The sequence below is a fragment of the Nocardia sp. NPDC004123 genome (assembly GCF_053603795.1).
Genome location: NZ_JBSGGG010000044.1, coordinates 1 through 57,671 on the forward strand (window position 1 = coordinate 1; position 57,671 = coordinate 57,671).

General features: G+C 69.1%; 41 protein-coding genes and 1 pseudogene (1 of these 42 running past the window's edge). 15 read left to right on the top strand and 27 right to left on the bottom strand.

What is annotated here, in order from left to right; all coding sequences use genetic code 11:
• From ACWEQQ_RS42485 to mftF, 4 genes are all read right to left on the bottom strand, one after another.
• Positions 1-7,311 (bottom strand): amino acid adenylation domain-containing protein (locus tag ACWEQQ_RS42485; protein WP_452352227.1); only part of this gene is annotated, 7,311 nt, incomplete at its 3' end.
• Positions 7,311-18,665 (bottom strand): amino acid adenylation domain-containing protein, encoded by an 11,355-nt coding sequence (locus tag ACWEQQ_RS42490; protein ID WP_452352228.1) that lies wholly within the window; start codon positions 18,663-18,665, stop codon positions 7,311-7,313. The genes ACWEQQ_RS42490 and ACWEQQ_RS42485, both read right to left, overlap by 1 nt.
• 457 nt (positions 18,666-19,122) lie before the next feature.
• Positions 19,123-20,475 carry a GAF domain-containing protein gene (locus tag ACWEQQ_RS42495; protein ID WP_452344522.1) on the bottom strand — a complete coding sequence of 451 codons (1,353 nt, stop codon included), beginning with the start codon at positions 20,473-20,475 and terminating at the stop codon, positions 19,123-19,125.
• A gap of 388 nt (positions 20,476-20,863) precedes the next feature.
• On the bottom strand, positions 20,864-22,261 hold the full coding sequence (gene mftF / locus ACWEQQ_RS42500; protein WP_452344523.1) for a mycofactocin biosynthesis glycosyltransferase MftF: 1,398 nt from the start codon (positions 22,259-22,261) through the stop codon (positions 20,864-20,866).
• 438 nt (positions 22,262-22,699) lie between these two features.
• Between mftF and mftR2 the strand changes: the two genes are divergently transcribed.
• Both mftR2 and ACWEQQ_RS42510 read left to right on the top strand, forming a co-directional pair.
• Positions 22,700-23,320, top strand: a complete 621-nt coding sequence (gene mftR2 / locus ACWEQQ_RS42505) for a mycofactocin system transcriptional regulator MftR2 (protein WP_354836466.1) — start codon at positions 22,700-22,702, stop codon at positions 23,318-23,320.
• 72 nt (positions 23,321-23,392) lie between these two features.
• Positions 23,393-24,448 (top strand): 2Fe-2S iron-sulfur cluster-binding protein, encoded by a 1,056-nt coding sequence (locus ACWEQQ_RS42510; protein ID WP_452344524.1) that lies wholly within the window; start codon positions 23,393-23,395, stop codon positions 24,446-24,448.
• A 111-nt stretch (positions 24,449-24,559) separates the two neighbouring features.
• Here ACWEQQ_RS42510 and ACWEQQ_RS42515 read toward each other — a convergent pair whose 3' ends face one another.
• The 6 genes and pseudogenes from ACWEQQ_RS42515 to ACWEQQ_RS42540 all read right to left on the bottom strand — a co-directional run bounded on the left by ACWEQQ_RS42515 (position 24,560) and on the right by ACWEQQ_RS42540 (position 29,208).
• Positions 24,560-25,144 (bottom strand): transglycosylase SLT domain-containing protein, encoded by a 585-nt coding sequence (locus ACWEQQ_RS42515; RefSeq protein ID WP_452344525.1) that lies wholly within the window; start codon positions 25,142-25,144, stop codon positions 24,560-24,562.
• 328 nt (positions 25,145-25,472) lie between these two features.
• Complete coding sequence (locus tag ACWEQQ_RS42520; protein WP_452344526.1) at positions 25,473-26,252, bottom strand: DNA alkylation repair protein; 780 nt, start codon at positions 26,250-26,252, stop codon at positions 25,473-25,475.
• 53 nt (positions 26,253-26,305) lie between these two features.
• Complete coding sequence (locus tag ACWEQQ_RS42525) at positions 26,306-27,433, bottom strand: hypothetical protein (RefSeq protein WP_452352229.1); 1,128 nt, start codon at positions 27,431-27,433, stop codon at positions 26,306-26,308.
• Between the two features lie 115 nt (positions 27,434-27,548).
• Positions 27,549-27,914 (bottom strand): annotated as a pseudogene (locus ACWEQQ_RS42530) (lipase family protein); the annotation flags it as partial.
• A gap of 80 nt (positions 27,915-27,994) precedes the next feature.
• Positions 27,995-28,621, bottom strand: coding sequence for a TetR/AcrR family transcriptional regulator (locus ACWEQQ_RS42535; protein ID WP_379389359.1), 627 nt, complete (start codon positions 28,619-28,621; stop codon positions 27,995-27,997).
• Positions 28,622-28,854: 233 nt separating this feature from the next.
• The gene (locus tag ACWEQQ_RS42540) at positions 28,855-29,208 is read right to left on the bottom strand and encodes an SPW repeat protein (RefSeq protein WP_354836478.1); all 354 of its coding nucleotides are present in this window, start codon (positions 29,206-29,208) and stop codon (positions 28,855-28,857) included.
• A 157-nt stretch (positions 29,209-29,365) separates the two neighbouring features.
• Here ACWEQQ_RS42540 and ACWEQQ_RS42545 point away from each other — a divergent pair, with 157 nt between their 5' ends.
• Both ACWEQQ_RS42545 and ACWEQQ_RS42550 read left to right on the top strand, forming a co-directional pair.
• Positions 29,366-30,586, top strand: a complete 1,221-nt coding sequence (locus tag ACWEQQ_RS42545; RefSeq protein ID WP_452352230.1) for an NAD(P)/FAD-dependent oxidoreductase — start codon at positions 29,366-29,368, stop codon at positions 30,584-30,586.
• 178 nt (positions 30,587-30,764) lie between these two features.
• On the top strand, positions 30,765-31,547 hold the full coding sequence (locus ACWEQQ_RS42550; RefSeq protein WP_452344529.1) for a glutamate racemase: 783 nt from the start codon (positions 30,765-30,767) through the stop codon (positions 31,545-31,547).
• A 142-nt stretch (positions 31,548-31,689) separates the two neighbouring features.
• On the opposite strand, the gene tuf is transcribed toward ACWEQQ_RS42550, so the two are convergent.
• From tuf to hppD, 7 genes are all read right to left on the bottom strand, one after another.
• Entirely contained in the window at positions 31,690-32,880 is a 1,191-nt protein-coding gene (gene tuf, locus ACWEQQ_RS42555) for an elongation factor Tu (RefSeq protein WP_452344530.1), read from the bottom strand.
• Positions 32,881-32,997: 117 nt separating this feature from the next.
• On the bottom strand, positions 32,998-35,100 hold the full coding sequence (gene fusA / locus ACWEQQ_RS42560) for an elongation factor G (RefSeq protein ID WP_364614108.1): 2,103 nt from the start codon (positions 35,098-35,100) through the stop codon (positions 32,998-33,000).
• A 178-nt stretch (positions 35,101-35,278) separates the two neighbouring features.
• On the bottom strand, positions 35,279-35,749 hold the full coding sequence (gene rpsG, locus ACWEQQ_RS42565) for a 30S ribosomal protein S7 (protein ID WP_030517120.1): 471 nt from the start codon (positions 35,747-35,749) through the stop codon (positions 35,279-35,281).
• Positions 35,749-36,123 carry a 30S ribosomal protein S12 gene (gene rpsL, locus ACWEQQ_RS42570; protein WP_014353064.1) on the bottom strand — a complete coding sequence of 125 codons (375 nt, stop codon included), beginning with the start codon at positions 36,121-36,123 and terminating at the stop codon, positions 35,749-35,751. The genes rpsG and rpsL overlap by 1 nt, the downstream gene beginning before the upstream one ends.
• Positions 36,124-36,400: 277 nt before the next feature.
• The gene (locus ACWEQQ_RS42575; protein ID WP_452352231.1) at positions 36,401-36,979 is read right to left on the bottom strand and encodes a DUF3558 domain-containing protein; all 579 of its coding nucleotides are present in this window, start codon (positions 36,977-36,979) and stop codon (positions 36,401-36,403) included.
• 11 nt (positions 36,980-36,990) lie between these two features.
• A complete protein-coding gene (locus tag ACWEQQ_RS42580) occupies positions 36,991-37,521 on the bottom strand; it encodes a DUF3558 domain-containing protein (RefSeq protein ID WP_379389303.1) in 531 nt (176 codons plus the stop codon).
• A 176-nt stretch (positions 37,522-37,697) separates the two neighbouring features.
• Positions 37,698-38,933, bottom strand: a complete 1,236-nt coding sequence (hppD, locus tag ACWEQQ_RS42585; protein ID WP_452344531.1) for a 4-hydroxyphenylpyruvate dioxygenase — start codon at positions 38,931-38,933, stop codon at positions 37,698-37,700.
• A 137-nt stretch (positions 38,934-39,070) separates the two neighbouring features.
• Between hppD and ACWEQQ_RS42590 the strand changes: the two genes are divergently transcribed.
• Positions 39,071-39,589, top strand: a complete 519-nt coding sequence (locus ACWEQQ_RS42590) for an Lrp/AsnC family transcriptional regulator (RefSeq protein ID WP_452344532.1) — start codon at positions 39,071-39,073, stop codon at positions 39,587-39,589.
• A gap of 23 nt (positions 39,590-39,612) precedes the next feature.
• Here the strand turns inward: ACWEQQ_RS42590 and ACWEQQ_RS42595 are convergent, their stop codons facing one another.
• The 3 genes from ACWEQQ_RS42595 to ACWEQQ_RS42605 form a co-directional block, all read right to left on the bottom strand.
• The gene (locus ACWEQQ_RS42595) at positions 39,613-40,725 is read right to left on the bottom strand and encodes a winged helix DNA-binding domain-containing protein (protein WP_452352232.1); all 1,113 of its coding nucleotides are present in this window, start codon (positions 40,723-40,725) and stop codon (positions 39,613-39,615) included.
• Between the two features lie 60 nt (positions 40,726-40,785).
• Positions 40,786-41,760: an NADPH:quinone oxidoreductase family protein gene (locus ACWEQQ_RS42600; protein WP_452344534.1), complete on the bottom strand. Its 975-nt coding sequence runs from the start codon at positions 41,758-41,760 to the stop codon at positions 40,786-40,788.
• A 123-nt stretch (positions 41,761-41,883) separates the two neighbouring features.
• Entirely contained in the window at positions 41,884-43,671 is a 1,788-nt protein-coding gene (locus tag ACWEQQ_RS42605; RefSeq protein ID WP_452352233.1) for a protein kinase domain-containing protein, read from the bottom strand.
• Positions 43,672-44,005: 334 nt separating this feature from the next.
• On the opposite strand from ACWEQQ_RS42605, the gene ACWEQQ_RS42610 reads away from it, so the two are divergent.
• Positions 44,006-44,782: an acyl-[acyl-carrier-protein] thioesterase gene (locus ACWEQQ_RS42610; protein ID WP_452344536.1), complete on the top strand. Its 777-nt coding sequence runs from the start codon at positions 44,006-44,008 to the stop codon at positions 44,780-44,782.
• Between the two features lie 143 nt (positions 44,783-44,925).
• On the opposite strand, the gene ACWEQQ_RS42615 is transcribed toward ACWEQQ_RS42610, so the two are convergent.
• Positions 44,926-46,593: an FAD-dependent oxidoreductase gene (locus ACWEQQ_RS42615; RefSeq protein ID WP_452344537.1), complete on the bottom strand. Its 1,668-nt coding sequence runs from the start codon at positions 46,591-46,593 to the stop codon at positions 44,926-44,928.
• 225 nt (positions 46,594-46,818) lie between these two features.
• On the opposite strand from ACWEQQ_RS42615, the gene ACWEQQ_RS42620 reads away from it, so the two are divergent.
• Positions 46,819-47,310, top strand: a complete 492-nt coding sequence (locus tag ACWEQQ_RS42620; protein WP_452344538.1) for a SixA phosphatase family protein — start codon at positions 46,819-46,821, stop codon at positions 47,308-47,310.
• A gap of 26 nt (positions 47,311-47,336) precedes the next feature.
• Here the strand turns inward: ACWEQQ_RS42620 and ACWEQQ_RS42625 are convergent, their stop codons facing one another.
• Positions 47,337-47,540, bottom strand: a complete 204-nt coding sequence (locus ACWEQQ_RS42625) for a hypothetical protein (protein WP_354836509.1) — start codon at positions 47,538-47,540, stop codon at positions 47,337-47,339.
• A gap of 150 nt (positions 47,541-47,690) precedes the next feature.
• On the opposite strand from ACWEQQ_RS42625, the gene ACWEQQ_RS42630 reads away from it, so the two are divergent.
• The gene (locus tag ACWEQQ_RS42630) at positions 47,691-48,182 is read left to right on the top strand and encodes a MerR family transcriptional regulator (protein WP_452344539.1); all 492 of its coding nucleotides are present in this window, start codon (positions 47,691-47,693) and stop codon (positions 48,180-48,182) included.
• 18 nt (positions 48,183-48,200) lie between these two features.
• Here ACWEQQ_RS42630 and ACWEQQ_RS42635 read toward each other — a convergent pair whose 3' ends face one another.
• Positions 48,201-49,004: a dioxygenase family protein gene (locus ACWEQQ_RS42635; protein ID WP_452352234.1), complete on the bottom strand. Its 804-nt coding sequence runs from the start codon at positions 49,002-49,004 to the stop codon at positions 48,201-48,203.
• Positions 49,005-49,160: 156 nt separating this feature from the next.
• A complete protein-coding gene (locus ACWEQQ_RS42640) occupies positions 49,161-49,796 on the bottom strand; it encodes a GTP cyclohydrolase II (protein WP_452344541.1) in 636 nt (211 codons plus the stop codon).
• Between the two features lie 112 nt (positions 49,797-49,908).
• Between ACWEQQ_RS42640 and ACWEQQ_RS42645 the strand changes: the two genes are divergently transcribed.
• From ACWEQQ_RS42645 to ACWEQQ_RS42665, 5 genes are all read left to right on the top strand, one after another.
• Complete coding sequence (locus ACWEQQ_RS42645) at positions 49,909-50,370, top strand: MarR family winged helix-turn-helix transcriptional regulator (protein WP_452344542.1); 462 nt, start codon at positions 49,909-49,911, stop codon at positions 50,368-50,370.
• 185 nt (positions 50,371-50,555) lie between these two features.
• Positions 50,556-50,780, top strand: coding sequence for a hypothetical protein (locus ACWEQQ_RS42650; RefSeq protein ID WP_452352235.1), 225 nt, complete (start codon positions 50,556-50,558; stop codon positions 50,778-50,780).
• A 107-nt stretch (positions 50,781-50,887) separates the two neighbouring features.
• A complete protein-coding gene (locus tag ACWEQQ_RS42655; protein WP_452352236.1) occupies positions 50,888-51,370 on the top strand; it encodes a carboxymuconolactone decarboxylase family protein in 483 nt (160 codons plus the stop codon).
• Positions 51,371-51,373: 3 nt separating this feature from the next.
• Positions 51,374-51,688, top strand: a complete 315-nt coding sequence (locus ACWEQQ_RS42660; RefSeq protein ID WP_354836525.1) for a GNAT family N-acetyltransferase — start codon at positions 51,374-51,376, stop codon at positions 51,686-51,688.
• Positions 51,689-51,704: 16 nt separating this feature from the next.
• Entirely contained in the window at positions 51,705-52,694 is a 990-nt protein-coding gene (locus ACWEQQ_RS42665; protein WP_452352237.1) for a pirin family protein, read from the top strand.
• 54 nt (positions 52,695-52,748) lie between these two features.
• On the opposite strand, the gene ACWEQQ_RS42670 is transcribed toward ACWEQQ_RS42665, so the two are convergent.
• On the bottom strand, positions 52,749-53,588 hold the full coding sequence (locus ACWEQQ_RS42670; protein ID WP_379389286.1) for a helix-turn-helix transcriptional regulator: 840 nt from the start codon (positions 53,586-53,588) through the stop codon (positions 52,749-52,751).
• 164 nt (positions 53,589-53,752) lie between these two features.
• On the opposite strand from ACWEQQ_RS42670, the gene ACWEQQ_RS42675 reads away from it, so the two are divergent.
• Positions 53,753-54,760 carry an aldo/keto reductase gene (locus tag ACWEQQ_RS42675; protein ID WP_452344546.1) on the top strand — a complete coding sequence of 336 codons (1,008 nt, stop codon included), beginning with the start codon at positions 53,753-53,755 and terminating at the stop codon, positions 54,758-54,760.
• Positions 54,761-54,781: 21 nt separating this feature from the next.
• Here ACWEQQ_RS42675 and ACWEQQ_RS42680 read toward each other — a convergent pair whose 3' ends face one another.
• Positions 54,782-55,273 carry a PaaI family thioesterase gene (locus tag ACWEQQ_RS42680; protein WP_452344547.1) on the bottom strand — a complete coding sequence of 164 codons (492 nt, stop codon included), beginning with the start codon at positions 55,271-55,273 and terminating at the stop codon, positions 54,782-54,784.
• Positions 55,274-55,385: 112 nt separating this feature from the next.
• Positions 55,386-56,891 carry a malate dehydrogenase (quinone) gene (mqo, locus tag ACWEQQ_RS42685; RefSeq protein WP_452352238.1) on the bottom strand — a complete coding sequence of 502 codons (1,506 nt, stop codon included), beginning with the start codon at positions 56,889-56,891 and terminating at the stop codon, positions 55,386-55,388.
• Positions 56,892-57,177: 286 nt separating this feature from the next.
• Between mqo and ACWEQQ_RS42690 the strand changes: the two genes are divergently transcribed.
• Positions 57,178-57,671: the 5' portion of an LLM class flavin-dependent oxidoreductase gene (locus ACWEQQ_RS42690; protein WP_452352239.1), read on the top strand. Its footprint extends 355 nt past the window's final position; 494 of the gene's 849 nt are visible here — the first part of the coding sequence; it begins with the start codon at positions 57,178-57,180; its stop codon lies off the right edge, out of view.

The following is a 57,671-nucleotide window of genomic DNA, read 5'->3' on the forward strand; positions in this document are numbered from 1 at the left end:
CGGGCGGCCCGTGGAACCGGAGGTATAGATGACATAGGCGACATGGTCCGGACGCAACGCCGCCCGGCGGTCGGCATCGGTGACCGGGGCATCGGACACGGTGGTCTGCGCGGCGGCGTCCGTGATCAGGACGACCGGAAGTGCCTCCGGCAGTTCGACTTCCACGGCGGTATCGGTCAGCACGCCGGTCGGCTTCGCGTCCGAGAGCACGTAGGCGATGCGGTCGGCCGGATAGGTCGGATCGATCGGCACGTAGCCCGCACCGGTCTTGACTACCGCGAGCAACGCCACCACCAGGTCCGCCGAACGAGGCAAAAGCACCGCCACCAACGACTCCGGACCCGCGCCCGCACTGATCAGCCTGCGCGCCAGCACATTCGCGCGCCGATCCAGCTCGCCGTAGGTGAGCTCCTCGTCACCGAAGCGCACCGCGACCCGCTCAGCATTCTCCGCCACGGCGGCGTCGAACAGGCTCGACAGCGTCGCCTCCGAGTCGGCGGCGGGCTCGCCCGACGCCACCCAGGTCTCGACGACCGCGCTTCGCTCCTCGGCGTCGAGCAGGTCGATATCGCCTACGGGCACCGCGGGATCAGCTGCCACCGCGCGCAGCATGCGGTCCCAGCGGACCGCGATCGCGGCGGCGGTCTCGGCGTCGAAAAGCTCATCGGCGTAGCGCAGTACGCCGTCGAGCGCACCCTGCCCGTCGTCGTCGACCACCAGGTGCAGATCGAACTTGGCGGTCGGGTCGGTGAGCGGCACCGGGCTCACGGTGAGTCCCGGCAGGCGCAGGTCCGCCAACCGGCCCTCGCCGCCGCCGAAGCTCAGCATGGTCTGGAACAGCGGATGCGCACCGGTGGTGCGATCGGTGACGAGCTCATCCACGATCTGCTCGAAGGGCAGTTCGGCATTGGCGAAGGCCGCCAGATCGGCGTCCCGTACCCCGGCCAGCACCTCGGTGAACGAATCCGCCGCCGCTACGGTGGTGCGCAACGCCAGGGTGTTCACGAACATGCCGATGAGGCCGTCCAATTCGCGGTCGCCGCGTCCGCCGACGGGCGTGCCGATCACGATGTCCGAGGAGCCGGTCAGCCTGGCCAGGGTGGCGGCGAAGGCCGCGTGCACCACCATGAACAGGGTCACGCCCTGCGCTCGGGCCAGCTCGCGCAGGCCGGTGGCCACCTCGGCGGGAATGCTGAAATCGACTGTGCCGCCGGTGTTGCGCGGCTGCGCGGGACGGGGGCGGTCGACCGGCAGCGGCAGCTGGGCGGGGGCCGCGGTCAGCGCGTCGCGCCAGAACTCCAGCTGCTGATGTCCGAGATCGCCGGGCGTGCGGGTGGATCCGAGGACCTCGCGCTGCCACAGGCTGTAATCGGCGTACTGGACCGGCAGCGGCTCCCACTCGGGGGCGACGCCGGCCAGCCGGGCGTGGTAGGCCGACATCAGGTCGGTGATCAACGGACGCAGTGACAAGGCGTCACCGGCGATATGGTGCACCACCACGACCAGGATGTGCTCGTCGGCGTTCGAGGGGGCGTCGGGGCCGCGATCGACCACGAGCAGCGCGATGCGCGAAGGCAATTCGCGGGTGACGTCGAAGCCGGCCTGCGCGATGGCCGTGACAGCGGCCGTCACCTCGTCCTGCCGCACCGGGACCGGGGCCAGAGTGAGCCCGATATCCGCGGCGTCCAGGACCTGCTGGTAGGGGCCGGTCTCGTCCTCGGGGTACTGGGTGCGCAGCGATTCGTGGCGCGCCAGCACATCCATGACGGCCGTCTCCAGGGCGACCACGTCGAGGCGGCCGGACAGCCGCAGCACCAGCGGCAGGTTGTAGAGGCTGGGGGCGTCCAGCTCGTTCTCGAGCCGGTTGAGGAACCACAGCCGCTGCTGCGCGGGCGAGAGCGGAATCCGCTCGGGCCGCACCCGAGCGGTCAGCGCGGGACGCGGTGCGGTGCTGGACAACCGGCTCACGGCGGCGGCGAACCCGGCCACCGACCCGGCCTCGAACAGCATCCCGACCGGCACCCGCACGCCGAGTTCCGCGCCGGTGCGGGCGGCAACCTGGGTGGCCAGCAGCGAGCTGCCGCCGAGGGTGAAGAAGTCGTCATCCAGACCGACCCGGTCGAGGCCGAGCACCTCGGCGAAGACGCGGGCCACCACCCGCTGCGCGGCATCCACCGGGGCGCGGAAGCGCTTGGCGGCCAGGGTCGGAACGGGCAGGGCCGCGCGGTTCAGCTTGCCGCTGCTGCCCAACGGAAACTCGGTGAGCTCCACGACGGCGGTCGGCACCATGTAAGGCGGCAGCAGCGCGGCCAGCCGCTCCCGCAGCGCCTCGGTGCCGATCTCCGCTTCCTCCGCCGCGATCACGTATCCGGCCAGGTAGTCGCCGGTGTCGGCGGTGATCAGCCGGACGGCGGCCTGCGCCACCTCCGGCGCGGTGAGCAGCGCGCTCTCGATATCGGCGAGTTCGATGCGCTGACCGCGGAACTTGATCTGGAAGTCGATGCGGCCCAGGTAGGCCAGTTCGCCGTCACGGGTCCACTTCACCAGGTCGCCGGTGCGGTACATGCGCGCGCCCGGATCGCCGAAGGGGTTGGCCACGAAGCGATCCGAGGTGAGGTCGGCGCGATCGTAGTAACCGCGCGCCAATTGCACACCGGCCAGGTACAACTCGCCGGCCACCCCGATCGGCGCCGGGCGCAGCCGCGCGTCCAGCACGTAGACCTGGGTGTTCCACTCGGGCTCGCCCATGGGCACCGCGGGGGCGAACTCGTCGGCCTCGCGGTAGGTGACGGTGATGGCGGCCTCGGTCGGGCCGTAGAGATTGTGCAGGGTCGCGTCGGAGACGGCCCGGAAGGCCGCGACGGTCTCGGCCGGGAACGCCTCGCCGGCGACGAAAACGTCACGCAGCGAATCCAATTCGCCCGGCTCGGCGTGCGCGGCGAATACCGACAGCATCGAGGGCACGAAGTCGGTCAGCGTGATGCCCCGCGCGGCAATGGTTTCCGCCAGGTAGCGGGCGTCGCGGTGGCCGTCCGGGGTGGCCAGCACCAGCGTCGCGCCGACCCGCAGCGGCAGGAAGTAGCCCCACAGCGAGACGTCGAAGGTGCTGGGCGTCTTCTGCAGGTAGACATCCGACCGGCTGATGCCGTATTCGGACTGCATCCAGGCCATCTGGTTGGCGATGGCGCGGTGGCTCACGGCCACGCCCTTGGGGGTGCCGGTGGAGCCGGAGGTGAACAGCACGTAGGCCGGGTGCTCGGGGTGGACGGGGGCGCGGCGCTCGCGGTCGCCGATCTTGCCCGCCGCGAAGCCGGACAGGTCGGCCTCGTCCACGCGTAGCACCGGGGCGGCGTCGGTGTGGAAGGCGTCGACGGCGGTGGTGAGCACCAGCGCCGGACGTGCGGTGTCCAGCACGGTGGCGATGCGCTCGGCCGGATGGCTCGGATCGATCGGCACGTAGGCGGCCCCGGCGCGCAGCACGGCATACATGGCCACCACCAGCTCGACCGAGCGCGCCATGGCCAGCACCACCAGCGACTCCGGGCCCACGCCCGCCGCGATGAGCCGGCGGGCCAGGCGGTTGGCGCGCTCGGAAAGCTCGGCGTAGGTGAGGGTTTCGTCACCGGAGACCAGGGCGACGGCGGCCGGGGTGCGCTGCGCCTGGGCGTCGAAACCGGCGTGCAGCAGGGTGTCGGTGACCTTCGCGCCGGTGGCGTTCCAGCTGCCCAGCACATAATCGAGCTCACCGGCGTCCAGCAGCTCGATATCGCCGACGGCGCGTTCGGCGTCCGCGGTAGCCGCGCTCAGCAGGCGCAGGAACTTGGCGGCGAACTCCGCGACCGTGCCCTCGTCGAAGAGGTCGGTGGCATAGGTGAAGTCGACCCGGTAGCCCGCATCCTCGTCGGTGACTTCGAGGTTCAGATCGAATTTGGCGACGGCCTGGTCGAATTCGACCAGCTCGGCGGACATGCCCGGCAGCGCGAGCGCCGGAATGCCCTGGTTCTGCATGAACAGCGCCACCTGGAACAGCGGGTGCCGGTTGCGGGCGCGCACCGGGTTGAGCACCTCCACCAGGCGCTCGAAGGGCACCTCGCGGTGGGCGAAGGCGCGCAGGTCGCGATCGCGGGCGTGATCCACCAGCTCGGCGAAGGACCGGTCGCCGCGCACCTCGGTGCGCAGCACCAGGGTGTTGACGAACATGCCGATCAGATCGTCGAGAGCGGCCTCACCGCGCCCGGCGACCGGGGTGCCGATGGCGATGTCGGTGGTGGCGGACAGCCGCGACAGCAGCGCGGCCAGGGCGGCGTGCAGCACCATGAACGGCGTGGCCTGGCGGCTCGCGGCCACCGCCTCGACGGCGGCGCGCAGCTCGGCCGGGATCGAGGTCCGGTAGGTCGCGCCGCGGTAGCTCGACACCGCCGGGCGGGGCCGGTCGGCGGGCAGGTCCAGCTGCGCCGGGAGCTCGGCGAGTTCGGCGGTCCAGAAGGCGATCTCGCGGGCCGCGGTGGACTCCGGGTCCGCCTCGTCGCCCAGCACCGCGCGCTGCCACAGCGCGTAGTCGGCGTACTGCACCGCCAGCGACTGCCAGCCGGGCAGCATCCCGGCCTCGCGCGCCGCGTAGGCGACCACCAGGTCGCGCACCAGCGGGCCCAGTGAGAACCCGTCGGCCGCGATGTGGTGCACCACCAGCACCAGAGCGTGGTCGTCCGCGCCCAGGCGCAGCAGCCGCAGCCGCAGCGGGACTCGTGCGGCGACGTCGAAACCGCGTGCGGCCGCGGCGATCACGGCCCGCAACAGCTCTCGCCCGTCCGTCTCGACCGGGGTGAGATCCAGCTCGGCGAGGCCGGATTCCCCTGCCGCGCCGATCATCTGAACCGGGCCGCTGGCGGTCTGCGGGTAGTGGGTGCGCAGAATCTCGTGCCGGTCGACCAGGTCGGCGACCGCCGCACGCAGAGCGGTGACATCGAGGGTGCCGCGCAGGCGCAGGGCCGCGACCACATTGTCCACGGCGGCAGGATCGAAATCGGCCGTGCCCGAACCGTCCTGCGCCAACTGGTTGAGGAACCACATGCGCTGCTGCGCGGGCGACAGCGGCAGCGCCTCGGGCCGCCCGCCGGACGCCAGCACCGGCACGGAACCCGCGCCGGCAGTGGCATTCTCGGCCAGCGCGGCGAGCGCCGCCACGGTGGGCCGGTCGAAGAAGTCACGCACGTCCACGACGACACCCAGCGATTCGCGGATCCGGGCGATGGCGCGGGTGGCGACCAGGGAATTGCCGCCCAGCATGAAGAAGTCGTCGTCGGCGCCGATCCGCTCGACACCGAGCAGGTCGGCGAAGGCCACCGCCACCGCCCGCTCGGCGGGCGTCGCGGGCTCGCGGTAGCCGGCGGCCTGGTCCGCGTACACCGGTTCGGGCAGTGCCCGCCGATCCAGCTTGCCGTGCGCGCTCACCGGCATCTCCGGCAGCGACACCAGCAGCGAGGGCACCATATAGCCGGGCACATGCGCATGAGCGGCGGAAAGTACCGCGGTGGCATCGATCTCGGTACCGCGGGCCGGCACCACATAGCCGACCAGCGCCTGCTCACCGGTCGCCCGGGTGTGCAGCACGACGACCGCCTGCGCGACGGTCTCGTCGCGCAGCAGCGCGGCCTCCACCTCCCCGAGCTCGATGCGCTGGCCGCGTAGCTTGACCTGGAAGTCACTGCGGCCCAGGTACTCCAGTTCGGTGGGACCGCCATCGATCCCGGACACCCAGCGCACCAGGTCACCGGTGCGGTACATGCGATCGCCGGCCGGCCCCTCCGGATTGGCCACGAACCGTTCCGCGGTCAACCCCGGACGGTTGAAATAGCCTCGGGCCAACTGACTTCCGCCCAGATAGAGCTCACCCACGACACCCGGCGGCACCGGGCGCAGATCCTCGTCGAGCACCAGCAGTTCGACATCGTCTCCGGGCATGCCCAGCGGCACCGAATCGACGTCGGCGGCGGTCACCTCGTGGGTGGTGACCATGATGACGGCCTCGGTCGGCCCGTAGATGTTGTACAGGGTCGCGCCGTTGACGCTGCGGAAGCCAGCGGCGGTGGCGGCGGGCAGGGCCTCGCCGCCGGCGATGATGAAGCGCAGCGAATCGCTGAGCCCCTCGGGATCGGCCTCGGCCGCGGCGATGAGCACCGACAGCATGGACGGCACGAAGAAGGCCGCGGTGATCTGCGCGTCGCGCATGGTGCGGAGCAGATAGTCGGTGTCGCGGTGGCCCTCGGGCTCCGCGATCACCAGCCGGGCGCCGTTCTGCAGGGGCAGGAAGATCTCCCACATCGAGACGTCGAAGGTGAAGGGAGTCTTGAACAGCATGATGTCCGTGGATGACAACGTCATCAGCCGCTGCTGCCAGTGGAACACCGACTGGATCGCCTGGTGCGTGATGGCCACACCCTTGGGGCGGCCGGTGGAGCCGGAGGTGAACAGCAGGCAGGCGAGGTTGTCATTGCCCGGCTGCGCCAGCCGCGGGTCGTCGGCCGGGGATGGCACCCGGGCCGGGTCCGCGGCCAATTCCCGTGCAGTGGCCTCGAATTCGTCGATCCGCAGTACCGGCACGCCACCGTCGAAATCGGGCTGGTCGGCGGTGGTGGTGAGCAGCAGCGCGGGCGCGGACACCTCGAGTACGTAGCTGATGCGATCGGACGGGTGATCCGGGTCGATGGGCAGGTACGCGCCGCCCGCCTCCAGGATCGCGTACATGCCGACCAGCATTTCGAAGGAACGCCGGGCCGCGATGGCCACCAGCACGTCCGGGCCCACGCCCAGGTCGCGCAGGTGCCGCGCCAGCACCGTGATCCGCGCCGCGAACTGCGCGTAGGTCAGCCGCTCGCCCCTGAACTCCAGGGCGACCGCGTCCGGAGTGAGCCGAGCCTGCTGGCGAAACTGCGTGGTCAGCGTCTCGACCGGGGCCAGATTCGGTTCCAGCACCTCGGAAGCGGCGACGACGGCGTCATCGGTGAGCGCCTCCAGCACCGCGGTCAGCTCGCCCGCCGGACCGTCCATGAGCGCGGGCAGCTGCCCGGACACCACGACCTGGATCAGCGCCTCCGGTTCCAGGGCACCGCCCATGGCCTCGGTCAGCACGGCCAACTCGGCGGCCAGCACGCCATAGGCGACGGTGTCGCCGGCGTACCGCAGGGCCACGCGCTCGGGGTCCAGCTCGGCCACGACCGCTATGAGGTTCGGTAGATCGCCGACGCCATAGGCTCGGCGCAGGACCGCGAAGCGGCCGGTCCGGCTGATAGCGATCGACTCCGCATAGTGCATCAGAGGATTCCTTCCGACGAGCTTTCCGAGCTCCGGACCAGGGTCTGCGTCTGGTCGGCCAGCGTGCTCAGAACGTGTCCGAGACCGGCCCCGCCGAGGGCGGTCAGGATGCCGGGCACCAATCCGGCCAGTGCGACGTTCACCAGGGCTTCCGGTTTGGCGGCGGCGCCCATTGCCCGAGCCGTGGCGCCGATCTTGTCGGCGAAGGCCCGGTAGGTGACGGTGCGATCGCCGTGCTCGAACGCGACCGCCTCAGGGGCGATCACGGCCGCGGCGGCGATCAGGGTGGGCAGGTCGGCCGGGGCGTGCCCGGCCGAATCTCCCTCGGGCAAGGCGGATCCGGTCGCGGTCGCACCCGCGCGACCGATCCGCTCGGCATCGACACGAATGTCGATGGTGCGCACCTGGGCGGTCGCGTCCGCGACCACGGCGCGCAGGACCAGCAGCAGCCGCTGCGCCAGCAGCCGCACGGTGTGTTCCCCGAAAATATCGGTGGCGTAACCGAATCGCATGCTCAGGCCGGTGACCCGGCCGCCGTCGTCGCGGCGCTCGACGACGGTGAGCTGGAGGTCGAACTTGGCCTCCGCGAGATCCGACTCCAGCGCCTCGACCACCAGGCCCGGCAACTCCACCGCGCCCGCCGCGATGTTCTGGAAGGCGAACATGACCTGGAACAGCGGCGTCACCGCGGCCGAACGCGCGCGGCCGGTGGCGGCCGAGACCGCCTCCACCACCCGTTCGAAGGGCACCTCGGCGTGGGCGAAGGCCGCCAGATCGCGGTCGCGCACCTGGCGCAGCAGCTCCTGGAAGGACAGCTTGCCGTCCACCTCGGTGCGCAGCACCACGGTATTGACGAACATGCCGATCAGGTCGTCCAAGGCCCGTTCCCCGCGACCCGCGACCGGGACGCCGACCGAGATGTCGCGCTGGCCGGACAGTTTGGCCAGCAGCACCGTGAAAGCGGCGTGCACGACTCCGAACAGGGTGGCCCCGTGTTCGCGGCCCAGCCTGCTCAGGCGTTCGGTGGTGTCCTGGTCCACCTCGAATTCGACCGTCGCGCCCTGCATATCGCGGCGGGCCGGTCGCGGCCGATCGGTGGGCAGTGTCAATTGCTCGGGCGCGGAGGACAATTCGTCGACCCAGAAGCGGAGCTGACGCGATATCAGGCTCTCCGCCACGGTGTCCGAGCCGAGCAGCTCGCGCTGCCAGGCCGCGAAATCGCCGTACTGCACCTCGAGCGGCAACCAGCCGGGTGCCTGGTCCGCGGCCCGGGAAGTGTAGGCCAGCACCAGGTCCCGGGTCAGCGGGACCACCGAGTAGCCGTCGGCGCTGATGTGGTGCACCACCACGACCAGCACGTGCTCGTGCGGGGTCAGCCGGAACAGCCGCATCCGCACCGGAGGGGCGGCGGTGACGTCGAAGCCGCCGGCCACCACCTCGGCCACCCGATCGTGAATCTCGCTCTGCGATACAGCGATCGGGGAGAGATCGGCGTCGAGCTCGTCGGGACCGAACACCAGCTGCACCGGCTCGCCGTTCTTCTCCGGGTAGCTGGTGCGCAGGATCTCGTGGCGCTCCAGCACATCCCGCAGCGCGGCGTTGAGCGCGGGCACGTCCAGATCACCGGTGAGGCGGATAGCGGCGGGGACGTTGTAGGCCCCCGACTCCGGATGCAGCCGGTTGAGCACCCACATGCGCTGCTGGGCCAGCGAAACCGGGGCCGGACCGGTGTCGGTCCGGCGGACCAGGGCGGGCCGGAACTCGGCCGGATCCGCGGTGTCCAGCCAGCGCGCCAGCTCGCCCACCGTCGGGGCCTCGAAGATCGCGGCCACCGGGACCCGCAGGCCCCGGTCCGAGCCCAGCCTCGCGGCCAGCCGCGTCGCCATGAGCGAATTGCCGCCCAGGGCGAAGAAATCGGTGTCCAGTCCGACGGTCCCGGTCTCGGCGAGTCCGACTACCTGGGCGAAGCCCTCCGCAACGGCGAGTTCGAGCTCGGTGACCGGCGCGCGGTACTCGGCGACGGTGAACACCGGCGCGGGCAGCAGCGCGCGATCGACCTTGCCGTTGGCATTGAGCGGCAGGGCATCCAGCACGGTGATCGTCGCCGGGACCATGTACGTGGGCAGCTCCACGGCCAGCGCCGATCGCAGGGTCGCGGCGATCTCGGCGCGGCGATCGAGGTCGGCGTCCGGTACGGCGGCGTAGGCCACCAGCCGGGCGCCCGCGTCGGCGGCGGTGTGCGCCACGGCCACCGCGGCGGTCACGCCGGGCTGCCGCCGCAGGGCGGTCTCGACCTCACCGAGCTCGATGCGGAAGCCGCCGATCTTGACCTGGAAGTCGGCGCGCTCGACGTATTCCAGGGTGCCGTCCGCCAGCCAGCGCACGATATCGCCGGTGCGGTACATGCGGCCGGGCGAGAACGGGTCGGCCACGAAGCGATCGGCGGTCAGTGCCGCCCGGCCGTGGTAGCCACGCGCCAGCTGGTCGCCGGACAGGTACAGCTCGCCGGGCACGCCGACCGGGACCGGCGACAGGCGGCCGTCGAGCACATACACCCGGCTGTTCCAGGCGGGCGCGCCGATCGGCACGGCCAGCCGGTGCCGCTCCCGCACCTCGAACGCGGTGACGGACACCGCGGCCTCGGTGGGGCCGTAGAGGTTGAAAAGCCTTGCGCCACCGGCACTCCGCTCCAGGAACTCGACGGCCGTGGCGGCGGGCAGCGCCTCGCCGATGGCCAGCACTGTCCGCACCGAGGCGGGCACGTCGCCGCCGGTGAGCAGCATGCCCAGCAGCGACGGCACCGGGTGCAGCACCGTCACACCGCGGTTCGCGATGATGGCGCGCAGCCGATCCGGGTCGCGCTCGTCACCGGCGGAGGTCACCACCAGGCTGCCGCCGCTGGTCAGCGGCGACCAGAACTCCCACACCGACAAATCGAAGGTGGCGGGCGTCTTCAGCAGGGCGCGGTCACCCGCGCCCAGCTCGAAAGTGGCTCGTAGCCAGTGCAACTGGTTGACGATTGCGGCGTGCGCGACCGTCACGCCCTTCGGCCGTCCGGTGGAGCCGGAGGTGAAGATGACGTAGGCCGGGTGCTGCGGGCGCAGCGGGCGCACCCGCTCGGCGTCGGTGATCGGCGCGGCCGAGAAGCCGTCCAGGTCGAGTCGATCGATCTCCAGCACCGGCACCTCGGTCGCGAAGGACACACCATCGGCGGCCGTGGTGAGAACCGCTGCGGGAGTGACGGTCTCGACGATGTAGGCGATGCGGTCGGCCGGGTGGTCCGGGTCGACCGGCACGTACGCGCCGCCCGCCTTGACCACCGCGTACATGGCCGCCACCAGCTCGATACCGCGCCGCATGGCCAGCACCACGCCGGTCTCCGGGCCGACGCCCGCGGCGATGAGCCGCCGCGCCAGGCGATTGACCCGGGCGTCGAATTCGGCATAGCCGAGCTCGATCCCGGTGTGCGCGTCCAGCAGTGCCACCGCGCCGGGATCGCGCGCGACCTGCGCGTCGACCAGGTCCACCAGCGTGCCGAGGGCGACCGGGTGGGCGGTGGCGTTCCAGTCCACCAGCATCCGCTGCCGCAGCTCCGGACCCAGCAGATCGATATCGCCGATCACCCGATCCGGTTTCGCCGCAACGGCTTCCAGCACCCGGGTCAGGGCCGCCAGGAACTCGCGGGCGGTGGCCTCGGTGAACAGATCGGTGGCGTAGGTGAGGGCCAGGTCCAGTCCCGCGGGCGCGCCGGAGTCGAGGTAGCGGTCCCAGGCGTACAGGTGCAGGTCGAATTGCGCTATGTGGGTGTCGAATTCGACCACCGACACCGTCAGCTCGGGCAGCACCAGCTCGGCCTGCTCGAAGTTCTGGAAGGACAGGCCCACCTGGAACAGCGGGTGCCGGGCCTGCGAACGCACCGGGTTCAGCACCTCGACCAGGCGCTCGAAGGGCACGTCGGCGTGCGAGAAGGCGGCGATGTCACCGGCCCGCACCCGGCCCAGCAGCTCGGTGAACGGCGCGCCGGAATCCACCCGGGTGCGCAGCGCCAGCGTATTGACGAACATGCCGATCACGTCGTCGAGACCGCTGTCGCCGCGACCCGCGATCGGGGTGCCCACCGCGAGGTCGGCCACGCCGGACAGGCGCGACAGCAGCGCACTGTAGGCCGCGTGCACCACCATGAACAGGGTCGCGCCCTGGGCGCGGCCCAATTCGGTGAGCCCGGCGTGCAATTCGGCGTCCAGGCTCAGCTTCAGCTGGCGGCCGCGCAGGCTCTGGCGTGCCGGACGCGGAAAGTCGGTGGGCAGGTCCAGCTGGTCGGGCAGCCCGGCCAGGGTCTCGCGCCAGTACCCGAGTTGCGCCGCCGCCACCGAGGTCTCGTCGTCATCGGAGCCGAGCAGCGCGTGCTGCCACAGCGCGTAGTCCGCGTACTGCACGCTCAGCGGAGCCCACGCCGGGGCGGCGCCCGCGCGCCGGGCGTCATAGGCCACCATCAGATCCCGGACGAACGGGACCACCGAGGATCCGTCGGCCGAAATATGGTGCAGCACACCGGCGAGCACGTGTTCGCCGGCGAACTCGCCCGCGGCGTCCACCAGGCGCAGCAGCTCCACCCGGACCGGCACCTCGACGGTCACGTCGAAGACGGTGTTCAGAATTTCCGGAATCCGCACGGCCAGTTCGGATTCGGTGACCTCGATCGCCTTCAGGCCGGCATATGCCTGCGCCACCGGCAGGATCACCTGGGCCGGGCCGTCGGCGGTCTCGGGGTAGACGGTGCGCAGCGCCTCGTGCCGGTCCAGCACGTCGCCCAGCGCGTCGGAGAGCCCGGACGCGTCCAGCTCGCCCGAGAGCCGCAGCGCCACCGGCAGGTTGTAGGCGGTGGACTCGCGGTCGAAGCGGTTGATGAACCACATGCGCCGCTGAGCGGGCGAGAGCGGCAGCGAGTCCGGCCGCACCCCCGCCACCAGCGCGGGACGCCGGGTCTCGCCGGTACCCGCGAGCACACGCGCGGCCAGTCCGGCCACCGTCGGGTCCTCGAACAGCAGGCGCACCCCGACCGTCGCGTTCAGCAGGGCACCGACGCGCGCCGCCGCCTTGGTCGCCAGCAGCGAACTGCCGCCGAGCGCGAAGAAGTCGTCGTCGGCCCCGACCCGTTCCACCCCGAGCAGTTCGGCGAAGACCCCCGCCACCACCTCCTCGGCCATGGTGCTCGGCCGCCGGTAGCCGGCCGACTCGAACTCCGGTGCGGGCAGGGCGTTTCGGTCCAGCTTGCCGTTGGCGGTGACCGGGAACTCGTCGAGCACCACGAAAGCGGCGGGCACCATGTACGAGGCCAACCGGCCCGCCAGGCCCGCGCGGACCGCCGCCGGATCCAGCGGCTCGCCCTGCGACACCAGGTAGGCGACCAGCTGCTCACCGCGGGCCGGGTCGGTGTGCAGCAGCACCACCGACTGGCGCACGCCGGGCAGCTCGGTCAGCGCGGCCTCGATCTCGCCGAGCTCGATGCGGAACCCGCGCAGCTTCACCTGGAAGTCGTTGCGCCCCAGATACTGCACGTCACCGGCCGCGCCCCAGCGGACCAGATCGCCGGTGCGATACATGCGTTCACCCGGGATCCAGGGGCAGGCCACGAAGCGGTCGGCGGTGAGGCCGGGCCGCCCGCGATAGCCGCGCGCCAGCTGGTCACCACCCACGTACAACTCGCCGGGCACGCCGATCGGGACCGGGCGCAGCCGCTCGTCGAGCACCCACTCCCGCACACCCGACATCGGGCCGCCGATGGAGACCGGGCCCTGGGCCGGCAGCGGCGCGCTGGCGTTCACGATGATGGTGGTCTCGGTCGGGCCGTAGGCGTCGACGAAGACGCGATCGGCACCGGCCCAGCGCCGCAACAGCTCCGGCGGACAGGCCTCGCCGCCGACCACCACCACGCGCACGTCCGGCACCTCGGCCGGGTCGATGGTGCCCAGCGCGGACGGGGTGATGATGATGTGCGTGACCCGGTGCGACCGGATCACCGCGGCCAGTTCGGGACCGACCGACGCCTCGGGCGGCGCGACCACCAGGGTCGCACCCGAGTTCGCGGCGAGCAGCAGCTCCGCCACCGAGATGTCGAAGGACGGCGAAGCGACCTGCAACACACGCGCGTCCGGCTCGGCGAAGTAGTTGCGGGTCTGCTCGGCCGCGAGCGCCCAGACACCCTTGTGCGCGAGCAGCACGCCCTTGGGCCGACCGGTCGAACCCGAGGTGTAGATGGTGTACGCGAGGTTGCCGGGGTGCACCGGACGCAGCAGCGTCACCGCGTCCACGGCCTCGCCCGACGGCGTCGCGAAATCGTCGAGCAGCAACCAGGACAGCGAATCCGGCAGTCCGGCGCGGACGGAGGCGATGGTCAGACCGACCACGGCCCCCGAGTCCGCCACCATGTACTCCATGCGGTCGGCCGGGTAGGCGGGATCCAGGGGCATCCAGCCCGCGCCCGTCTTGATGACCGACCAGATCGCCAGCACCGTCTCCAGCGTGCGCGGCATCCCGATGGCTACCAGGTCCTCCGGACCCACGCCGCGCTCGATCAGCATGCGCGCCACCCGATTCGAGGCGGCGTCCAACTCTCGATAGGTCAGCTCGCGCGCACCGTCGACCACCGCGATCACATCTGGGCGGGTGGCCACCGCGGCCGCGAGCATGCCCGGCAGGGTCGCGCCGGTCGGGGCCGGGCCGCCGGAACGTGTGGTCAGATTGGCGTATTCATGCTCGGAGAGGACCGAGATCGCGTCCAACCCGGCGGCCGGATCCGCGGTGACCGCGGTCAGCAAGCGAACGAAACGGTCGGAAAGGGCGTCAATGGTGGCGGGGTCGAACAGATCCGCCGCGAACTCGAACTCGGCGGTAATCCCCGCCGGTGCCGGACCTTCCCCAGGACCGGCACCGACGAAGCTTTCGGTGACCACGACCGAGAGGTCGAACTTGGTCACTCCGGTTTCCAGGGTACCCGTCGTGGCAAGTAATCCAGGCAGTTCGACACCGGTCGGTCCGGGGGCGGCGAACGACAACAAGACTTGGAACAGCGGATGGCGGGCCTGCGAGCGTGGCGGATTCAGCGATTCGACCAGGGTCTCGAACGGCGCGTCCGCGTGCGCGAAGGCGGCCAGGTCGACCTCGCGCACCCGGTGCAGGAAGTCCCGGAAGCTCGCCGCTTCGTCGATCTCGGTGCGCAGCGGCACGGTATTGACGAACATGCCGATCAGGTCGTCGAGTTCACGCAGACCGCGGCCACCCACCGGGGTGCCGATGACGATGTCCGATTCACCGGACATCCGCGACAGCAGCAGGGCCATGGTGGCGTGTACCAGCATGAAGGTCGAAACACCTTCGGCCCGAGCGGTTTCGGTGACTCGGACGTGCAGTTCGGCGGGCCAGTCGAAGACCCGCTTGCCGCCGCGGCCGCTGGCCACCGCCGGACGCGGACGGTCGCCCGCCAGCTCCAGCAGATCCGGCGCACCGGCCAGGGTCCGCCGCCAGAACTCCAGCTGACCGGCAAGCAGCGAGGCCGGGTCGTCGACCGCACCCAGGCGATCGCGTTGCCACACCGTGTAATCGGCGTACTGCACCGGCAGCTCCGACCAGGTCGGCGCGCCGCCGGCCAGCCGCTCGGTGTAGGCCCGCATCAGGTCGCGCGCCAGCACCGGCAGCGACAGACCGTCCGCGGCGATGTGGTGCAGCACCATGACCAGGGCGTACTCGTCCTGCACACCGGCGGTGAAAACCTGCGCACGGAAAGGGATCTCGTCAACGAGGTCGAAGCCGCGCGCGGCGATGGCCGCCAGGCGCGCGGTGAGTTCGGCCTCGTCGGCAACCGTCTCGTGGGTCACCTGGACATCCAGCTCGGCCACCGGGATCACCCGCTGGTAGGCCGAACCGTCCTCGGTCACCGGGAAGACCGTGCGCAGCGCCTCGTGCCGGGTCAGCACATCGGTCACCGCGGCGCGCAGCGTCGGCAGATCCGCGGACTCACCGCGCAGCCGCACCACGAACGGCATGTTGTAGTTCGCGGCGGTGACGTCGAAGCGATTGAGGAACCAGATGCGCTGCTGGGCCGGGGACAGCGGGACCAGGACCGGACGGTTCGCGCCCAGCGCCACCGGTCGCGCCGCCGCGGAATCGGCGTCGGCGTCCAGGAATTGGGCGTCGATGACCGCGGCCAGCTCGGCCACGCTGGTCGCGGTGAACAGCTCGCGCAGGGTCAGCCGGCAGCCCAGCTCGTCATTGAGGCGCGCCGCCACCTGGGTCGCGATCAGGCTGTTGCCGCCGAGCGCGAAGAAATCATCGGTGCGGCCCACCTGTTCGATGCCGAGCGTCTCGCCCAGTACCCGCGCCACCGTCTGCTCGACCACCGAGCGCGGCGCCTCGTAGCGGTGGGCCACCCGCACCGGCTCGGGCAATGCGGCCCGATCCAGCTTGCCGGAGGTGTTGACCGGCAGTTCGTCCATGAGCACGTAGGCGGTGGGCACCATATACGCGGGCAGCGCCCGCATGGCCGCGGCCTTGAGCCGGGTCTCGTCCAGCTCGGCGCTGGGCACCACGTAGGCGACCAGCTGGTCGTCGCGCACGATCACCACGGCGCGGGCGACCTCGGGCAGCTCACCCAGCACCGTCTCGATCTCGCCGAGCTCGATGCGCAGACCACGCAGCTTCACCTGGAAGTCGGTGCGGCCCAGGTACTCCAGCTCGCCGCTCTCGGTCCACCGCACCAGATCGCCGGTGCGGTACAGCCGGCCACCGGCCTCCACGCTGTACGGGTCCGCGACGAAGCGTCCCGCGGTGAGACCGGGTTGCGCCAGGTAACCCCGGGCGAGCTGAACCCCCGACAGATACAGCTCGCCCGGGGCGCCCACGGGAACCGGCCGCAGTCGTGCGTCGAGCACGTACAGCCGGGTATTGAACACCGGCGCGCCGATCGGCACGAATTCGGTGTCCGCGGCCGTCACCTCATGGAAGGTGACCTCGACCGCAGCTTCGGTGGGGCCGTAGAGATTGTGCAGCGCCGCGCCCGAGAGCGTGCGCAGCCGATGCGCCGTCGCGGCCGACAGCGCCTCGCCCGAGGTGAAGACCATCCGCAGCGAGGACAGCGCGCGATCGGCGACACCGGGCTCGGCCTCCAGCCCGGCCACGAACACCTCCAGCATGGAGGGCACGAAATGCGTCACGGTGACCCGGTTCTCGGCGATCACCGACCGCAGGTAGGCCGGATCCCGATGCCCGTCCGGCTGCGCCAGCACCAGCGTCGCACCGATCTGCAACGGCCACATGAACTCCCACACCGACACGTCGAACGTCGCGGGGGTCTTCTGCAGCACCACATCGTCCGGGGTCAGGCCGTAGGTCTCCTGACCGAAGACCATGCGGTTCACCACCGAGGCGTGGCTAACCGCCACACCCTTCGGGCGACCGGTCGAACCCGAGGTGAAGATGACGTAGGCGGCATTGGCGGGCCGCAGCGGAGCCAGGCGATCGGCGTCGGTCAGCGGCGCGCCCGAGAAGCCGGACAGCTCCAGCTCGTTCAGGTTCAGCGCGTCGACGGCGGCGTCGGGCAGATCCCGGATCGACGCCAGCACCAGCGCGGGCTGCGCGCTGGCGAGAATGTGGCCGGTGCGCTCGACCGGATGATCCGGATCCAGCGGCACGTACGCGCCACCCGCGGCCTGCACCGCGTACATGGCGATCACCAGTTCCGGGGACCGGCGCAGATGCAGCGCGACCCGCGTCTCGGGGCCGATGCCACGCGAGATCAGATAGCGCGCAAGACGATTCACCCGATCGGCGAATTCGGCATAGGTCAGGTCCGGGGTGCCGGCGAAGCGCAGCGCGGTCGCGTGCGGCGTCCGCGCGGCCTGTGCCGCGAACATCGACACCAGGGTGGCCTCCGCCACCGGATGCGCGGTGTTGTTCCAGGTCCGCAGCACCGTCTCGCGCTCCGCGGCGGTGGCCACCTCGACACCCACGAGCGGCGTCGCCGAATCCAGTTCCACCAGTCGCTCCAGCAAATCCAGGAAGCGGGCGTGGTGGGCGCGAATCTCACTGTCGCTGTACAGGTTCGGGTTCACTTCGATGTTCAGGTGCACCCGGTCGTTGTCGCCGTAGAAGACATTGAGGTTCATGTCCTCGATGGGCGCGGACGACAGCGGATGCAGCCGCGCGGTGACATCGCCGAACTCGATCCGGTTGTGGAACAACATGATGTTGACCGCCGGACCGAACAGGCTGCGCAGCGGCGGATTGCCCTCGCGCTCGGCATCCCGGTGGATGTCCTCCTGCCGGTAGCGCTGATGCCGCAGTGCGCCGGAGAGCTCGACGCGGGTGGCGTGCAGCAGTTCGGCCCAGGTGGTCTCGGCTCGGACCGACATGTGCATCGGCACGATATTGGCCAGCATGCCCACCGAATTGCGCAGCATGGCGGTGGTGCGCGCGGCCACCGGCAGGCTGATGCCCACCTCGTCCTTGCCGGTCATCCGGGACAGGTACACCGCGAAGGCCGCCACCAGCACCACCGGCAGACCGGAATCGTGCTGAACGCCGACCTCGTGCATGCGCTCCTGCAGGCCCTCGGGCAGCGCCGAACCGAACAGGCGGTTGAGGGCGGCGTGCGGTGCGGGACGCGCGTTGAGCGTGGTGGTGCCGCCCAGGCGACGGGTGCGCTCGATCCAGTGCTCGCGGTCGGACTGGAAGCGGGTGCTGTCGCGGTACTCCAGCTCGGACTGCACAACCTCCTGCAGCGCACCGACTTTCACCGTCGGGGGCTGCTCGCCCCGGGACAGCGCGGTGTAGCGCTTGGCCGACCACTGCATGACGTTCATGGCGGCGTAGCCGTCGCCCACGATGTGGTGCGCACGCACGAACCAGAACCAGCGGCGGTCGGCGATGCGAATGATGGTGGGGGCGAACAGCACATCGGTCAGGACGTCCACCGGGCGAACCACTTCGGCGAGCATCCATTCCCGGGCCGCCGCAATGGGATCCGGCTCGGCGCGCAGGTCCAGGAAGGTAGTCGGGTCCGCGTCCGCGTCGAGGTCGAAGTACTGGTGCGGGCGGCCATCGATCTCGGCGAATCGCAGCTGGGAGGTGCGCCAGATCGGGACGCCCTCGCGGCCCACCCGGGCCAGCAGGTCCAGGTCCCAGTCGCCCTCGATATCAACGTACTGCGCCATATTGATCGGCACGTCCGGCTCCAGGAGCTGGGCGTACCAGACGCCCACCTGCCCTGGTCCGAGCGGGAACGGGGCCCCCCGGCCCTTCGATTCGTTCGACCCCGACACGTCGCACGACTCGACACCACCCAACTCCGTACCCTGCACCAGAGTCTCCCTTCCTATGGCGAATTGCTATGCCGCCGACCGCTTTCGGGCATCACGAAATGGACCTGCGGCGGTGCGACGTATCGCGCCGCCCAGGTCGCGGAAAACCGCACCGCCCTGGGTGATTCGACGAATGCGCGGATGGGCCCGCGCCGTGATCCAACTAATGCTCGAAGCGGCCTGGACTTCTGGTCCACCGGCCGGGATGCGACCGCCTCCGGGTCATCGCATCCTGGGTTTCCTGCTGCCGATCTCCTCCAACTGTCACCTGCATCACAGGGATGCCGTTCATGCATGTGGACACTAGGCGTTTACACAATAAAAAGGAACTTTTTCCCGAAAAAAAGTTGGACGAGCGTCTAGTTGGCTGACAGCCGCGCGCCGAGAGCGCGATGAATGTGGGTACGACCACATGACAAGGCGGCGGTGTGACCGACCGCACTTTCGGATGTGGAGACTATGAGTCGAAACGTTGCAACTGCGTTGCATCGGCGCCCAGGCGCCGATCCAGCACCCGAATCTTGGCCTCGATCTGCGCATACAGCGGAGACTCACGATCGACGTTGGCGCGATAGGTCGCCCACGCGGCCGCATCGTCACGGCCCTCGGCACCGGATGTCCACCGACTCAAGACCGAAGCGTCGCCAGAACGTAATACGGCGGTGCGCAGACGCACCCGCAATTCATCGCGAATGTCTATAACTCCAGGCGCCGTGGAACGCGGCAGCACCGGACCCGCGTAAAGCCGCACCGCCGAATCCACATCCCCGGAATCCAGTGCGGCGCGCAACGCCTCCACATCCGTGGCGATCGGCACGCGCAGTCGATAGGGACGCGAGCCGAACACATTCGACCCGACCACCGAACGCAAACGCGACATGGCCGCGCGAATGGTCGCGTTGTCCAGATCGGCATCGTCCAGCAGCAGCGCCAGGTGATCGGCCGACAGGCCCTCGGTGTGCTCGCCCAGCAGCAGCAGGATCTCGGCATGCCTTTGCGACAAGGGAACTCGCTCCCCCGCGACCGTCAGCTGCGGCTGCCCGAGTCCGAGCACCTCCAGCCCGAGCCGTTCCGGCTGCGGCGCATCGGCGTTCGCGCGCCGATCCTGACCCGAACGGACCGCGGCCAGCAGCAGATCCATCTCCGCGGCCGTCGCGGCCGCCTTCACCAGCGCCAGGATCTCCGGACGCGCCACCCGCACCCCGCCGGCAATCATCAGCACGCCCACCAGGCGGCCGTCCGGATCGTGCACCGGCGCCGCGGCTCCGGTGATCTGGTGCATGCGATGCAGGAAATGCTCCGGCCCGTGGATCCAGGCCGCGCGGCCGGTGCGCACCACCAGGCCCACCGCATTGGTGCCCACCCGGCGCTCGCTCAGGTCATTGCCCTCGCGCAGGCCCGCCTCCGCGGCCGCCTGCACCCGATCGGCATTGCCGTGCACCGAGAGCACGCGGCCGAACTGGTCGGCCACCACCACGATCAATCCGGTGCTGGTCGCGTCGCGCAGCAATAGCTTGTCCACCAACGGCATGACCGAGGCGATCGGATGCGCGTCACGGTAACGCTCGAGGTCGGCGCCGCGCAGGCCACGACCGTCTCCGTCGTCCATCGGATCGACGCCGCCGCGCACACTGCGCAGCCATGACTCGAGCACCATCGGCCGCAGCAGGCCGGGCAACTGCCCCAGTTGATCCCCGCCCACACTGAGATATCCGTGCGCCTGGGCGGCATATGTTTCGAGCGCCCCGAGCTGACTGCCCGGTTCGACGCCGTGGTTGGGTTGCCCACCACCTGCGAGATTGCTGACCATTTGCCTTTCTTTCCGCCCCAAAGAGTACCGGCGCACCGAAGACCTCAAGGCAGAAGCCGGACGTTTGTCCGGCAGGTCACACGCCAACGGGCGCCTCACAAAATGTGAGCTACACAGCATTTTGTTAAACACGGCGTGTTCAGTGATGGCGCGGCACCCGCGCGTCACTCCCCCGTCCGGGAGGGTTGCGGTGGCGCTGCGGACCGGTCACGGCCGTCCGCGGAGGCTCGAATCACCTTGCGGTGAGCAGGGTTTCACGGCCGTACGGTGCATCGAATGTACCGCCCGGCTCCCGTGCGCTGTGTCCGGGTGGGTCCGTGGAGGACATCGGCCCGACCGACATCGACCGCTGCACGCGGCTTTCCGCAGCCCGGGAGCAGCGTCGAATTCAGCTCGTCGGCAAGGTCGGCTTCAGCGCCGCCGCGCTGCGAATGCGGGCCGCACCCCACCACAGACCCGTCCCGTAGGCGACATCGTCCAGCCGCCGGCACAGCACGTACCGGACCGGGTCCAGGCTGCCCGGCTCCCGGTGGGTGAACCAGTCCGCCAGGCCCTCGGCCATGGCCAGGGTGAACGCGATGTGACGGACCCGCCGCGAGCACAGCATGCCCAGCAGCGTGATCGGCCAGTAGTGCCGGCACATGGCCGTGGCCAGCCGCCACACGCCGCCGGTGAAACCGCGCGTCAGATAGATGGCGGCCACCCGGGTCGGGTTGTCCAGTCCGGCGAAGACCCGGCGTAGCCGGACCAGGGTGGCGCTCAGCGTCAGCAGACCGCCGAACACGCCCCAGCGCGACATCGTGCCCAACAGCACCGCGGACACCGCGGTCCAGATCGGCAGCGACAGCGGCGCGGCCAGGCCGGGATGCCGCTGGGCCAGCGGCGCGACACCGGTCCCGTGGGTGACCTTGTGGGCGAACCACTTTCGCAGTGACACCGGATTGCTGTGCGCCACGCGGGCGGCCGGTTCGTAGCGCAGCCGCCAGCCCGCGCGGTCCAGCCGCCAGCACAGGTCGACATCGCCGCCCGCCGCCATGGTCTCGTCGAACCCGCCCTCGCCGAGTAACGCCAGCCGGCGCACCAGCACCGCCGAACTCGGCACGTACGGCACCGGGCCGTGCGCGTGCACCGCCGACTCGCGGCGGCCGCGATGCACCGAGCCGCGGGTGTGCTCGTAGCGGGCCAGCAGGGTGGAATCCGGATCCATGGCCAGGATGCGCGGGGCCACCAGCGCCACCTTGGGATCGCTGAAGTGCCCGAGCATGACCTCCAGCCAGCCGGTGCGGGGCACCACCTCCGGGTCCAGGAAGGCCACGAATTCGGTTGCCGCGGCCCGTAATCCGAAATTGCGGGCGGCGGCCGCCCCGTACCGGCGATCGCGGCGCAGCACCGTGATCCGGCAGCGGCTTCTGGCGTCCGGGATCTGCACCGGCTGATCCGAGCCGTCGTCCACCACGATCACCGTGTGGCCGCGCAGCGCCGACAGCAGCCGGGACAGCTCGGGAGCATTGTTGTGCACCGGAACGATCACGGTGACGTCCTCCAGCGACGGCAGCAGCCGCGGGCGCGGATTCGCGACGCCGGAATCGAGAAGACGTCTGGCAACCCGAGCCGACGCGGGGTCGGTCACCTCGAGGTACCCGTCACCGATCAAGGCCGCAGCTTCCGGGGCGAGCCGTAGCAACCTCGTCGGCGTTCCGCCGACCAGGAGCCGTCCACCGGAATAAGTGCGCACCCTGGGATCGATTCGCACCCCGAAACCATCGGGAAGGCGATCATGGCGCATTCCCGAATGCTAAGTCAGCCAACCACTGGCAATGATGATTGGCGCGCTGTGTCTAATTGCCCTCCGCTTCGCTCCGGGCGGGTTCGCGGCCCCGAGGTCTCGATTCTTCCCTCCTCCGCTCCTCCGCTTCGCTCCCCCACTCCAAGGCGGAGGTCGATTCCAGCCGCAGTCCAGAATCGAGACGGCCGCGAACCTCTGGGTGACGGCTTCGACAGGTTCACGACGAATGGAGATCTCGCGCCAGGATGGTGACTGCTCCGACAGGTTCACGAGGAATGGGGATCTTGGCCCGGGATTCGGCCTTGTCCACGCATCGGACCGTAGCTCGACGGCTGATGCGGGGAGCGCTCTACACTGCGGGAGGAAAATCGGCAGTTGAACAGGTAGGGGACGGATATCCGTGCCCGTGGTGGTCGAGGCGGTATGGGAGTCGGGCGCATGCAGACAGGCGGGGGCGGTAACACCCTCTCGGAATCCGAGATCGTCGAGGCCGCCCTGCGGGTGGTCCGGCAGGACGGTGTGGAGAAGCTGTCCATGCGACGGCTCTCCCGCGAACTCGGAGTTTCGCCGATGGCCCCCTATTACTACGTCGCCGACAAGCGCGAGCTACTCGATCTGGTCGCCACCGCCGCCCTCACCGGCGTGCGCAAGCCGCCACCCGAATTCGGCACATGGCAAATGCGATTGCGGGATCTGATCGACCAGATCGACGAGAAATTGCGCAAGCACCCGGGTCTCGGCGACGTGTTGATCGAGCAGATGCTCGGCAAACAGCTGGACCTGATCGCCGCCGTCATGGAAATCCTCTTCGACGCCGGTTTCGACGAGCGCAATGTGCTCTCCGCCTATGCCACCATCCACACGTATCTGTTCGGGCGCTCGAAGGTGAACCCGCGCGATCGGGCGGGCCTGCTGGACCGGGTGCTTCCGGAGGCGGTGGAACGCGCCACCAAACACCTGGCGGATCTCCGCGGCAAGTACTCCTACGACTTCTCGATGGACGTGCTGATCGCGGGCCTGGAAGCTCAGCTTGTCCGGCAGCGGGACGGCCACGTATAGTCAAACTAGAACACGTTCTAGTTTAGGTAGACTGCACCGGCTGCCCAGCACCGCCGGGTTCGAGAGGACACTATGACCACCGTCGACGTACCGCACAGCTCGCGATCGGCCGTGCTGCGGGTCTCCGCGGTCATCAACGAGACGGCCGACTCCTGCTCGCTGGTATTCGACGTGCCCGAGGACCTGCGTGAGCGCTTCACCTACCAGCCGGGCCAGTTCCTGACCCTGCGCATCCCCAGCGACCTCACCGGGTCCGTCGCCCGCTGCTACTCGCTGGCCAGCTCGCCGCACACCGACGACAAGCCCAAGGTGACCATCAAGCGCACCGTCGACGGGTACGCGTCGAACTGGGTGTGCGACAACGTGAAAGCGGGCGACTCGCTCGAGGTGCTGCCGCCCTCGGGCGTCTTCACCCCCAAGAACCTCGACGAGGACCTGCTGCTGTTCGCGGCCGGCAGCGGCATCACCCCGGTGATGTCCATCCTCAAGTCGGCGCTGGCCCGCGGCAACGGCCGCATCGTGGTCGTCTACGCCAACCGCGACCACGACTCGGTCATCTTCGCCCGGGAACTGCGCGAGCTGGCCGACAAGCACCCGCAGCGGGTGGTCGTGATCCACTGGCTCGAGCACCTGCAGGGCCTGCCCACCGCCGACGCCCTCGCCACCCTGGTCGCGCCCTATGTCGCGCACGAGGCGTTCATGTGCGGCCCCAAGCCGTTCATGGACCGCGTCCACGACGCCCTCGGCCAGCTCGGCATGCCTCGCAACCGCACCCACGCCGAGGTCTTCAACTCGCTCTCCGGCGATCCCTTCGCGGAGGTCGCCCCGAGCGAGATCACCGCCGAGGAGGCCGCCGACGCCGCCAGTGTCGAGGTCGAACTCGACGGCGAAACCCACGAGATGACCTGGCCCCGCAGCCAGACCCTGGTCGACATCATGCTCGCCAAGGGCCTCGACGTCCCCTACTCCTGCCTCGAAGGCGAATGCGGCTCCTGCGCCTGCACCGTCCTCGAAGGCGAAGTGGAAATGGAGAACGCCGAAATCCTCGACCCCGAGGACATCGCCAACGGCTACATCCTCGGCTGCCAGGCCCGCCCGGTGACGGATCACCTGAAGATCCAGTTCTGACCAGCCCGCGAAAAGCGAAATGTGGCCGCCGCGTCGAAAACGCGACGGCCACATTCTTATTCGAGGGGTGCGGCGCTGAACCCCGGTGAGCAACCGAGAAGTCGGTGCTGCCTAGTACGCCGAGAAGACGTTGTCGATGGAGCCGTAGCGGTGCGCCGCGTAGTTGCAGGCGGCGGTGATGTTGGCGACCGGGTCGTAGATGTCCCAGGACGTTCCGTCGACGTGGTACGCCTGGAAGGTGGGATCGATCACCTGCATCAGGCCCTTGGACGGGATGCCCGCGGCGGCGTTGGAGTCGTACAGGTTGATGGCCTGCGGGTTGCCACCCGACTCACGCTGGATGTTGCGGAAGACGCCGTCGTAGCTGCCGGGGATGCCGTGCTGGCCCATGACGAACAGGGCATTCTGGATCCAGCCGTTCAGGTCGTTGCCGAAGGCTGGGGGGAGGACCTGGTTGAACGGGGCCGGGAGGCCCTGGACGACCTGACGGACCTGGTCCTGCTGCGCAGCGGGGAGGCCGTTGTCGAGCTGCGTGGCCTGCTGCTGGACCTGCTGAGCGGTGGCCTGGAACTCGGGCGGGACGCCGTTGATGTCGGCGGCGGCCGGACCGGCGGCGATCACGGCCGAGACGGCCAGGGCCGCGGCGGCTGCGCCGGTGATGGTCTTGACGGGCTGGGCGAACAGGTTTCGTTTCATGGTGGTAACAGGCGCAGAGCTCACCACGGCGGGCACCCGGAGGGACTCGCCGATGCACTGCATGGGTTGTGATGTGCAAGTGGCGGAACGAGATAGGGGAAATTTCCCAGCTATCACCGTTCAGTCACGCTCCCGCCGAAGGCGGCGGTCTCTGCGTGGTAGTCACCGGCTCATTTCGAGCTGGTATCGGCCTTCACCGACTGATCACAGACTGATCTCGCCAAGTAAACGCAAACTGAACACAGGATGAACACTCGGTGCGAACTGGCCGAGTGGTTCGTCACAGCAATCTGACAGCGTCACCTGTCCGGCCCGTTTCGCCCGCTGATCACCGCTGCGCGCGGTACTTCGCCCGCTGTTCGGGAGCGAGATGCTCGGTCGCGTAACTCAGTGCGGTACGGCCCATATCCGCCGCGTGCGCGTCCAGAAATCCGGTGAGAATCGCGGAATCCACCCGCTTGCCGATCTCCCGCAGCATCCAGCCCACCGCCTTCTGGATCAGATCGCGGCGATCGGAGAGCAGGCGTTCGCACAGCTCGAGCGTGGTCGCGGTATCGCGCTGCTTGATGAACGCGAATGTGGTCAGCAGGGCCACCCGCCGCTCCCAGAGCGAATCTCCCGATGCGAATTCGTCGAGCAGGTCCCGGGGACGTTCCAACAGCCACGGGCCGAGAATGAACTCGGCCGAGGAATCCACCAGATCCCAGTTGTTCACCCGGCCGCGGCGCACGGCCGCCACATACAGATCGACGATCTCCCGTTGTCGCGCCGCATCACCGCCGCGATTGTGTGTCCCGCCCCCGCGTTTGCGTGTCGCCCTGGCCATTTCGCCGTTCAGAATCACCAATGCGGCCAGCCGGTGCTCGTGCACCGGACTGTCGAGCAACAGATCGATCTCCGAAAGCGGCAGGCCGGCAAATTGTTTCACCGCCTTCCGGGTCTGCGGAACCCGGACGCCGATGAATACATCCCCTTCCCCGTACTCACCCGGCCCGGTTTTGAAGAACCGCTGCAGATGCACCGCGTCGGCCGGATCGGCGAAGGCCGCCAATTCCGCCTGTACCGCGGCCGCCGTCAGGGTTTTCGACGGCACGCCGGTTCCGCTCATCGCGCCTCCTGCGTCCGTGAGCCGGAGAGTGTCGATCGAATTCTAGATCTCTATCAAGCGGTTTCAGCCGCGGCCTGTAACAGCACCTCGCCGAATTTCCGCATGTGATCCGCTCCGCCGTACCAGGCCGCCACCAATTCCACGGCCGCCGTGCGGGTGCGCCGTGCGACCTCGGCCAATTCGGCGACGGTGATCTCGCCGGATTCGACCGCCGCCGCGGCCACGTCCAGATCGTGGCTGGCCACCAGCAGCCGCATGATGTGGTGCAGATCGATGGTGGCGTCGCCGGTCCGGAACTCGGCGCCGGCCTTGGTCTGGGTCGGGGTCGAATCCGGCTGCGCCACAGCGGGTTCCGGGGCGGCGCGCCGCCGGGACCTGACGCTCGCCGGACGCTCGGGCTCGGCCGGCGAAGCGGGCGCGCTCTCCCGCAGCGACGCCGCGACGGCCTCCAGGTCTTCCATCCGGGCGGGGGCCGGGCTCTCCAAGCGGGCGGGGCTCTCCAGCCGGGCCGGCGGCTCGGGGTCCGGCGCGTGCCGGCGACCGGTGGGGGCCTCGAGGTCGGCGGGCCGGCTCGCCGCGAATACGTCCTCGTGCACACCGGAATGGGCCACGAAGGGCGAGCCATTGGCGGCGGGGCGCACGGCGATCGTCTCGCTGTCCGCCACGGGCGCCGCCGCGTAGGGCTCGCTGTCGAGGGCGGCACTGGTGAACGATCCGCTGTCGGACATGGATCGGGCGTAGGGCGACCCGTTGGTGGCGGGTCGGACGGCGAAGGGCTCGCCATTGGCGGCGGGTCGCACGGCGAAGGGCTCGCCATTGGTGGCGGGCATCGCGAGCGGTTCACTGTCGGTGGTGATCCGAGCCGAGAACGGCTCGCCGTCGGCGGCGAGCCGGGCGGCCACCGCCTCCGGGTCCGCGGTGCGCTGCGGCAGATCGGGGGCGATCCGGCGCGGCAGCGCATCGGGTTCCGGTGTGGCGCGCAGGGTTACGGGCGCGGTCGACCACTGCACGGCCTGCTCCTGGCCATTTCGGCCCGGGCCGGCGTAGCCGCCGGTGTCGATGCCGGTCAGCACCGGGTTCGGCGACGTGCCCGGTGACGGGGAATCGGGATGGGTGAGTCGGTAGCCCGGCTGGCGCGCGGGGCGCGAATCCCCCGGGCCGGTGGTGAAATCGGCATCCATGGCCGACATTCTTACCGGCCCGCGGGAAGGGGTGCGACTCGGGCTGGGGCCGGGGCATGAGCGCAGGCACCGCGAAACCGGCTCACGATCAACAGTATTGGGGTGTTGACGCCGCTCAGCAATTGCTCGGAGCGGGTTCGCCGCGCAACCGCGCGTCGATCCACCACAGTGCGGCGGGCAGTCCCAGCACCGCCGCCGACAGATGTTCCGGGGACGGATTCATATCCATATCCAGCCGCACCCCGGCCTCGCAATAGCGCTGATCGGTATCCACGATGGCGTCCACCGGAATAAGCGGATCACTCGGCGAATGCCATTCGAAGATGGGTGTATTCGGCACCCCGTCGTACAGTTCCAGGCTGTTCTCCCGCAGCACCGACATCACCGCCGGATCGTCGATCAGCGAGGTGCTGGCCGCGAATTCGCGCGCACTGTGCCCGGCCCCGATCGCCATGATCTGATGGGTGCAGCCATTGGCCATTGCGGGCATGTGCGGCGGCATCGGCCGCACCGCCGGCACGTCGCCCGGATCATGGCCGGCGAGGTCGGCCGGTTGCGCGCTCAACCCAGGTGGGTCATGCCCGCCGCCACCACCTGCGCCACATTCAGAATCTCGTCGGCCGTCGGCAGCGGCACCCCGTCCAGGGCGTGCAGCCGATCCGTACTCGCGATGGCCAGCATCGCCGACACCCACGCCGCCGCACACGCCCGCAATGTCCCCGGCTGCACCGGGGCCGGGGCGCTCGCCGCCAGCACCCGCGCGGTCGCGTCCAGCAGCTGATCCCGCATGCGGCGCAATTGTTTCCGCACATCCGGGTGGGTATCGGCCTCGCGCCACATGATCACCCGCAGCACCGAGGAATTGTTCTCGCGCAGATTCAGCGCGGCATCCATATTGACCAGGCTCTTGGCCGGATCGCCCGGCACCACCACCGACTCGATATCGTCCAGCGGCTGCGAGGGGACCCGCTCGGCCATGAGCGCCGACAGAATGGCGCCCTTGGTCGGGAAGTAGTAGAAGATCAGGCCCTTGGGCACCCCGGCCTCCTCGGCGATCGACGCCGTGGGAGTCGCGTCGAATCCATGGGCCGCGAAAAGCCTCTCGGCGGCATCCAGGATGAGCTGGCGAGCGTCACCGTCGACCTTCTTGCTGCGACGACGCCCCACCCGGCGGGGCGCGGGTCCCACATTGCGCAGCAGTTCAGACTCTGCTGTGCGCGGCGAATCCGATTCCGCCTTGCGTGATGTGGGCACTGCTCGACTTCCTCCTCACGCTTCGACGCGGAGGCGGCCGCCACCGGTCGGCGGACGTAGACGACAAGCATAACGCGCGGACGCGCCGGCCTCGCTGCGTCTCCCATGCTCACGAGGGCTGTGCACCCGTGAGCACGGAGAGCCGAGGCCGGCACGCCGCGAATCGGTCAGTGATGCGCCGCAGCGCCGAAGCGGCCCGACACCTCGGGCATCTCCGCCAGCGCGACCACGACCGTCAACGCACCCACGATCCACGCGACCCAGGATGCGCCGCTGTAGGAGTGGAAATTCATCACCCACGGGGAGATGAACATCAGGACGCCCAGCACGCCGAGCGCGTAGCCGACCATGCCGGTCGCCATTTCCGCGATCTGTGCCAGGCCCGCGAGTGCGACCAGCACGCCGAGCACCACGAGGGTCCACAGTGCGCGGTTGCTGTGCGCCACCCAGATCGGGGACAGCGCGGCGATTGCGCCGAGCACGACCGTCATGGCCTGCTCCGCGCGACTCACGGTGAACATGGAATGCCTCCTTTGAAAGGCCAGGGAATATGTTCTGATCCCGTTGTATTCCTGATTGACCGCCCGATCAATAAATGCCCGGATACGATTGGGCCGCATCTCGGGTGTGACGGTCGACACGTCGGCGCGCGACTTCGGGAACCGCTATGGTTGGCGCATGTCGCACTCGGTAGAACACGTTCTAATTGTCGGCGCGGGCCTCGCGGGACTGCGCACGGCCGAAGAGCTGCGACGTGGGGGTTACACCGGCGAACTCACCCTGCTGGGCGACGAGAACCGCGCGCCCTACGACCGGCCGCCGCTGTCCAAACAGTACGTGCGCGGCGAAACCGACGACACCGCCCTGCGGCCCGCGGAATTCTTCACCGAGCAGCAGATCCGGCTGCGGCTGGGAGTCGCCGCCACCGGCGTCGACACCGCCGCCCGGCGGGTCCGGCTCTCCGACGGCAGCGAAGCCGGATACGACGCCCTGGTGATCGCCACGGGTTTGCGGCCGCGTCGAATCCCGGGTCTGCCCGACGTCTCCGGCGTCCACGTGCTCCGCTCGCACTCCGACGCCCACGCCCTGCGCGAGCACCTCGGCAGCGCACGCAAGGCCGTGATCGTCGGCGCGGGCTTCATCGGCTGCGAACTGGCCGCCAGCTTCCGGTCCCGCGGCCTCGCGGTGACCATCGTCGAACCCCAGCCCACTCCCCTGTTCGCCGCCCTCGGCGAACAGGTCGGCGCGCTGGTGGCACGGCTCCACGAAACCGAGGGCGTCGAACTGCGGTGCGGGATCGGCGTGGAATCGCTTGTCACCGAGGACGACTCGGCGCTTGTCACCGAGGACGACAGGGTCCGCGGCGTGCGGCTGACCGACGGCAGCGTGATCGACGCCGACCTGGTGGTCATCGGCATCGGATCGGTGCCCGTCACCGGCTGGCTCGACGACTGCGGCATCCCGCTGGCCGCGCCCGCCGAGGGCGGCGGCGTCCTCACCGACGACACCGGACGCACCAGTGTCCCGGGCGTCTGGGCGGTCGGCGACGTGGCCGCCTGGCCGCACGCGAGCGGCCGCAACAAGCGCGTCGAACACTGGACCAATGCCGGTGAGCAGGCCCAGCTGCTGGCCGCCGCGCTGCTGGGCGCCGACCGGTCCGCCGAGGTGCAGGTGCCCTACGTGTGGAGCGACCAGTACGACATGAAGATCCAGGTGCTCGGCATCCCGGCGCTCGCCGACGAGGTGCAGATCGTCGAGGACAAGGGGCGCAAGTTCCTCGCCCACTACCTGCGCGGCGGCGAACTCGTCGCGGTCGTCGGCGCGAGCATGGCCGGCAAGGTCATGAAGGCCCGCGCCCAGCTCGCCGCGACCCTGCGCCCCTCGGCGACGGTCGGCTGAGGCCCACTATCGCGGTCGGCTGAGCCTCTACCGCGGTCGCTGAGGCTCTCCGCCGGATCGGCTGAGGCTCTCCGCCGGATCGGCTGAGGCTTTCCGCCGCGGTCGGCTGCGCCACGCCCACGCGGTTTTTCGACCCGCGGTTCGCGGCGGAGGCGGTTCCTTCACTACCGTGCAGGGTGTGATCGTCGCGCTCATCGACTCCGGACTGGGGCTGCTCCCCACGGCCGCCTGGTTGCGGAAGCTGCGGCCCGATCTCGACCTGCTGCTGCTCAACGACCCCGACGGCGCGCCGTGGGGGCCCAAACCCGAGCAGTGGGTCATCGACCGGGTACTGGACACCGCGCGCCTCGCCCTGGGTGAGGGCGCGGAAGTCATTGTGCTGCCCTGCAATACCGCCAGCGTGCAGGCCCTCGAACACGTCCGCACCATGGTCGGCCCCGGCGTGCCGGTCATCGGCACCGTGCCCGCCATCAAACCGGCCGCCGCGGCCTGCCGGAAGGTGGCGGTCTGGGCGACCGCGGCCACCACCGCCAGCGCCTACCAGGCCGACCTCATCGCCCGCTTCGGCGGCGACGCCGACATCACCGGCGTCGCCTGCCACGGCCTGGCCGACGCCATCGACCGCGGCGACCTCCCCGTCATCGCCGAGGCCATCGCCGACGCTGCCGCCCGCACCCCCGCCGACACCGAGGGCATCGTCCTCGGCTGCACCCACTACCCCCTCGTCCTGGACGACATCCTCACCGCCCTCCCCCCGGGCGTCCGTGTCTTCGACAGCGCCGAAGCCGTCGCCGGCCAAACCCTCCGCCGCATGGACGCCCTCGACCGCCCCACCGCGGGCGCCGGCACCGTCCGCGTCCTCGCCTCCGGCCGTGCCGCCCAACTTCCCACGGCCGCAGCCGCTTTCGAATCCGGCCGCCTGCTCGGCGGCACGGCCGCGGTCCGGCTCACCATATCCTGACGCGCGGATCTCCGAACACGGCGAAAGGGCCGTTCCCACACCGGGAACGGCCCTTTCGCCATCCAGAACGCAAACGGCGCCGCTCCTTTCGGAGCGACGCCGTTCGTCAGCGATTCAGAGAATCACCAGTGATTCCGGAAAATCACTTGATGATCTTGGTGACGCGACCGGCACCGACGGTGCGGCCACCCTCACGGATCGCGAAACGCAGGCCCTCGTCCATGGCGACCGGCTGGATGAGCTTGACGCTCATCTCGGTGTTGTCGCCCGGCATGACCATCTCGGTGCCCTCGGGGAGGGTCACGACGCCGGTCACGTCGGTGGTACGGAAGTAGAACTGCGGGCGGTAGTTGTTGAAGAACGGGGTGTGGCGGCCACCCTCGTCCTTCGACAGGATGTACGCCTGGCCCTCGAACTCGGTGTGCGGGGTGGTGGTACCCGGCTTCACGACGACCTGGCCGCGCTCGACATCTTCACGCTTGATGCCACGAACCAGCAGACCGACGTTGTCGCCCGCCTGGCCGTTGTCGAGCAGCTTGCGGAACATCTCGATGCCCGTGATGGTGGTCTTGGTGACCTTCTCGCGGATGCCGACGATCTCGACTTCCTCGTTCACGTTGATGATGCCACGCTCGATACGACCGGTGACGACGGTGCCACGACCGGTGATCGTGAAGACGTCCTCGATCGGCATCAGGAACGGCTTGTCGGTCTCACGGACCGGGTCCGGGATCGACTCGTCGACGGCGTTCATCAGCTCGACGATGGACTCGGTCCACTTCGGGTCACCCTCGAGGGCCTTCAGGCCGGAAACGCGGACGACCGGCGCCTCCTCGTCGAACTCCTGCGAACCCAGCAGCTCACGGACCTCCATCTCGACGAGCTCGAGGATTTCCTCGTCGTCGACCATGTCGGACTTGTTCAGGGCGACCAGGATGTAGGGCACGCCGACCTGGCGGGCGAGCAGCACGTGCTCGCGGGTCTGCGGCATCGGGCCGTCGGTGGCGGCCACGACCAGGATCGCGCCGTCCATCTGGGCGGCACCGGTGATCATGTTCTTGATGTAGTCCGCGTGACCCGGGGCGTCGACGTGCGCGTAGTGGCGCTTCTCCGTCTGGTACTCGACGTGGGAGATGTTGATCGTGATACCACGAGCCTTCTCCTCCGGCGCCTTGTCGATCTGGTCGAACGCGAAGGCCGCGTTCAGGTCCGGGTACTTGTCAGCCAGCACCTTGGTGATCGCGGCAGTCAGCGTGGTCTTGCCGTGGTCGACGTGACCAATGGTGCCGATGTTGACGTGGGGCTTCGTCCGCTCGAACTTCGCCTTCGCCACTGTTGTCCTCCTGGACTAGTTAGTGCGTTGCTTTTGCAGCAGTGCGGTTTTTTCTTACAGGGGGTCGTTCAGACGACCGACGCGGGACGGATTCTCGCAAACCCGTCCCGCAGCGAATTACTCGCCGGTCGCCTTGGCGATGATCTCCTTCGACACGTTGGCCGGAACCTCCGCGTACGAATCGAACACCATCGAGAAGTTCGCTCGGCCCTGGGTCTTCGACCGCAGGTCACCGATGTAACCGAACATCTCCGAGAGCGGAACCAGCGCCTTGACGACACGGGCACCACTGCGTTCCTCCATGGCCTGGATCTGGCCACGGCGGGAGTTCAGGTCGCCGATCACTTCGCCCATGTAATCCTCGGGCGTGGTGACCTCGACAGCCATGAGCGGCTCGAGGATCACCGGACCGGCCTTGCGGGCCGCTTCCTTGAGGGCCATCGCGCCGGCGATCTTGAACGCCATTTCCGAGGAGTCGACCTCGTGGTAGGCGCCGTCGAGCAGCGAGACCTTCATGTTGACCAGCGGGAATCCGGCGAGGACACCGTACTGCATGGCGTCCTGCGCACCGGCGTCGACCGACGGGATGTACTCACGCGGAACGCGGCCACCGGTGACCTTGTTCTCGAACTCGTACGTCGCGCCGTCCTCGCCCACGAAGGGCTCCAGGCCGATGATCACGCGGGCGAACTGACCCGAGCCACCGGTCTGCTTCTTGTGGGTGTACTCGAGCTTCTCGACCTTCTTGGTGATGGTCTCGCGGTACGCCACCTGCGGCTTGCCGATGTTGGCCTCGACCTTGAACTCGCGCTTCATGCGGTCCACGTAGATGTCGAGCTGCAGCTCGCCCATACCGCCGATGACGGTCTGGCCGGTCTCCTGGTCCAGCTTCACGTTGAAGGTGGGGTCCTCCTCCGCGAACTTCTGGATCGCGACGCCCAGCTTCTCCTGGTCGGCCTTGGTCTTCGGCTCGATGGCCACCTCGATGACCGGGTCCGGGAAGGTCATGGACTCCAGCACGATCTGGTTCTGCGGATCGCACAGGGTGTCACCCGTGGTGGTGTCCTTCAGGCCGATGACCGCGTAGATGTGGCCGGCCACACCCTCGGAAACCGGGTTCTCCTTGTTGGAGTGCATCTGGAACAGCTTGCCCAGACGCTCCTTCTTGCCCTTGGTCGCGTTGATGACCTGGGCGCCGGAGTCGACCTTGCCCGAGTACACGCGAACGTAGGTCAGCTTGCCGAAGAACGGGTGGGTGGCGATCTTGAACGCCAGCGCCGCGAACGGCTCGTCCGAGCTCGGCTTGCGGGTGAGGACCTCGTCCTCCTTGCCCGGCACGTGACCGTGCACGGACTCGACGTCCAGCGGGGACGGCAGGTAGTCGATGACGGCGTCGAGCATGGGCTGCACGCCCTTGTTCTTGAACGCCGAACCGCAGAGCACCGGGTAGAGCTCCGAGTTCACGGTCATCTTGCGGATGGCGCCCTTGATCTCCTCGACCGAGAGCTCCTCGCCGCCGAAGAACTTCTCCAGCAGGGCCTCATCGGACTCGGCGACGGTCTCGAGCAGCTCCTGGCGGTACTGCTCGGCGCGGTCCTTCAGATCGGCCGGGATCTCGACGACCTCGTACTGCTCACCGAGCTTGGTCTCGCCCCGCCAGACCTTGGCATTGTTCTCGACCAGGTCGACGATGCCCTCGAAGGTGTCCTCGGCGCCGATCGGCAGCTGGATGACCAGCGGCTTCGCGCCCAGGCGGTCCTTGATGGTCTGGACGGTGAAGTAGAAGTCGGCGCCCAGCTTGTCCATCTTGTTGACGAAGCAGATGCGCGGGACGTCGTACTTGTCGGCCTGGCGCCACACCTGCTCGGACTGCGGCTCGACGCCTTCCTTGCCATCGAACACCGCGACGGCGCCGTCGAGGACGCGCAGCGAGCGCTCGACCTCGACCGTGAAGTCCACGTGGCCGGGGGTGTCGATGATGTTGATCTGGTTGTCTTTCCAGAAACAGGTCGTCGCGGCCGACGTGATGGTGATGCCGCGTTCCTGCTCCTGCGCCATCCAGTCCATGGTGGCGGCGCCGTCGTGCACCTCACCGATCTTGTAGGTGATACCGGTGTAGAAGAGGATGCGTTCGGTAGTCGTCGTCTTACCGGCATCGATGTGGGCCATGATGCCGATGTTGCGGACCTTGTGCAGGTCGGTGAGCACGTCCTGTGCCACGGAAATCTTCCCCGCTCGTAGCTAGTTGGGATTCAACGGGATAGGCCTCGAGTTCTCCGAAGCCCTCGGTGTCAACGTCGGGCGCGACGCGTGGGTGCCTCGCTTGGAACAGCTCAGCTGTCGCGCCCGACATGTGACTCGTCTCCCGGCACTTCCGAACGGAGGGCCGGGCCACAGGTCACCAGCGGTAGTGCGCGAAGGCCCGGTTGGACTCGGCCATCTTGTGGGTGTCCTCGCGACGCTTCACCGAAGCGCCCAGGCCGTTGCTGGCGTCCAGCAGCTCGTTGGCCAGACGCTCGATCATGGTCTTCTCGCGACGAGCACGGGAGTAGTTGACCAGCCAGCGCAGCGCCAGGGTGTTGGCGCGGCCGGGACGAACCTCGACCGGCACCTGGTAGGTGGCGCCACCGACGCGGCGGGGCTTCACCTCGAGGGCGGGCTTGACGTTGTCGAGCGCGCGCTTGAGGGTGACGACCGGGTCGGTGCCGGTCTTCTCACGAGCCTGCTCGAGGGCGCCGTAGACGATGCGCTCGGCGGTGGACTTCTTGCCGTCCAGCAGGATCTTGTTGACCAGCTGCGTCACCAGGGGCGAGCCGTAGACCGGGTCGTTGATCAGGGGACGCTTGGGAGCGGGACCCTTACGCGGCATTAGCTCTTCTCCTTCTTGGCGCCGTAGCGGCTGCGGGCCTGCTTGCGGTTCTTGACACCCTGGGTGTCGAGCGAGCCGCGGATGATCTTGTAGCGCACACCCGGGAGGTCCTTCACACGACCGCCACGGACGAGCACCATCGAGTGCTCCTGCAGGTTGTGGCCCTCACCAGGGATGTAAGCCGTGACCTCGACCGCGCTGGTCAGGCGAACACGCGCGACCTTACGCAGCGCAGAGTTCGGCTTCTTCGGGGTCGTGGTGTACACGCGGGTGCACACGCCACGACGCTGCGGGCTCCCCTTGAGGGCCGCAGTCTTGGTCTTGGCGACCTTGTCGCGGCGACCCTTGCGGACCAGCTGGTTGATGGTTGGCATAGACCGGCTTTCCTTTTAGTAACCAGGTGTCTGGAACTTCATGTCTTTGTCATTCGAGCTTCCCGCCCTGTTCTCATGGCATTTCGTCTCCACGAGGTCGGGCGTGTCGTGCACAGTTCAGAGGCCTTTTTCAAGGCATGCTGAAACGGTCAGCCGCTCTCGCTGGCCTACGTACTGCACATCAACTTGCCCGCATGCTCCGGGCACAGCGGTCCACGATACTCGTCGGCTCTTTCAGGGGCAAAAGAGGGTCCCCCCACCGGGGCTGGTAGAGCCGTTATCGAGCCAGGTTCAACGTCAGCTCGACCAGCTTGCGCGCCGCATCGCAGGGGTCCGCATGCTGAGATCCGCTGCGGTAGTTGACCCACCAGCCGACGATGCCGGTATCCGCGGCCGGCGCGCTCACGCCGCAGGAGTCCGGATCGTTCGGGCGGCGGGTTTCCACCGAGCGGCGGCCCTGCACGGTTATGTCGTTGGTCACATACTTCAGGCGGTCGTTGTTCTGCTTCTCGTTGTTGAGCGAGCCCAGCTCGTACCAGCTGAGCGTGACCATGCCGCTGCCGGCGGTGCCGCCGGTGAGATTCCACATGCAGACCGCGCCATTGAAGGACGGCTCCACATACATGTTGTCGCCCACCGATTTCGCGATGTCGTCCTGGGCGACCACCTGGCATTCGCGCAGCAGTTTGTCGAAATTGGTGTTGATGCGCGAGGTTCCGCCGGTACCGGTGCCGGTGGTGCCGCCCGCGGGCAGCGCGCTGCCGGGGACGGTCTTGCCGCAGCCGGCCAGCGCGGCGGTCAGGGCCAGCACCGAGAGGGCGATCGCGCCGCGCACCCGCCTGGATCGACCTGACATTCCGGTCCCCCTCATCCGAGCCGCTGCACGGTCAGTTCGGCCATCTTGCGGGTGCGGTCACACGGGTTGCCGAGGTTGCCGCTGCTGAATACGCCGTAGGAGATGGACCATTCGAAGAAGTCGTCGTCGAGCTGCACCGCGAGATCGCAGACGGCGTTGCTGGGGTCGAGGGCCTGGAAGCCCTTCTTCCCGCCCACCTCGATGGTGTCCGGGGTGCGGCCCACGCTGGCGACCCACGCCTTCTCGCGATCGATGGGGCTGCCGCGGTAGGAGGCGAAAGTGACGCTGGAGGAACTGATTCCGCCGGCCTGCCAGTTGCAGCCGGTCGAGTTCTTGAAGACGGTGGTGAGGGTGCCGAGCCCACCCAGGTCGCGTACCTCGTCGTCGGTGAGGTGGCCGCATTCCCCGACGAACGGGCCCAGCGCCGCCACCTTCTGCGGCGGGCGGAACCCCGGTTCGTCGCCGGAATCGCTCTTCCCCCCGCACGCCGACAGCAGCAACGCGAGGCTCAACCCCGTGACAACCGCGGACGCCATTCGCATGGACCCGACTCTACTGTGCACAGCCAGGAGCAGCCGTTGCACGGAGAGCGAAACCCCATGGTTCGCGGCGCGTCTCGTTCTGGACCGAGCGGAGCGGGGGAGCGAACGGCTCCATAGACCTGCGACCTTCAGCGCCGCGAACCCCGGAGCGAAGCGGAGGGCGAATTGGATACAGCTCAGAGGTTTCCGCGCGCTTCCTGTTCCCGCTCGATGGCCTGGAAGAGCGCCTTGAAATTGCCCTTGCCGAAGCCGAGGGAGCCGTGGCGTTCGATCAGCTCGAAGAAGACGGTGGGCCGGTCGGTGATGGGCTTGCAGAAGATCTGCAGCAGGTAGCCGTCCTCGTCGCGGTCGACCAGGATGCCGCGACGCTGCAGTTCGGCGACCGGGACGCGGACGTGGCCGATGCGGGCCCGCAGTTCCGGGTCCTCGTAGTAGCTGTCGGGGGTGTCGAGGAATTCGATGCCCTCCCGGCGCAGCACGTCGACGGCGGCGAGGATGTCGCCGGTCGCCAGCGCGATGTGCTGGACGCCGGGGCCGCGGTAGAACTCGAGGTACTCGTCGATCTGGGAGCGCTTGCGGCTGGGGGCGGGTTCGTTGAGCGGGAACTTGACCCGGTGATTGCCGTTGGCCACCACCTTGCTCATCAGGGCGGAGTACTCGGTGGCGATGTCGTCGCCGACGAATTCGGCCATGTTCTCGAAACCCATGACGCGCCGGTAGAACTCGACCCATTCGTCCATCCGCCCGAGTTCCACATTGCCGACCACGTGGTCGATGGCCTGGAAGATGCGCCGGGGTTGCCCGGCCCGCGGGGCGTAGGCGGAGCGGCGCGGGGTGTAGCCGGGCAGGTAGGGGCCGTAGTAGCGGGAGCGGTCGACGAGGGTGTGCCGGGTGTCGCCGTAGGTGGCGATGGCGGCGGTGCGGACGGTGCCGTAGTCGTCGGTCTCGTCGTGCGGTTCGACCAGCACGGTGGCGCCCTGGGTGCGGGCGCGGCGGATGCAGCGGTCCACGTCGGGGACCTCGAGCGCGATGTCCACCACCCCGTCCCCGTGCAGATCGTGGTGTGCGACAAGCGGACTGGCCGGATCCACCGCACCCTTGACGACGAATCGGGCGCCGCCGCTGCGCAGCGCGAACGCCTTGTGGTCACGATTGCCGGTTTCGGGACCCGAGTAGGCCTCCAGCCGCATGCCGAAGGCGGACTGGAGGTAGTGCGCGGTCTGGGTGGCATTGCCGACCACCCAGACGATGGCGTCCCAGCCCAGCACGGGGAACGGGTCGGCGGCGGCATCGTGGTCCACCAGGCCGACGAGGCGGCGGAGTTCGTCGTCGCCGGGCAGGTCGCCGGATCGGGCCCGAGCGAACCCGGGACGGGCGTGGGCGCTGCCGTGGTGTCCTGCGTCGATGCTCATGTGCCCAGGAAAGGCCCAGCGGCGCGACTAGGCAATATCGCCGAATTCCACTGGACACTCTGGTGAATTGCACCACCATCTGCCGCCGGGTGCTGGACAATTTGAATAGCAGCGAACTCACGAGCGGAGGTTCCGCCATGTCCCGCACGCCCGCCCGGCTGGATGAGCTGGATCTGGCCATCCTCACCGCCATGCACGAGTACCAGAAGGCGGGCATTCTGGAACTCTCCCGCCGCACCCGGGTCGCCCGCGCCACCGTGCAGTCGCGCATCGCGCGCATGGAGGAGGCGGGGGTGATCTCCTCCTACGATCCGCAGATCGATGTCACCGCGGCCGGTTTCGATGTGCAGGCGTTCGTGACGCTGGAGATCGCGCAGGGCGCGCTGGAAGCGGTCGCCACCGACCTCGACGCCATCCCCGGGGTGCTGGAGGCTTACGCCACCACCGGTTCCGGGGATGTGCTGTGCCGGATCGGCGCGGATTCGCACGCCGGATTGCAGGCGGTCCTGCTGAGTATCGACCGGACCAGCTCGGTGGTGCGATCGCACAGCGTGGTGGTGTTGTCCACCGTCGTGCCGCAGCGCACCCTGCCGCTGCTGCGCACGCTCACCCCGTCCGGGTCGAGCAAGGCGCCGGCGTACCGCGCCGTGCGCTGAGAATCCGCGACGGGATCGCTTGGTCAGGGCCGCAGGTCCACTCCGGGATCGAGGATTTCGATGACGGGCTTGCGGTCCGGTTCCGAGAAGGACAGCAGGGCAGCGGCTTCCGCTTCCACCGCGGCGCGGTCGGCGCGGGACCAGCCGGCGTGCGGGCTGATCCGCAGCGACGCGGTGTCCCCCTTGGCGAACACCTTGTAGACGCCCGACAGGAAGCCGTCGATCAGGATCGGGGAGACCTGGTTGGCGAAGGCGCGCAGGGGCGGGGCATTGCCGTCGGGGACGATGCGGGTGCGGTCCTGGTGGGACAGGATGGCGTTGTCGTACCAGCCGAGCAGGCGGACGGGGGCGGGCTGGTCCGGGTCGGCGAGGGTGGCGTCGGTGGCGTCGTAGAGGGTGCGGCCGCGGTCGTCGGTGTAGGTGCGGACCCGGTCGCCGAGCTTCTCGACGGCCTTCTTCATGCCGGTGAGCTTGGACCAGGTCTGCATGTCCATGGTGGTGGCGGGACCGAAGGCGCGCAGATAGCGCAGCAGCAGTTCCTCGAGCGGGTAGCCGGGGTCGAGGGATGCGCCGAGCCAGGGTTGCAGGCGGGACCAGACCGGGCGGCTGCTGTCGCCCCACCGGCCGCGCGGCGGGGTCTGCAGGACGGGGAGCTGGTAGAGCCAGGCCTGCACGATCGCGCCGGGATCGCGGTCCGGGTACCGGGCGGCGGCGTGTTCGCGCAGCGTCGCGGCGGGGGTCGGCTCGTCGCCGAGTACCTCTTCCCCCTGCGCGCGCACCTCCTCGGGATCCAGGCCGACCAGCGCGCCGAAGTTGAAACCCTTACGGAAGGGGATCTTTTCGAGTTCCGGCTGGATGTGCGGGGCGATGCGCAGTGCGTCGGGCGGGGTGACCAGATGAATGGTGCCGCGCATCAGGGTGATTCGCACCAGTGACCGGTCATCGAGCGCCTTCGACACCGTCTCGGGATCGAAATCGGCTGTGCGGCTCCACAATGCGACGAACGGCGGCAGCATGTCCTGCGCCTGCAGGCCGATGAGGTGGTCGCACAGCTCGTGCACGCCGAGCCCGGACCGCTCGAGCAGATGCTGACGCGCGAGCAGGGTCCGGTTCAGCACCCGGTTGGACAGCTTCACGATCGGTGACGCTACGGGAGCCGGGCGCGGTGCGCGTGCGATCGCGCCGGGCGATCCGGGTCAGCGGAGGGTGACGACGACCTTGCCGGTGGCGGTGCGCTTGTCGAGGGCGGAGACCGCCTCGGCGGTGTGCGCGAGGGCGTAGAGCACGGGCTCCGGCGGGGTGATCTTGCCGTTCGCGAGCAGCGGTTCCACCTCGGCCCACTGCTCCTGCAGGTAGCCCGGGTGGGACATGACCCACTCGCCCCAGGCCGCGCCGATCACCTCGACGTTCTTGAGCAGCAGGCGGTTCACCTTGACGGTGGGGATGTCGCCCGCGGTGAAGCCGACCACCAGCAGCCGCCCGGCCGAAGCCAGCGAGCGAATGCTGTCGGTGAAGCGGTCGCCGCCGACCGGGTCGAGCACGATGTCGACGCCGCGGCCGCCGGTGAGTTCCTTGACCGCGGCCAGCCAGCCGTCGGTGAGCACCACGTCGGTGGCCCCGTTGGCCCGCGCGACCTCGGCCTTCTCCTCCGTGCTCACCACGGCGATGACGCGCCCAGCGCCCAACGCCTGCGCCATGCGCAGCGTGGAGGTGCCGATGCCGCCGGCGGCGCCGTGCACCAGCACGGTCTCCCCCGGGGCCAGGCGGCCGCGGTTGCGGAGGCAGAAGTGCACGGTCAGGTCGTTGAACAGCACGCCCGCCCCGGACTCCAGCGAGACATTGTCGGGCAGTGTGAAGACCATTTCCGCCGGCGCCACCGCGACTTCCGCGGCCGCATTGCCGAGCAGGGTCAGCGCGACCACCCGGTCGCCGGGCCGCACGTGCGAGCCCTCCGGCGCCTCGCGCACGATGCCGCCGACCTCGCAGCCGACGACGTAGGGCAGCGGCGGCTTCATCTGGTACAGGCCGCGGGTCATGAGTACATCGGGGAAGGCGATCCCGGCCGCGTGCACGTCGATAACAACGCCGCCCGGATACCCCGCCGGCTCGGGAATCTCGAGAACCTCGATGGCCTCCGGGCCTTCCAGCTTGCTCACCACGGCTGCGCGCATTCTCGATCAACTCCGATCAATTCACCGGCGGATACCAGCCGAACGTAGCACCCCGCGCCTTCAGCGGACGGCCGAGAGCAACAACATCATTCGGCAGGCGCGAAGGAATTCGGTCGCCGAGGCTCAGCGATGGGCGTATTCGATCATGGACTCATTGGCCGCGACCTGACCGCCGGTGGTGATGACCAAGCTGTAGGCGGTGATCCGGTACTGCGTGCCGTCGGTGGGATTGGTGACCGTGAAGCCGCCGGTGCCGTCGGGCACCGGGTCGTCGAGCTGAATGCCCGCGTTGTCGCTGATGCGGACGCCCTTGTAGTAGAAGCGGCCGGTCGCGGTGCGGCACACCACCAGGCGCGATTTGTCGGTGCGGCCGATGGCCATGGCCGGGTCGTCGGCATTGCAGCGCGGCGGCTGCACGGTGAAACCCTGTGTGTCCGTACCGGATACGGTGCCCGAGAGCGGGACCAGGGTGGTGGTCGGGGCGGTCGTGCGGGCGGTGGTCATGGAGGTGTACGCGGCGGTGGTCTGCGCCGGACCGGTGACCGTCGTGACGCCGCCGGCACCGTTGCCACCGGTCTTGCCGGACAACAGTGCCCACGCGAGCACCGCGCCCAGCACCAGGACCACCCCGATGAGCGCGCCCACCAGCAGCGGCAGGTTGTTGCGCTGCCGGGGCGGCAACGGCAGCGGCGCGGAGGGGTGCTCGCGGGGCAGGGCCGGGTGTACGTAGGGCGCTGCGGGGTTTGCGGCGTAGGACGCTGCCGGGTTCTCGTACGGCGCGTGACCGGGCAGGTACCCGGCCTGCCCGGCGGGAATCGGGCGCAGCACGGTCGGTTCGTTGTTGCCCGGCCCGGTGTGCGGACCGGAAATCTGACCGCCGCGGGGGTAATCCACCGGGCCCGAGGGATGAGCGCCCCCGGGGACATTGCCGGACCCGGACGGGTGACCCGGACGCGGGTATTCGACGGAGCCCGACGGCTGGTCGAGGTAATTCGGCCCGGAGTGCCCGGGCGGGACGGCCGGGGAGCCGATGGTCGGCGGGGCGGGCGGCACGGTGGTGCGGGTGGGCTCGCCGTGGCCGGCCCGCATCAGCGCGGCCCGGGCGGCGCGAGCGAGCTGCCCGGCGGTGGCGTAGCGCCGGGTCGGATCCTTGGCCATGCCGATGGCGACCACCTGGTCCAGGCCGACCGGGACCCCGGCGCGGACGCTGGGCCGCGGCGGAGGCGTGAGCATGTGGGCCCGGATGGTGGCGAGATTGCCCTCCACCCGGAACGGCGGCCCGCCGGTGAGGCATTCGTAGAGCACGCAGGCCAGCGCGTAGATGTCGGCGCCGGGCGAGACCGAGGCATTGTGCTCGAAGCGTTCCGGGGCCATGTAGGCGAAGGAGCCGATGGCATTGCCGGTCTGAGTGAGCTGGACGTCGGACTCGGTGTGCGCGATGCCGAAATCCACCAGGTAGGCGAAGGTTTCGCCGGTGAGCAGGATATTGGCGGGTTTGACGTCGCGGTGCACGAGTCCGCTCTCGTGGGCGGCGTCGAGGGCGGCGGCGACCTGCTCCACCACGGTGACGGCCTGCTCGGGCGCCATCGGGCCCTCGTCGTGCAGGTAGGCCTTGAGGTCGCGGCCGCGCACCAGCCGCATGTCGATGAACAGGACGCCGTCCACCTCACCCCAGTCGTGCACCGGAATGACGTGCGGTTCCTGGAGTTTGGCGGCGGTGCGGGATTCACGGCGGAAGCGCTCGACGTAGGTGGGCTGCCGCGCCAGGTCGACATCCAGCAGTTTCACCGCGACCACCCGGTCGCGCACCGTGTCGTAGGCCTCGTAGACCTCGCCCATGCCGCCGACCCCGAGCAGCCGCCGCAACTCGTACTGCCCGAACCGCGAACCGGCCCTCGCCCCTGCGGCCACCCTGCGTCGTCCTCCCTGCCGCTGGATATACAACAGGAAAGGCTACGGGCCGTGCGACGCACTGTCATTCCCTCGATCGCGGCACCGTCGTTCCGCCGATGACCGCGACTGTGCGCGACGGCCCCGTCAAGCCCCGAACAGTGCCGTTTCCCATTCGGCTGGACTGATCTCCGCAGCCGAGAAACACTGTCGTTCCCCGAACAGAAGTACAGGTGACTCGACGTGAGTGTGTCCCGCACGCCCCGTAGAGTCATGTCACGGACTTCGGTCAGTAGGCACCTCACCGGTGCTTTTGGAAAGACATGCGGCACACCGTGCAGCGCGAGGAGCACCAGTGTCACTCGATGAGCCACTCGCCCCGCTTCCCCAGGAGGGCATGGGCTTCGCTTCCGCGTGGCCCGTCCGAGCCGGCGACATGGATCCCTATCAACGGCTGCGATTCGATGCCGTGGCCCGCTACCTCCAGGACATCGCCTGGGAGGAAATGCAATCCGGATTCTTCCATCGGACGGATCCGGCCTGGATCGTGCGGCGCACCGTGGTGGACGTGGTGCGGCCCATCCACTGGCCGGACCGGGTGGAACTGCGGCGCTGGTGTTCGGCCATGTCGACAAGGTGGACCAATATGCGGGTGCGGATCACCAGCGAGAACGGCGGCCTGATCGAGACCGAAGGGTTCTGGATCAATATCAACGAGTTCACCAATATGCCGACCCGGATCAGTGACGAGGGCCTGGCCGAGCTCGCCCGCACCACCGATCAGCACCGGCTGCGCTGGCGGCCCTGGCTCACCGATCCCACGCCGCCGGAATCGGATGTGGATCTGCCGTTCCCGGTGCGTGCCACCGATATCGACCAGTACAACCACGTGAACAACGCGGCCTACTGGCAGGCGGTGGAGCAGTACCTGGTCGACTACCCGAAGCTGGTGGCCGGGCCGCATCGCGCGGTCATCGAGTACGTGGCGCCGGTGCTGGCGCGCCAGCACATCAGCGTGCGCAGCCGGTACGAGCCGGGCGATCGGACCGGGCATCCGGCGGCGCTGCGGCTGTGGTTCGTGGTGGGCGGAGTGACGACCACGGCGGTGCGTATCGGGCCGCTGCCCAGCTGAATCCGACACTGCCCAACTGAATCCGGTAGTGCCGAGCTGAATTCGATACTGCCCCCGAACAACCGCGAAAACGGCTGTGGCCCCACCCATTACAGGTGGGGCCACAGCTGTTGGTGCGTGCCCTGAGAGTCCCGGGAGCTGGTCTAGCCCTTGGCGGCCTTGAGGAGGTTCTCGACGCTGGTGAACTTCACGCGCGGGCGGCCCGCGGACTTGCCCGCGGTCTTCTCGGCGGCGTCGATGGCCTTCCAGCCGTCCCGGCCGATCTGGTCGGGCTGGCGCTCGGAGAGGAGGGCATCCAGCGCGGCGCGACCGGCTTGCGGGGCAGCGAGCTTGCCCTGGGTGAAGTCCTCGATGAGCTGGTCGACGGTCTCCTGCGAGTCCATGCGGTTGGAGCCGATGACGCCGCGCGGGCCGCGCTTGATCCAGCCGGAGACGTACACGCCCGCAACGGGGTTGCCGGCGGCCAGGACTCGGCCCTTGTCATTGGGGATGACGCCGGCGGACTCGTCGAACGGCACGTCCGCGACGGGCTCGCCCTTGTAGCCGATGGAGCGCAGCACCAGCGACGCCTCGACGGTGCCGGTGCGGTCCGAGGCGCGGGCCACGGTGCGGCCGTTCTCCTCGACCAGCTCGTTGTGCACGTACTCGACCGCCTCGGCCTTGCCGTCGCCGGTGATGGCGGTGGGAGAGACCAGGTAGCGGAACACGATTCGCTTGTTGTCCGGGTTGCGGGAACCGGCGGCGTATTCCTGGGCGAGGGTGTACTTGAGCTGCAGCGAGGGCTCGACCTCCGGGTCGTCCAGCTCGGCCTGCGAGGCCGGGTCCAGGACCAGGTCCTCGGGGTCGACGATGATGTCGACGCCCTTCAGGTGCGTGAGCGCCAGGAACTCCGGCGAGGTGTAGGCCGCCTGCAGCGGACCGCGGCGGCCCAGCACCACGACCTCTTTGATGTTGCTGCGGCGCAGCGCATCCAGGGCGTGGTCGGCGATATCGGTCTTGGCCAGCTCGTCCGGGTCGACGGTGAGCACGCGGGCTACGTCGAGCGCCACATTGCCGTTGCCGACGATGACGGCGCGCTCGCCGGAGAGGTCGAATTCGCGGTCGGCGAAGTCCGGGTGGCCGTTGTACCAGGCCACGAACTCGGTGGCGGAGTGGCTGCCGGGCAGGTCCTCGCCGGGGATGCCGAGGTGGCGGTCGGTGGCCGCGCCGACGGCGTAGATGACGGCGTGGTGGTGGGCGAGCAGCTCCTCGTGTGAGATGTGCTTGCCGACTTCGACATTCAACCGGTACTGCAGCGCCTCGCGCCGGAAGGCCGACTCGAACAGGCCGGCCACCGACTTGGTGCCCGGGTGGTCGGGGGCGACGCCCGCGCGCACCAGGCCGTACGGCGTGGGCAGCCGGTCGAACAGCTCCACCTCGACATCGGCGCGGCGCAGCAGCTCCTCGGCGGCGTAGCAGGCGGCCGGGCCCGCGCCGACGATGGCGACCCGCAGCGTGCCCAGTTCCTTGGGCGCCCGGGACGGCGCGACCAGCGGCTCGAAGTTCGACTCCAGCGGATGCCGTTGGAAGTAGGCGGCATTGATATCGCGGAAGCGCGCCAGCGAGGCGAGCAGATCGTCCTCGGAGAAGATCGCGTCGACCGGGCAGGCGTCGACGCAGGCGCCGCAGTCGATGCAGGTGTCCGGGTCGATGTAGAGCTGCTCGGTGGTGGCGAACTCGCGTTGCTCGGGCGTGGGACGAATGCAATCGACCGGACACTCGGGTACGCAGCTGGCGTCGTTGCAACAACGCTGCGTGATCACATAGGCCATATCTCGCAGATCCTCGAAACTGTCGCGTGTAATACTCCGCTCGGGCTCGAGCAGGGTCGGTAGAACACGTTCTAATATAGGCGGCGTTCCATCGGGTGTCGGCACTGCGATGTGTCGCCACCTTCAGTGTGCCTCGAGTGTGAGCACTGTCTCGCGTCGGCACCGGCGTGCACCGCTGTGAGACCGGTCTCCCGGGCGCACTCGAGGCCCCCTACCGTAATGCCCATGGTGCGGACTCTCATCCTGATGCGGCACGGCAAATCCGGATACCCCGAGGGCGTGCAGGACCACGAGCGACCCCTGGCCCCGCGCGGGCGGCGCGAGGCGGCGCTGGCGGGCGACTGGCTGCGCGCCACCCAGCCGGAGATCGACGCCGTCCTCTGTTCCACTTCGACGCGAACGCGGGAGACCTTGACGGCCACCGGCATCACCGCGCCGGTGACGTTCGAGAGCTCGATCTACGAGGCGTCCCCGCACATCATCATCGAGATGCTGCAACTCACCGACGATGCCGTGGAAACCCTGCTGGTCATCGGCCACTCCCCCGGAATGCCCTGGACGGCATGGGAATTGGCGGCCAACCGGCATTCCGGCCCGGCCGAGGAGATGAGCGCGAAATTCCCCACCTCGGCGCTGGCGGTCATAGAGTTCGACCGCCCGTGGGCAGCCGCCGACCCGGGCACGGGTGAACTGGTGCGATTCCACGTGCCGCGGTAGGCCCGGCCACCTCGGCAGGGCCGGGCTCAGCCGAGTAGCTTGCCTTTCCACACCACAACACCACCGAAGATCAGCAGGAGCAGCAGCGCCGGCCAGAAGCCGAGCAGCCACCACACCACGCCCAGCACCGCCACCACGGGTAGCGCGGCAATGGCCGTGATCACCGGTTGTTCCTTGGCCGTCTCCAGGGCCGAGCGGGCCCTGATCCGATCCACGTCTTTTCCAGCCATGACCCCAGGGTAGGCGCGAAACGAGCCGGTCGAGCCGCACATCGAAACTTCGCGCACCCACACCCTCGACGTCGCACGCCCGTAGGCTTGCTTGGAGTGCACTCCAACCCACTAACGTCGTGGATAGTTCGGCAGGAAGGGGCGAGACCGATGAGCGCAGCACCGGTCCAACAGCGCAATCCGGCACCGCAGGACACCGTGGAGCACGAACGGCCGCGATATTCCATCGGTGAGGTCTCCGATCGGTGCGGCCTGACCCGGGACACCCTGCGCTGGTACGAGCGCATCGGCCTGATGGACTACGTGGGCCGCGACCATTCCGGCCAGCGCCGGTTCAGCGACCGGGATCTGGGCTGGCTGGCGTTCATCGGGAAGCTGCGGCGCACGGGCATGTCGGTGGCCGACATGGTCAAGTACGCGGAGCTGGTGCGGGCTGGGGAGCACACCTATCCGGAGCGGCTCGAGATGTTCCGGCGGACCCGCGCCGAAGTCCTCGCCCAGATCGAGGAACTGCAATCCACGCTGGTGGTCCTGGACTACAAGATCGAGCTCTACGGCGGCGGACAGACGTGTGATCCGCCGGTCGGGTCGAACGGCGCTGCCCGGGTCGAGTCGAACGGCGCTGCTCGCCACGGGAACTGAGCGCCGGCTCCGCCCGGATCAGCCGATCTGGATGGAGCGCTTAGCCATTCCGTACCAGAAGCCGTCGATGGCGGTGTGCTGCGTGGCCAGTTCGTCCGCGCCCGCGCCGAGGGTCACGAACAGCGGCGCGAAATGCTCGGTGCGCGGGTGGGCGCGGCGGGCGTCGGGGGCGGTGCGCTCGAAGTCCAGCAGGGCGTCGATGTCGCCGGCGGCCAGTGCCTCGTCACCCCAGTGGTCGAATTCCCGGGACCAGCCGGGCGCGAAGTCGGCCGGCATGGAGAAGTTCGCCTCACGCAGGTTGTGCGTGAAGAAGCCGCTGCCGAGGATGAGGACGCCCTCGTCGCGCAGTGGGGCGAGACGGCGGCCCAGGTCGTAGAGGCCGACCGGGTCGAGAGTCGGCAGGGACAGCTGCAGGACCGGGATGTCGGCATCGGGGTACATCTCGACGAGCGGCACGTACGCGCCGTGGTCGAGGCCGCGGGTCGGCGCCTCGTGCACCGGCTGCCCCGGACGGCCCAGCAGCGCACGGACTTTCGCGGCCAGGTCCGGAGCGCCGGGGGCGGCGTAGCGGACCCGATAGTAGTGCTCGGGGAAGCCCCAGAAGTCGTAGAGCAGCGGCACGGTGGTGGTCGCGCCGAGGGTGACGGGCGCGTCCTCCCAGTGCGCGGAGACCACCAGAATGGCGGCAGGCCTGGGCAGTTCGGCCGACCAGGCGGCGAGCTGGCCGGGCCAGATCGGGTCGTCGGCCAGGGGCGGTGCGCCGTGGCTCAGGTAGAGCACCGGCATGCGGTCGGTCCGCTCGTGAGTCACGGCCTGGGACATGGGATTTCCTCTCGCGGATTTCGAAATCGGCTCAGCCACGGAGCTGGATGGTCGGCTCAGCCACGGAACTCGATGGTCGGCTCAGCCACGGAACTCGATGGTCGGCTCAGCCACGGAACTCGATGGTCGGCTCAGCCACGGAGCTGGATGGTCGGCTCAGCCGACGAGCCGGATGGTGTGCCCGGTGTGCTCGGCCTTGGCGCGCAGGTAGCGCAGGTTGTCGGGGGTGGCGTGGACGCCGGTGGGGACGGTGTCGCGCACCGTCACGCCGAGCGCGGTCAGCTGGCGGACCTTGTCGGGATTGTTGGTGAGCAGGTCGAGTTCGCCGACGCCGAGGGCGGTCAGCATCTGGGCGGCCGCGGTGTAGTCTCGGGCGTCCTCGTCGAAGCCGAGTTCGGTATTGGCCTGGTAGGTGTCCAGGCCCGAGTCCTGTAGCGCGTAGGCGTCGAGTTTGTTGTAGAGGCCGATGTCGCGGCCCTCCTGGCGCAGGTAGAGCAGGATGCCGCCGGTGCCGGAGATGAGCTCGACGGCCTCGCGCAGCTGCGGTCCGCAGTCGCAGCGGGCGGAGCCGAAGACGTCGCCGGTGAGGCATTCGGAGTGCAGCCGCACCAGCGGCGTGGCCGGGCCGTCCGCTCCGAGGTCGGGTTCACCGAGGACGAGGGCCACGTGCTCGCGGCCGTCGGCGAGGCCGTCGAAGGTGACCGCCTGTGCGGTCGTCGAGTAGCCGTCGGCGAAGGTCAGCGGAATCCGCACGCGGGTGCGGACGCTTGCGCCGACGAAGGTGCTGCTCATGAGAATTCTCCTGAGGCCAGGGACCAGTTCATTGAATGGGGCACTGTTCAAATTTGAACCGCAGGGTGAGAGAGGTTATTCCAACCCGAACAACCGGCTGTAACCTGGGCAGATGAGTCCACGCTGGCTGAACGAGGAGGAACGGGCGGCCTGGCTGGCCTTCCTGAGCGCCGCCAGCCTGCTGGAACGCCGACTCGGCAGACAGCTCGAGCGGGACTCCGGACTCTCCCACCTGCAATACGAGATCCTGGTCCGCCTCGCCGCCGCCCCCGACGGCGAACTGCGCATGACCGAACTGGCCTCGACCCTGCTCAACTCCAAGAGCAAGCTCACCTACCAGGTCGACCAGCTGGAGAAGGCGGGCCTGGTGACCCGCCGCAACTGCCGCACCGATCTACGCGCGGTCTACGCCCGCCTCACCGACGCCGGACGCGAGCGCCTCGAACAGGCCGCCCCGGGCCACGTCGAGACGGTGCGCGAATTCTTCGTCGACGCCTTCACCCCGGAGCAATTGGCCGCTGTGGCAACGGGATTCACCGAGGTCAACCGTCGCCTCCGGGAAGAAACCGCGTAACCGTTCCGAGTCGGCTCCGGACGCCTCGGCCACACCGGGATTCGGGTCGTAGGGCGCGGCCAGGACCGCGTCCCGTTGCCGGGCCAGCAGCATCCGGCGCCGGCTCGCGGAGATCCTGGCGCAGACCGCCGCGAACATCCCGGGCGGCACGGCCGCGCAGGCGGCGCTGATCGAGCACACGGAACGTGCGCGCCGACCTGCCGCAGGTGGCGGTGCCGACGTTGGTCATCGGGCACGCCGGCGATCTGCGCTGCGATCCGGCCAACGCCCGCGAGCAGGCCGCCGGGATTCCGGGGGCCGAGTACACCGAGCTCCCGGGCGGGCATGTCGTCATGGTGGAGCAGCCCGATGCCTGGCACGCGGCCGTGCTCGACTTCTTCGCCCGGCAGCGAGCGGCCGCGGCACGCTGAGTTCACGCCGAAGACCCCGCTGAGTTCACCCGGAAGACCCCGGTCTGAAACACCAATTTTCAGACCAGAAGGCACGGTTCACATTCTCGGCTTACGATGCAGCCACTATGCAGTCGCCTGTAACTCACGACCGGGTGTGGATCGACAAGCAGACGCCCGAGGTCTTCCGCGAACTCAACAGCGTCGCGTTCGCCGTGCGGAACGCCGCCGCGGCCGCCGATCTGGACCGCGCGGTCATGGAATTGGTGAATGTCCGCGTCTCCCAGCTCACCGGTTGCCCGTTCTGCCTGGACCTGCATTCCCGGTACGCCCGCGAAGCCGGTGTCACCCAGCAGCAATTGGATGTCCTGACCACCTGGCGCCGCAGTCCATACCTGTTCGCGGAACTGCAGCAGGCCGCACTCTCGGTGGCCGAGACGGTCACTTCATTGCCGGATGAGGAGACCATGCAGCGTGAGTATGCTGCTGCGCGGCAACATTTGTCGGATGACCAGATGTCCGTTCTCATCTGGGCTGCGACCACTATCGGCGCGTTCAATCGCGTGTCGATTATGAGCAGACATCCGGTGCGGGTGCGGAAGGAGAACTGAACAATGAGCGAACAGGCCGTGACGGCCGCAGTCGTTCGTAACGACGCGCAACACCGGTACGAGGTGTGGTACGGGAATTCGCTCGCCGGGTTCAGCGAGTACCGCGAGCGCGACGACAACGACACCACCTTCATTCATACCGAGGTGGATCAGGAATTCAGCGGCAAGGGCCTGGCGAATCTGCTCGCGCAGGAGGCGATCAAGGATGTGATCGCCCGCGGCCGCGTCATCGTGGCACGCTGCCCGTTCATCAAGGGCTGGTTGGACAAGCACCCGGAATACGACGAATACGTGGTGGGCAAGGGCATCAAGAGGTGAGCAGGGAGGAGCGGGCATGAGTGATCTGGAGCCACGGCCGGAAGAGGCGCTGTGCGAATCGTCCGGGCGGCCCGGGCCACGCGCCGAGTTCTTCCCGGCCCGCGAGGTGCCGCTGGGCGGCGTGCGCGGGGTGACCGTCTTCCGGTCGCTGCCGCAGCGGGACCTGCCGACGGTCGGCGCATGGTGCTTCCTGGACCATTTCGACGGCGGCTCGCCCGCCAACCCGGAGGGGCACGACATCGACCCGCATCCGCATATCGGATTGCAAACGGTCACGTGGCCGCTGGACGGGCGGATCCGCCACCGCGACAGTGTGGGCTCGGATGTGGAGATCGCACCCGGGCAGCTGAACCTCATGACCTCCGGACGCGGCATCGCGCACTCGGAATATCGAGTGCCGGGCCACATCTCGGGTCACGGGCTCCAGCTCTGGGTGGCGCTGCCCGACGAATCCCGGGATATCGCACCGCATTTCGAGCAGCATCGGGACCTGCCCGAGTTCACGCTGCCGGGGCTGCACGGCGTCGTCCTGATGGGCTCGCTCGGCGGGGCCACCTCGCCGGCGCGGGCCTACACCCCGATCGTCGGCGCCGATCTGCGGCTCGAGGCGGGAGCGGCGGTGACGCTGCCGCTGAATCCGGACTTCGAGCACGCGGTGCTGGTGATCGCGGGCGGGCTCCGCGTCGACGACACCGACGTCGCGCCCGGCCGCCTGTTCTACCTGGGCAGCGACCGCGAGTCCCTCCGGCTGCACGACTCCACGGGCGGCGCGCATCTGCTGCTGCTCGGCGGTGAACCGTTCGGCGAGGATCTGGTCATGTGGTGGAACTTCGTGGCCCGCAGCCACGAGGAGATCGAACAGGCCCGCAACGACTGGGAGAAGCACGATGTCGGCCGCTTCGCCGATATCGCCGGGCACACGCCGGACCAGCGGATCCCGGCACCGCCGCTGCCGGGGCTGCATCTGAAGCCGCGCAAGCGCCGCTGCGGCGTGCCGCACGAGTGACAAGGACGGCCCCGAACCGCACTGGTTCGGGGCCGATTTCGTTGCGGCCGGCAGTCAGCGGCTGGTCATCGACTGAGTTCCGATGACCCGCAACAGATCCAGCTTCTGCTGGGTGTCGGTGCCGGGCGCGGGGTAGTAGATCAGCACGTGCCGGGTGGCGCTGGGGGTGAGCAGCGGTTCGCAGATCAGCTCCAGCACACCGACTTCCGGGTGCACCATGCGCTTGATGTGGCCGGTTCCGGTACCCACCTCGTGCTCGTTCCACAGCCGCTCGAACTCCGGGCTGGCGGCCCGCAACCGGGCCACCAGCTCGGTCACGTCGGCGTCGCCGGCGCGACGGGCGGAGACCGCGCGCAGATCGGCGACATGCTTGTGACTCATGGCTTCCCAGTCCTCCGGCGGGAAGATGGCGCGGGAGCCCGGTTCGGTGAACCAGCGCCACGGAATGCATCGTTCCAGCCCGCGCCGCTGCGAGTAGTCCCCGGACAGCAGGGTGTGCATGCGGTTCTGCACCAGCACCTCACCCAGGTCCGAGATGACCACGGCCGGGGTGTCGTCCAGCTTCGAGAGCAGGTGCAGCAGGCCCGGTCCCACGTGGCTGTCGCCGCCGCGCGCTGGGGCCTGGTGGCCGGACAGGTGGTAGACGTGGTCGCGCTCGCTGTCGGTCAGCCGCAGCGCCCGCGCCAGCGACGCCAGCACCTGCACGGACGGGCGCGGGCCACGCGCCTGCTCCAGCCGGGTGTAGTAGTCGGTCGACATGCCGGCGAGCATGGCGACCTCGTCGCGGCGCAGGCCGGGGGTGCGGCGGCGCGCGCCCGGCGGCAACCCGACGGTGGCGGGTTGCAGCTGCTCACGGCGGCGGCGCAGGAAGTCGGCCAGCTCGGTTCGATCCACCTCACCACTGTCCCCCGTCCCAGGCCCGCTAGCCAGGTACCGGCGATCCCAGTCTGCGCCGCGCGAATTCCGCCCCGGCCATCCACCGGCGGAACCAGGGATCGTCGATCCCTGGATGAACGCTCCTCTCCCGGACCGCGCCGCGGCGGCGCAGTGTTATCGGCATGACCACGAACCTCAGCACCGTTCAGCTCGGCAAGACCGGGCCCGCCGTCTCCCGCCTGGCCCTCGGGGCCATGGGGATGTCCGGCATGTACGGCACGGCCGACGACGCCGTCTCGATCGCCACCGTGCACGCCGCCCTCGACTCGGGCGCGAACCTCATCGACACCGGCGACTTCTACGGCATGGGCCACAACGAACTGCTCATCCGGCAGGCGCTGGCCGACCGCAAGCGCGAGGACATCCTGCTCAGCGTGAAGTACGGCGCGCTGCGCGGACCCGACAACAGCTTCGGCGGCGTCGACACCCGGCCCGCGGCCACCAAGAACTTCCTCGCCTACTCCCTGCAGCGACTGGGCACCGACTACGTCGACATCTACCGGCCCGCCCGGCTGGACCCGAACATTCCGATCGAGGAGACCATCGGCGGCCTGGCGGAGCTGGTGCAGGCCGGCTACATCCGCCACATCGGCCTGTCCGAGGTGGGCGCGGAGACGCTGCGCCGGGCGGCGGCCGTGCACCCGATCGTGGACCTGCAGATCGAATACTCCCTGGTCTCGCGCGGCATCGAGGCCGAAATCCTGCCCGTCGCACGGGAACTCGGCATCGGCATCACCGCGTACGGGGTGCTCTCCCGCGGCCTGCTGAGCGATTCGCTGCGGCCCGGGCAGCAGTTCACACCCTCCGACTTCCGGGCGCACAGCCCGCGTTTCCAAGGTGAGAACCTCGACGCCAACCTGCGCCTGGTCGACGCGCTGGCGAAGATCGCGGCCGAGCACCAGGTGAGCGTGGCCCAGCTGGCCATCGCCTGGGTGCTGTCGCGGGGCACGGACATCGTGCCGCTGATCGGCGCGCGGAAGCCGGAACGCTGGGCCGAAGCCGTTGCGGCGGTGGATATTCGACTGTCCGAGGCCGAGCTGGCCACCATCGAGGCGGCGGTGCCCGCCGACCAGGTGGCGGGCGGCCGCTACGCGCCCGCGCAGATGGCCATGCTCGACAGCGAGCGCTGAGTCACCTCGCTGGAGCCGGAATCACTTCCGGCGCGGCCGGATCACCGCGGTGAAGGCGGCGCGGGCCACGGGTTTGCCGGTGACGTCGGCGATCGTCACCGGCACCTCGAGCTCGATCTCGGTGCGGGATTCGATGTTCGCGCGGGTCTGGGCGATGGTCTCCGGCGTCAGCTCGGCGGTGGCGCTGAACGGGCCCGCCTCGCCCTTGGCGCGGGCCAGGTATTCGATGCGGCCGTCGCGGGCGACGATGAAGGTGTCGCCGAGCAGGTCCACGATGCCGGAGATGGACGCGCCCATGGCGGCCGTCTCGGCCAGGCCGAACAGCAGGGCGGCGTGGATATCGCCATTGTGGTTGAAGTGCTCGGGGCGCGCGGCCATCCGGACCACATTGCGGCCCGGGGCGTAGTGCACACCCTCGATACCGGTGAACTGGATGAAGCCGAGCTTCTGGAAGCCCGCCATCACCATCTCACCCATGGCGGCGTTCGCCTCGTCCTTGGTAGCGCTGTCCATCGCCTCTCCTACCCGGCCAGAAATTGAAACCTGTTCCAATTTCATACCGGGCCGGGCGCGGCTTTGTCCACGGCAGCTTCCAGCCACGGATATACGGCAGCTTCCCGCCGGATCAGCCCACCACCCGGCCGGCCAGCCCCAGCGCCTCCGCGGTCCGGGCCATGGTCTGGCGCGCCAGCCGCGGATCCTTGGCCAGGCTCTGCCCCAGTGTCGGCATCAGCTCGCGCAACCGCGGCTCCCAGAGCCGGGAGTAGCGCGGGAAACAGCGCTCCAGCACCTCGAGCAGGATCACCGGGGCGGTCGACGCACCCGGTGTCGCGCCCAGCACCGCTGCCATCGAACCATCCTGCGCGGCAACGACTTCCGTCCCGAACTCCAGCACGCCGCCCTGCTCCGGATCCGGCTTCACCAGCTGGGCGCGCTGACCCGCGGTGACCAGGGTCCAGTCCTCGGCGCGGGCCTCGGGGACGAATTCCCGCAGCGCGGCGAGCTTCTTCTTCCGGGTCGAGGCCAGCTGCGTCACCAGCAGCCGCATCAGCTCGGGATTCGACTTCAGCATGGCCGCGATCGGGCCCGCATTGCCCGGCCGCACCGCCCCCGCGGCGTCGAAGAGCGAACCCCGTTTCAGGAAACGCGGATTCGCCCCCGCGTACGGACCGAACAGCAGCGCGCGATCGCCGTTGACCACCCGGGTATCCAAGTGCGGCATGGCAATCGACGGCGCACCCGAGGGCGCGCTGCCGTAGACCTTCCCGTCGTGCTCGGCCACCACGGCGGGATTGTCGCAGCGCAGGAATCGACCGCTGACCGGCAGCAGGCTGTAACCGTGCACTTCCGGAACACCGGCCCGCTGCAGGATTTTCAGCGCCCAGCCGCCCGCGCCCGCGAATACGAAGCGAGCGTCCACCTTTCGCGTGAGGCGGTCGTTGTCGGTGCGCCAGTCGACCCGCAATTGCCAGGTGCCGTCATTGTTGCGGCGCAGCCCGCGCACCTCGCAATTGCGGTGGATCTCGACATCCTGCCAGCGCAGCCAATGGAAGAGCTGGCCGGTCAGTTCGCCGAAATCCACATCGCTGCCGGTGATATCGCGAGTCGCGGCGATCGGCTCGGAGGCGTCACGGCCCCGGGTGATCAGCGGAGCCCAGTCGGCAATGACCTCGGGGTCGTCGCTGAATCGCATATTCGCGAAAAGGTGGTGCGCGGACATGGTTTCGTGGCGGCGGCGCAGGAAATCCACTTCCCGCTGCCCGCGCGCCAGCGTCAGGTGCGGAACCGGATTGATGAAGGTCTCCGGCTTGCGCAGCACCCCGGATTCCACCAGCGACGCCCACAGCTGCCGGGTGAGCTGGAACTGCTCATTGAGCTCCAGCGCCGGCTCGATATCGATACTGCCGTCAGGATTCTCGGTGGTGTAATCGAGTTCGCACAGTCCGGCATGGCCGGTGCCCGAATTGTTCCAGGCCGCCGACGCTTCGGAGCCCACCTCGGGCAATCGCTCGTACACGCCGATGGTCCAGCTGGGTTCCAGATGCTTGATCAGCATCGCGAGCGTCGCGCTCATGATGCCGCCGCCGATCAGCACGACATCGTAGGGCCGCAGCGGCAGTTGTGTTCTCATCGTCATTACCTGGAAAACCCCGATTGAACTCGGACAGCGTACGGGCACGCTAGCACCATCCACCGGCCCGCCAGGGCGGCGCAGCAACACTATCGCCCAACCCGGCCCGGCGCACCCGGAGCTACCGGCCGGTTTGCGACATTGTTCGAAAGCGCCCTATATTGGCCACAATCCAAGAGATGCTCTCCAGAAGTTGTGCCGCAGAATGAGAGCATCCGCCTCCGGAGAGGCGCGGAGTGGGCGGCAGTGCAGTTGTGCCCACTCAGCTCTCCATGGAGGTCATCCCATGCACATCGGTCTCGGACTCCCCATTTCCGATCCCCTCGCCCTGCTCGACTGGGCGCGCCGCGCCGACGTCGGCCCCTTCTCCACCCTCGGCCTGCTCGATCGGCTGGTCTACGACAATCCCGAACCGCTGGTCACCCTCGGCGTGCTCGCCGGCGCGACCAGCCGCGTCAAGCTGCAGACCGAAGTCCTCATCGCGCCCCTGCGCGATCCCGCACTGCTCGCCAAACAGGCCGCCACCCTGGATGTGCTGTCCGGCGGGCGCTTCGTGCTCGGCCTCGGCGTGGGCGGGCGCGCCGACGACCACGAGGCCTCCGGCACCGACCTGCGCACTCGCGGCCGCCGCCTCGATCAGCAGATCGGCCTCATGCGCGACCTCTGGGCGGGCAAGCCGTTCAGTTCCAGCTGCGGGCCCATCGGCCCCGCACCGAGTTCGCTCCCCGGCCCGGAACTGCTCTTCGGCGGCTTCCAGCCCGCCGCGCTGGAACGCGTCGG

Bases quoted from the DNA above. Each gene is read 5' to 3' on its own strand.
- ACWEQQ_RS42520 (WP_452344526.1), bottom strand. From the start codon at position 26,252: ATGAGCGGAACCGGCGTGCCGTCGAAAACCCTGACGGCGGCCGCGGTA.
- ACWEQQ_RS42525 (WP_452352229.1), bottom strand. From the start codon at position 27,433: ATGGATGCCGATTTCACCACCGGCCCGGGGGATTCGCGCCCCGCGCGC.
- ACWEQQ_RS42515 (WP_452344525.1), bottom strand. From the start codon at position 25,144: ATGAAACGAAACCTGTTCGCCCAGCCCGTCAAGACCATCACCGGCGCA.
- ACWEQQ_RS42645 (WP_452344542.1), top strand. From the start codon at position 49,909: ATGAGTCCACGCTGGCTGAACGAGGAGGAACGGGCGGCCTGGCTGGCC.
- ACWEQQ_RS42545 (WP_452352230.1), top strand. From the start codon at position 29,366: ATGTCGCACTCGGTAGAACACGTTCTAATTGTCGGCGCGGGCCTCGCG.
- ACWEQQ_RS42680 (WP_452344547.1), bottom strand. From the start codon at position 55,273: ATGGACAGCGCTACCAAGGACGAGGCGAACGCCGCCATGGGTGAGATG.
- ACWEQQ_RS42655 (WP_452352236.1), top strand. From the start codon at position 50,888: ATGCAGTCGCCTGTAACTCACGACCGGGTGTGGATCGACAAGCAGACG.
- ACWEQQ_RS42575 (WP_452352231.1), bottom strand. From the start codon at position 36,979: ATGTCAGGTCGATCCAGGCGGGTGCGCGGCGCGATCGCCCTCTCGGTG.
- ACWEQQ_RS42590 (WP_452344532.1), top strand. From the start codon at position 39,071: ATGTCCCGCACGCCCGCCCGGCTGGATGAGCTGGATCTGGCCATCCTC.
- mftF (WP_452344523.1), bottom strand. From the start codon at position 22,261: ATGCGCCATGATCGCCTTCCCGATGGTTTCGGGGTGCGAATCGATCCC.
- ACWEQQ_RS42635 (WP_452352234.1), bottom strand. From the start codon at position 49,004: ATGTCCCAGGCCGTGACTCACGAGCGGACCGACCGCATGCCGGTGCTC.
- ACWEQQ_RS42600 (WP_452344534.1), bottom strand. From the start codon at position 41,760: ATGCGCGCAGCCGTGGTGAGCAAGCTGGAAGGCCCGGAGGCCATCGAG.
- mqo (WP_452352238.1), bottom strand. From the start codon at position 56,891: ATGAGAACACAACTGCCGCTGCGGCCCTACGATGTCGTGCTGATCGGC.
- ACWEQQ_RS42510 (WP_452344524.1), top strand. From the start codon at position 23,393: ATGACCACCGTCGACGTACCGCACAGCTCGCGATCGGCCGTGCTGCGG.
- ACWEQQ_RS42665 (WP_452352237.1), top strand. From the start codon at position 51,705: ATGAGTGATCTGGAGCCACGGCCGGAAGAGGCGCTGTGCGAATCGTCC.
- ACWEQQ_RS42620 (WP_452344538.1), top strand. From the start codon at position 46,819: ATGGTGCGGACTCTCATCCTGATGCGGCACGGCAAATCCGGATACCCC.
- ACWEQQ_RS42495 (WP_452344522.1), bottom strand. From the start codon at position 20,475: ATGGTCAGCAATCTCGCAGGTGGTGGGCAACCCAACCACGGCGTCGAA.
- ACWEQQ_RS42630 (WP_452344539.1), top strand. From the start codon at position 47,691: ATGAGCGCAGCACCGGTCCAACAGCGCAATCCGGCACCGCAGGACACC.
- ACWEQQ_RS42615 (WP_452344537.1), bottom strand. From the start codon at position 46,593: ATGGCCTATGTGATCACGCAGCGTTGTTGCAACGACGCCAGCTGCGTA.
- rpsL (WP_014353064.1), bottom strand. From the start codon at position 36,123: ATGCCAACCATCAACCAGCTGGTCCGCAAGGGTCGCCGCGACAAGGTC.
- hppD (WP_452344531.1), bottom strand. From the start codon at position 38,933: ATGAGCATCGACGCAGGACACCACGGCAGCGCCCACGCCCGTCCCGGG.
- ACWEQQ_RS42580 (WP_379389303.1), bottom strand. From the start codon at position 37,521: ATGCGAATGGCGTCCGCGGTTGTCACGGGGTTGAGCCTCGCGTTGCTG.
- ACWEQQ_RS42675 (WP_452344546.1), top strand. From the start codon at position 53,753: ATGACCACGAACCTCAGCACCGTTCAGCTCGGCAAGACCGGGCCCGCC.
- ACWEQQ_RS42540 (WP_354836478.1), bottom strand. From the start codon at position 29,208: ATGTTCACCGTGAGTCGCGCGGAGCAGGCCATGACGGTCGTGCTCGGC.
- mftR2 (WP_354836466.1), top strand. From the start codon at position 22,700: ATGCAGACAGGCGGGGGCGGTAACACCCTCTCGGAATCCGAGATCGTC.
- ACWEQQ_RS42660 (WP_354836525.1), top strand. From the start codon at position 51,374: ATGAGCGAACAGGCCGTGACGGCCGCAGTCGTTCGTAACGACGCGCAA.
- rpsG (WP_030517120.1), bottom strand. From the start codon at position 35,749: ATGCCGCGTAAGGGTCCCGCTCCCAAGCGTCCCCTGATCAACGACCCG.
- ACWEQQ_RS42625 (WP_354836509.1), bottom strand. From the start codon at position 47,540: ATGGCTGGAAAAGACGTGGATCGGATCAGGGCCCGCTCGGCCCTGGAG.
- ACWEQQ_RS42640 (WP_452344541.1), bottom strand. From the start codon at position 49,796: ATGAGCAGCACCTTCGTCGGCGCAAGCGTCCGCACCCGCGTGCGGATT.